This window comes from Xanthomonas arboricola pv. guizotiae (assembly GCF_002940205.1).
Classification (GTDB): domain Bacteria; phylum Pseudomonadota; class Gammaproteobacteria; order Xanthomonadales; family Xanthomonadaceae; genus Xanthomonas; species Xanthomonas arboricola_C.
Genome location: NZ_MDSK01000033.1, coordinates 1 through 52249, shown reverse-complemented (window position 1 = coordinate 52249; position 52249 = coordinate 1). Strand labels below are relative to the sequence as shown.

33 protein-coding genes and 3 pseudogenes are annotated in these 52249 nt (G+C 67.4%); 14 read left to right on the top strand and 22 right to left on the bottom strand.

Translation table 11 applies throughout. The features are described from left to right. Positions 1-169: 169 nt before the first annotated feature. A complete protein-coding gene (locus tag XarbCFBP7408_RS17550) occupies positions 170-2263 on the bottom strand; it encodes a prolyl oligopeptidase family serine peptidase (protein WP_104564044.1) in 2094 nt (697 codons plus the stop codon). A 67-nt stretch (positions 2264-2330) separates the two neighbouring features. Next, the gene (locus XarbCFBP7408_RS17545) at positions 2331-2642 is read right to left on the bottom strand and encodes a hypothetical protein (protein WP_104564043.1); all 312 of its coding nucleotides are present in this window, start codon (positions 2640-2642) and stop codon (positions 2331-2333) included. Positions 2643-2929: 287 nt separating this feature from the next. Between XarbCFBP7408_RS17545 and XarbCFBP7408_RS17540 the strand changes: the two genes are divergently transcribed. Then, positions 2930-3499: a lipocalin family protein gene (locus XarbCFBP7408_RS17540; protein ID WP_104564042.1), complete on the top strand. Its 570-nt coding sequence runs from the start codon at positions 2930-2932 to the stop codon at positions 3497-3499. Between the two features lie 283 nt (positions 3500-3782). On the opposite strand, the gene XarbCFBP7408_RS17535 is transcribed toward XarbCFBP7408_RS17540, so the two are convergent. Further along, complete coding sequence (locus tag XarbCFBP7408_RS17535; RefSeq protein WP_104564041.1) at positions 3783-4748, bottom strand: helix-turn-helix transcriptional regulator; 966 nt, start codon at positions 4746-4748, stop codon at positions 3783-3785. Between the two features lie 571 nt (positions 4749-5319). On the opposite strand from XarbCFBP7408_RS17535, the gene XarbCFBP7408_RS17530 reads away from it, so the two are divergent. Beyond that, the gene (locus tag XarbCFBP7408_RS17530; RefSeq protein ID WP_104564040.1) at positions 5320-6120 is read left to right on the top strand and encodes a DUF481 domain-containing protein; all 801 of its coding nucleotides are present in this window, start codon (positions 5320-5322) and stop codon (positions 6118-6120) included. A 370-nt stretch (positions 6121-6490) separates the two neighbouring features. On the opposite strand, the gene hemC is transcribed toward XarbCFBP7408_RS17530, so the two are convergent. The 8 genes from hemC to XarbCFBP7408_RS17490 all read right to left on the bottom strand — a co-directional run bounded on the left by hemC (position 6491) and on the right by XarbCFBP7408_RS17490 (position 17429). Continuing rightward, the gene (hemC, locus tag XarbCFBP7408_RS17525; RefSeq protein ID WP_104564039.1) at positions 6491-7405 is read right to left on the bottom strand and encodes a hydroxymethylbilane synthase; all 915 of its coding nucleotides are present in this window, start codon (positions 7403-7405) and stop codon (positions 6491-6493) included. 112 nt (positions 7406-7517) lie between these two features. Beyond that, the gene (locus XarbCFBP7408_RS17520; RefSeq protein WP_181106825.1) at positions 7518-8249 is read right to left on the bottom strand and encodes a LytR/AlgR family response regulator transcription factor; all 732 of its coding nucleotides are present in this window, start codon (positions 8247-8249) and stop codon (positions 7518-7520) included. Positions 8250-8282: 33 nt separating this feature from the next. Beyond that, positions 8283-9335: a sensor histidine kinase gene (locus XarbCFBP7408_RS17515; protein ID WP_104564037.1), complete on the bottom strand. Its 1053-nt coding sequence runs from the start codon at positions 9333-9335 to the stop codon at positions 8283-8285. A 4-nt stretch (positions 9336-9339) separates the two neighbouring features. Further along, positions 9340-10008: an alpha/beta hydrolase gene (locus XarbCFBP7408_RS17510; RefSeq protein ID WP_104564036.1), complete on the bottom strand. Its 669-nt coding sequence runs from the start codon at positions 10006-10008 to the stop codon at positions 9340-9342. A gap of 170 nt (positions 10009-10178) precedes the next feature. Continuing rightward, on the bottom strand, positions 10179-12116 hold the full coding sequence (mdoH, locus tag XarbCFBP7408_RS17505; protein WP_104564050.1) for a glucans biosynthesis glucosyltransferase MdoH: 1938 nt from the start codon (positions 12114-12116) through the stop codon (positions 10179-10181). Between the two features lie 841 nt (positions 12117-12957). Next, positions 12958-14592 carry a M28 family metallopeptidase gene (locus XarbCFBP7408_RS17500; RefSeq protein ID WP_429001791.1) on the bottom strand — a complete coding sequence of 545 codons (1635 nt, stop codon included), beginning with the start codon at positions 14590-14592 and terminating at the stop codon, positions 12958-12960. Positions 14593-14731: 139 nt separating this feature from the next. Further along, positions 14732-15712, bottom strand: a complete 981-nt coding sequence (locus tag XarbCFBP7408_RS17495; protein WP_181106827.1) for a GGDEF domain-containing protein — start codon at positions 15710-15712, stop codon at positions 14732-14734. A gap of 229 nt (positions 15713-15941) precedes the next feature. Next, the gene (locus XarbCFBP7408_RS17490; protein WP_104564034.1) at positions 15942-17429 is read right to left on the bottom strand and encodes a SulP family inorganic anion transporter; all 1488 of its coding nucleotides are present in this window, start codon (positions 17427-17429) and stop codon (positions 15942-15944) included. A 212-nt stretch (positions 17430-17641) separates the two neighbouring features. Here XarbCFBP7408_RS17490 and XarbCFBP7408_RS17485 point away from each other — a divergent pair, with 212 nt between their 5' ends. Next, positions 17642-19078, top strand: coding sequence for a glycoside hydrolase family 5 protein (locus tag XarbCFBP7408_RS17485; protein WP_104564033.1), 1437 nt, complete (start codon positions 17642-17644; stop codon positions 19076-19078). A gap of 310 nt (positions 19079-19388) precedes the next feature. Then, positions 19389-21575 (top strand): methyl-accepting chemotaxis protein, encoded by a 2187-nt coding sequence (locus XarbCFBP7408_RS17480; protein WP_181106835.1) that lies wholly within the window; start codon positions 19389-19391, stop codon positions 21573-21575. Positions 21576-22000: 425 nt separating this feature from the next. On the opposite strand, the gene XarbCFBP7408_RS17475 is transcribed toward XarbCFBP7408_RS17480, so the two are convergent. After that, positions 22001-24583: a PAS domain S-box protein gene (locus XarbCFBP7408_RS17475; protein ID WP_104564031.1), complete on the bottom strand. Its 2583-nt coding sequence runs from the start codon at positions 24581-24583 to the stop codon at positions 22001-22003. 258 nt (positions 24584-24841) lie between these two features. Between XarbCFBP7408_RS17475 and XarbCFBP7408_RS17470 the strand changes: the two genes are divergently transcribed. Continuing rightward, the gene (locus XarbCFBP7408_RS17470) at positions 24842-27721 is read left to right on the top strand and encodes a M16 family metallopeptidase (RefSeq protein WP_104564030.1); all 2880 of its coding nucleotides are present in this window, start codon (positions 24842-24844) and stop codon (positions 27719-27721) included. A 312-nt stretch (positions 27722-28033) separates the two neighbouring features. Beyond that, complete coding sequence (locus XarbCFBP7408_RS17465) at positions 28034-28963, top strand: GAF domain-containing protein (RefSeq protein ID WP_104564029.1); 930 nt, start codon at positions 28034-28036, stop codon at positions 28961-28963. Between the two features lie 289 nt (positions 28964-29252). On the opposite strand, the gene XarbCFBP7408_RS17460 is transcribed toward XarbCFBP7408_RS17465, so the two are convergent. Both XarbCFBP7408_RS17460 and XarbCFBP7408_RS17455 read right to left on the bottom strand, forming a co-directional pair. Beyond that, on the bottom strand, positions 29253-30266 hold the full coding sequence (locus XarbCFBP7408_RS17460) for a hypothetical protein (protein ID WP_181106829.1): 1014 nt from the start codon (positions 30264-30266) through the stop codon (positions 29253-29255). Between the two features lie 279 nt (positions 30267-30545). After that, positions 30546-31298: a DNA-formamidopyrimidine glycosylase family protein gene (locus XarbCFBP7408_RS17455; protein ID WP_104564028.1), complete on the bottom strand. Its 753-nt coding sequence runs from the start codon at positions 31296-31298 to the stop codon at positions 30546-30548. Positions 31299-31405: 107 nt separating this feature from the next. On the opposite strand from XarbCFBP7408_RS17455, the gene XarbCFBP7408_RS17450 reads away from it, so the two are divergent. From XarbCFBP7408_RS17450 to XarbCFBP7408_RS17435, 3 genes are all read left to right on the top strand, one after another. Beyond that, on the top strand, positions 31406-32188 hold the full coding sequence (locus XarbCFBP7408_RS17450) for a DUF72 domain-containing protein (protein ID WP_104564027.1): 783 nt from the start codon (positions 31406-31408) through the stop codon (positions 32186-32188). 432 nt (positions 32189-32620) lie between these two features. Beyond that, positions 32621-34294 (top strand): alpha,alpha-trehalase TreA, encoded by a 1674-nt coding sequence (treA, locus tag XarbCFBP7408_RS17440; protein ID WP_104564026.1) that lies wholly within the window; start codon positions 32621-32623, stop codon positions 34292-34294. A 569-nt stretch (positions 34295-34863) separates the two neighbouring features. Beyond that, a complete protein-coding gene (locus XarbCFBP7408_RS17435) occupies positions 34864-35559 on the top strand; it encodes an AIM24 family protein (RefSeq protein ID WP_012437307.1) in 696 nt (231 codons plus the stop codon). A 441-nt stretch (positions 35560-36000) separates the two neighbouring features. Here XarbCFBP7408_RS17435 and XarbCFBP7408_RS17430 read toward each other — a convergent pair whose 3' ends face one another. The 3 genes from XarbCFBP7408_RS17430 to XarbCFBP7408_RS17415 form a co-directional block, all read right to left on the bottom strand. Then, a complete protein-coding gene (locus XarbCFBP7408_RS17430) occupies positions 36001-36912 on the bottom strand; it encodes a CorA family divalent cation transporter (protein WP_104564025.1) in 912 nt (303 codons plus the stop codon). Between the two features lie 186 nt (positions 36913-37098). Then, complete coding sequence (gene cycA, locus XarbCFBP7408_RS17425) at positions 37099-38475, bottom strand: D-serine/D-alanine/glycine transporter (RefSeq protein ID WP_039523314.1); 1377 nt, start codon at positions 38473-38475, stop codon at positions 37099-37101. 296 nt (positions 38476-38771) lie between these two features. Next, the gene (locus XarbCFBP7408_RS17415; protein ID WP_104564023.1) at positions 38772-38987 is read right to left on the bottom strand and encodes a hypothetical protein; all 216 of its coding nucleotides are present in this window, start codon (positions 38985-38987) and stop codon (positions 38772-38774) included. Positions 38988-39141: 154 nt separating this feature from the next. On the opposite strand from XarbCFBP7408_RS17415, the gene XarbCFBP7408_RS17410 reads away from it, so the two are divergent. After that, a complete protein-coding gene (locus XarbCFBP7408_RS17410; protein ID WP_104564022.1) occupies positions 39142-39942 on the top strand; it encodes a transporter substrate-binding domain-containing protein in 801 nt (266 codons plus the stop codon). Positions 39943-40059: 117 nt separating this feature from the next. Here XarbCFBP7408_RS17410 and XarbCFBP7408_RS17405 read toward each other — a convergent pair whose 3' ends face one another. Then, on the bottom strand, positions 40060-40935 hold the full coding sequence (locus tag XarbCFBP7408_RS17405; protein ID WP_104564021.1) for a DMT family transporter: 876 nt from the start codon (positions 40933-40935) through the stop codon (positions 40060-40062). Positions 40936-41152: 217 nt separating this feature from the next. Here XarbCFBP7408_RS17405 and XarbCFBP7408_RS17400 point away from each other — a divergent pair, with 217 nt between their 5' ends. Together XarbCFBP7408_RS17400 and XarbCFBP7408_RS17395 are read left to right on the top strand one after the other, a co-directional pair. Then, positions 41153-42088 (top strand): class I SAM-dependent methyltransferase, encoded by a 936-nt coding sequence (locus tag XarbCFBP7408_RS17400; protein ID WP_429001409.1) that lies wholly within the window; start codon positions 41153-41155, stop codon positions 42086-42088. A gap of 205 nt (positions 42089-42293) precedes the next feature. Further along, entirely contained in the window at positions 42294-42839 is a 546-nt protein-coding gene (locus tag XarbCFBP7408_RS17395) for a hypothetical protein (RefSeq protein WP_181106831.1), read from the top strand. A gap of 171 nt (positions 42840-43010) precedes the next feature. Here XarbCFBP7408_RS17395 and XarbCFBP7408_RS17390 read toward each other — a convergent pair whose 3' ends face one another. Both XarbCFBP7408_RS17390 and XarbCFBP7408_RS17385 read right to left on the bottom strand, forming a co-directional pair. Then, complete coding sequence (locus XarbCFBP7408_RS17390; protein WP_104564019.1) at positions 43011-43223, bottom strand: hypothetical protein; 213 nt, start codon at positions 43221-43223, stop codon at positions 43011-43013. A gap of 434 nt (positions 43224-43657) precedes the next feature. Continuing rightward, positions 43658-45534 (bottom strand): annotated as a pseudogene (locus tag XarbCFBP7408_RS17385) (diguanylate cyclase). A gap of 432 nt (positions 45535-45966) precedes the next feature. Between XarbCFBP7408_RS17385 and XarbCFBP7408_RS17380 the strand changes: the two are divergent. Continuing rightward, positions 45967-47058, top strand: a complete 1092-nt coding sequence (locus XarbCFBP7408_RS17380; protein WP_104564018.1) for a DUF1615 domain-containing protein — start codon at positions 45967-45969, stop codon at positions 47056-47058. Between the two features lie 363 nt (positions 47059-47421). After that, a complete protein-coding gene (locus tag XarbCFBP7408_RS17370) occupies positions 47422-49746 on the top strand; it encodes a S9 family peptidase (RefSeq protein WP_181106833.1) in 2325 nt (774 codons plus the stop codon). A 210-nt stretch (positions 49747-49956) separates the two neighbouring features. Here the strand turns inward: XarbCFBP7408_RS17370 and XarbCFBP7408_RS17365 are convergent. Both XarbCFBP7408_RS17365 and XarbCFBP7408_RS22990 read right to left on the bottom strand, forming a co-directional pair. After that, positions 49957-51890 (bottom strand): annotated as a pseudogene (locus XarbCFBP7408_RS17365) (alpha/beta hydrolase family protein). A gap of 168 nt (positions 51891-52058) precedes the next feature. Next, positions 52059-52249, bottom strand: a pseudogene (locus XarbCFBP7408_RS22990) (hypothetical protein); the annotation flags it as partial.

Genomic DNA, 52249 nt, shown 5'->3' with positions numbered 1-52249 from the left:
TCACGCGCTTCGAGAAGTTGGACGTCATGTTCCTTGGATTCCTCAACTTCGTCCTGGTCGTTGATGGGCTTCGGATGTGTTAACAGGCCCTAGGTCAATCGATCGCAAAACATCCAAAACAACACGGGCACGCCGACCATTGCCGGCGCGCCCGTATCGGTCCATCAACTCAATCCGCCAGCCGCTCCCACAGGAAGCTGTAGGCCAGCGCCGCCATATGCGCGGCCTGCGCGTTGTTGGCCGCACCGCCGTGGCCGCCTTCGATGTTTTCGTAGTAGGTCACGTCCTTGCCGGCCTCGATCATCTTAGCCGCCATCTTGCGCGCGTGGCCGGGATGCACGCGGTCGTCGCGCGTGGAGGTCAGGAAGATCACCGGCGGGTAGGTCTTCTTCGCATCGAACAGGTGATACGGCGAGAAGGTCTGGATGAACTTCCAGTCGTCGGTATCCGGGTTGCCGTACTCGGCCATCCACGAGGCGCCGGCCAGCAGATGGCTGTAGCGCTTCATGTCCAGCAGCGGCACCTGCACCACCACCGCGCCGAACAGCTCCGGATACTGGGTCAGCATGTTGCCGGTCATCAGGCCGCCGTTGCTGCCGCCCTGCACGCCCAGATGCCTGGTCGAGGTGATCTTGCGCGCCACCAGGTCCTTGGCCACCGCAGCCATGTCTTCATAGGCCTTGTGGCGGTTCTGCTTGAGCGCGGCCTGGTGCCAGCGCGGGCCGTATTCGCCACCGCCGCGGATGTTGGCCACCACGTAGACGCCGCCCTTTTCCAACCAGGCGCGGCCCAGTCCGCCGGAATAATTGGGCGTCATCGAAATCTCGAACCCGCCGTAGCCGTACAGCAGGGTCGGCGCGCTGCCATCGAGCTTCAAGGCCTTGGGGCGCACCAGGAAATACGGCACGCGGGTACCGTCCTTGCTGGTGGCAAAGTGCTGCTCGATGCTGTCCTTGCCGGCATCGAAGAACGCCGGCATGGCCTTGAGCGGCTGCGGCGCGGTGCCCACCTCCACCCACGACAAGGTGGTCGGGGTCAGGTAGTCGGTAACGGTCAACCACAGCGCGTCGCTGTCGTCGCTGTCCACCGCACTGACGTCGACGGTGCCGAACGCCGGCGCACCGACGAAGGCGCTCTTCTTCCAGCCATCCTGCCCAGGCGTGATCACGCTCAGGCGGTTCTTGACGTCTTCCAGCACGTTCAACACCAGGTGCGAACGCGTCCAGGCGATACCTGCCAGCGAGGTGCTGTCGGTGGGCTCGAACAGCACATCGAAGCTGCGCTTGCCGGCCATGAAGTCGTCAAAGCGCGTCGCCAGCAGCGAGCCGGCCTTGTAGGTCTTGCCGGCCACGGTCCAGGGTTCGCGCAGTTCCAGGGTCAGCCATTGCCGCTTGACCGACTTGCTGGCCGAGTTGGGTGCATCCACCTTGACCAGCCTGCCGTCGGCGCCCTTGAGATACAGCTCCTCGTTGTAGAAGGCCAGCGTGCGGCTGACGAAATCGCGCTCGAATCCGGGCGTGTCGTCGTGCATCGCGGCGATGTACATGTCGGTCGGCTTGCCCTCGTACACCACCGTGGCGGCGCTGAGCGGAGTGCCGCGCTTCCACTGCTTGGCGATGCGCGGATAGCCGGAGCTGGTCATCGTGCCGGCACCGAAATCGGTGAACACGTAGACGGTGTCCTGGTCGATCCAGCCGAGCCCGCCCTTGGATTCGGGACGGAAGAAGCCGTCCTTGACCCACTGCTTGCCGGCCAGATCGAACTCGCGGGTGACATCGGCATCGGCGCCGCCGCGCGAGAGCGCGATCAGGCAGCGCTGGTACTCCGGGCGCAGGCAGTCGGCGCCGTGCCAGACCCAGTTCTCGCCTTCGGCCTTGTTGAGCGCATCCAGGTCCAGCACCGTTTCCCACTTGGGCGCCGGTTTGCGATATTCGTCCAGCGTGGTGCGCCGCCACAGGCCGCGCTCGTGCTGCTTGTCCTTCCAGAAGTTGTAGTAGTACTCGCCGATCTTCTGCACGCCGGGAATCTTCGCGTCCGAATCCAGCACTTCGCGGATGCTGGTCTCCATCTGCCTGAAGGCCGGCGTGGCGGCCAGGCGCGCCTCGGTCTTGGCGTTCTGGGCCTTGACCCAGTCCAGCGACCTGGCGCCGGAGACATCTTCCAGCCAGGCGTAGGGATCGTTGGACACGGCGGTTTCCTCTGCAGAGACGGCGCCAGCGGTGATCAGACCGGCAACCAGGCAGATCGAGGCGAGTTTGGACATGAATGTTTCCGGGAGAACGAACGCCGGGAACGTAGCATAGCCCTCCGCCGCCCGACCCTGCCGAAGGTCAGGCCGCGCGCGCCTGTGTTGCCGCGCGCGACGTGCTGCGTCGGCGTTGCGCCTGCGGCCCGCGCCGACGTGGCGCACCGCACCGCGCACCTGGCCGTACCAGGGCCGGCAACGCGAACCGGTGCAGGCTCCACCAGGCCAGCATCGGCATGCCGACCAGCCATAGCGGCAGCCAGCCGATCCACTCGCTGTGGCCGCGCGCGGCTGGCCACACCAGCACCAGGGCCAGGCCGGCCAGGGCGATCTGCCGGACCGGGCGCAGCACGCGCGGGTCGGGACGTTCGGGACGACGGGAAGGACGAATCGACATGGCGGCACTCCGTGGCAGGAAGGATCAGGACAGGCCGGCAGGATTGCCTGCGCCCATCTCACCGACTGCGACCTGGAGGCGACAACCGGAAAGACCGCCATGCCGGGTGCCGGCGCCGCAGTGCCACGACCGCCGCCGGGCCGCCAATGGCGCGATCTTCGTACCCTCACCCACGCATCCGGTTGCCGCGTCCGAGGCGGCCACGTGTGCCAGACCCGACCGTTGACGCGAACTTGCCCCCTGCATGCGGTAGTGTGCTGATCCAACCGCCCCTTTGTGATGTTGCGATGCGCCTGACCGTTACGATCGCCCTCGCTTTTCTGTTCGTCCTCGGCCTGCCCGTGGCATCCGCCAGGGACACGCCCGCCAGCGAGCCGGCGGTCGATCTTTCCAAGATCATGGGCACCTGGTATGTGATCGCACGCATGCCCAACCCGGTCGAGCGCGGCCATGTCACCAGCCGCGACGAGTACACCCTGGTCGAAGACGGCAAGGTGGCGGTGCGCTATCTGTACCGCGAGGGCTTCGGCGAGCCGGAGAAAGAGGTCAACGCGCGCGCCTCGGTGGATGCCGAGAGCGGCAACCGCGACTGGCGGGTATGGTTCTACAAGGTCATCCCCGCCAAGCAGCGCATCCTGGAAATCGCACCGGACGGTTCGTGGATGCTGATTTCCTACCCCGGCCGCGACCTGGCCTGGATCTTCGCGCGCAAGCCGGACATGAGCCGCGACCAGTACCGCAAGCTGGTCGACAAGATGCGCGACGACTATTCCATCTACACCGACAAGCTCAAGCGCGTGCCGCAGTTGCGCGAGCAGGTGGACCGCCTGGGCTTTGAAGTACCCAGCAAGCGCTGACATTGGCGTGCCGGTCGGTTGCCCGGCCGGCGTCGATTGTTCCAGGCGTCAGTCGACTGGATGCGCGGGTCGAGAATATCCGGCGCGGCGCTGGCGGCGTGGTCGCTTCAACGTCGGCTGCACGCTCCCGGCGCGGTCGCGCGACGCGTTACGCTGCAACCCGCGTTACCGCCCGTGGTGGCGTTGACGCGTGCTGCGCTTTATCAGCGCCGGTTCGGGTGCACGCACCCGCTTGTGCACGACAGCTCGTCGCACGACGGCGCGCTCCAGCGGCGTCTGTGGCTCAGTCGTAATTGCTCAACGCCAGCGACAGCAGCGCCTTGGCCTGCTCGCGCAGCGACACCGGCTCGACGATTTCCGCGTCCGAGCCGTAATGCAGCACGTCCATCAGCAGTTCGCGCGAGTTGCTGTACGGCACCTTGAGTTCGTAACGGCCATCGGCCAGAAAGCGGCCCTGCTGCTTGGAATGCCAGTGCTCGTCGGCGACCCAGCGCGCGGCCTTGGCACTGAACACGATGGTGGCCCAGCCCTTGGGCGCGCCGGAAAAGATGCCGTAGCTGGCCGCCAGCTGCTCGTCCAGCTCGCTGTCGGGCACATCGCGCGGCACGCTCTCGAGCAGGCGCGCGTGATTGATGCGGTCCACCGCAAAGCTGCGCACGCCATCGCGGCCGTGGTCCCAGGCATCCAGGTACCAGTTGTCGCGGTAGTGGGTGATGCGCTGCGGAGACACCGTGCGCTTGGTCGATTCGTCGGTGGAACGGGCGCGGTAGTCGAAGCTCAGCTGCTTGCGCTCCAGCACGCCGGAGGCCACGGTGCGGAAGCTGGCTTCGTCCAGCTTGCGGCCGCGGTGCGGAATCACCCGCACCCGGTCCACCGGCCATTGCGACACGCCGGCCTGGGCGGCCAGCAGCCCTTCGATGCGTTGCTGCAGCGGCGCCAGCATCGAGGACAACACCCCGCCACCGGTGCGCGCCAGCAGTTGCTGGGAGGCCAGCAGCGCGTGCAGCTCTTCCGAACTCAGCCACAGGCCGGGCAGTTCGAAGCGGTCGCTTTCGCCGGAGAGATAGCGGAACCCCGATTCGCCGTCGCCTTCCACCGGCGCCATCAGCGCATCGCGCAGAAACGCCAGGTCGCGGTACACGGTTGCGCGGGAGCAGTTCAGCTCATCCTGCAGCCGCGCCACCGTGACCGGGTAGCGTGCCGATTTGAGCAAGCGATGCAGGGAGTTGATGCGTTCGTAGCGGTCCATGCGTCGATTATGTCCGAGTCTTTGCGTGGCGGGGTGAGCATGGCTGTCAGGCCGCAGCGACAGCAGACCCAGGTTACGCCCGACCCGAGCGCCTGGTCTGTTGGGTCGGTCGCAACCGGCACGTCGCCGCATCCACGCCTGCAGTGCCGCTGCTGCTTGCGCGCGACTTGGCGGGGGCGCCCGGAACGGCGCCGCGTGCCGCGCCCGAATCGCCTCTGCCGTGATCGGTGCAGCTTGCTGCACGCAAGCACGCAAACAGGCAGCGCTGCGGTCCACACCAAGTGCCGCGCCGGAGCCACCCTGGCGCATCACCAACTGCATGCGGCCTTACCGGTCACTCCGGTCACGCCACTACCGAGCAGGCTGGTGCTGGCGAAGTGCCACGCTGCCACACCGGATCCCTGTTCGCCCGTCGGTTTGCACACGACCTGTCCGGCCGCTCCGGCCCAGCCCGCTTGCTGCGCCCGAACCCCCAATGAAGCGGACCGTTCACCTGGCAATGACGTCACCGCACAGTCCGTTATCATGAAATCGCTTCCACCCTCCGCCCCCCCTCCAAAGCGAGCTGCCCATGTCCCGCCGTGCCCCGTTGTCTGCCCTGCTGCCGCTGTTGTTGATCACGCCCACCGTCTGGGCCCAGGCAGTCGCACCGGCGCCGGCAGACCCGGCCGCAGCGCTGATGCCCTCGCCGTGGAGCGGCAGCAGCGGCGAGCTCGGCTATGCCGCCGCGCATGGCAATAGCACCACCGACAGCCTCAATGGCCGCGTGCGCCTGCGCTACACCGACGGCGACTGGATCCACAGCCTGGATGCCACCGCGTTGCGTTCGAGCTCGGAATACACCAACACCAACGACGACGGCAGCACCGAGCGTGAGCGCCAGACCACAGCCGAGCGTTACACCGGCAGCGTCGGCAGCGCATTGCAGTTGGGCGAACACCGCCAGCTCACCGCCACCGGCCGTTACGAACACGACGACTTCGCCACTTACGACCGCCTGGCGACGTTCGGTATCGGCTACGGCACGCGCCTGATCGATGCCGACCGGTTTTATCTGGATGCGCAGGTGGGCCCGGGTGTGCGCCGTGCGCACAACAGCGACGAAGACCGTAACGAAACCGGGTTGATCGGTCGCGGCCTGTTCGACCTGAAGTACACCGTCACCGACAACACCGACCTGATCAACACGCTGCTGGTGGAATCGGGCGAATACAACACCTACGCGCAGAACGATTTCGGCGTGCAGGTCAGCATGAACTCGCACTTCGCGCTCAAGGCCGCCTGGCAGATGCGCCACAACAGCGATGTCAGCGACGGCGACAAGAAGACCGACACCCTGACCACGGTCAACCTGGTCTACACATTCAAATAAACAACCGCGAGCGGTAGGAGCGGACCCGGCCGCGAAGGGCCTTCCCGGGAAAGCCTCTCGCGGCCAGGGCCGCTCCTACGCAGAGCGCAGCTTGCCGGACAGGCCCTGCGCGAAACGGCGGTCAATCGGGCCCAGACATTCGACTACGCAACCGCACTCTGTAGGAGCGGCCCTGGCCGCGAGGGCGTTCCCGGGAAAGCCTCTCGCGGCCAGGGCCGCTCCTACGCAGAGCGCAGTTTGCCGGACAGGCCCTGCGCGAAACGGCGGTCAATCGGGCCCAGACATTCGACTACGCAACCGCACTCTGTAGGAGCGGCCCTGGCCGCGAGGGCGTTCCCGGTATCGCGTTACACGTCGACGCAGTGGCGCGTTACAGCTCGGCCAGCAGCTGCGCGGCGCCCTTGTCGAACAGGCCTTGCGCGACCAGGCGGCCGAGGGCCTCGGTGTCGTTGGCGCTGCCGTGCGCCTCGGCGTGGATCAGGCGTCCATCGCTGGCGCTGCCGACCATGCCCTGCAGGAACAGGCCCTGCCCTTCCCAACGCGCGAATGCCGCCACCGGCACATGGCAACTGCCGTGCAGCGCGCGATTCATCGCCCGCTCCGCTTCCACGCAGGCGCGCGTGCGGCCGGCGTCCAGCACTGCCAGCAGGCCATGGATACGCGCATCGTCGCCACGGCATTCCACCGCCACCGCGCCCTGGGCCGGTGCCGGCAACCAGTCCGGGACGTCCAGACGCGCGGTGATGCGCGCATCCAGGCCCAGCCGCTGCAGGCCGGCGCAGGCCAGCACGATGGCGTCGTAACCGCCGTTATCGAGCCTGGCCAGGCGGGTGTTGACGTTGCCGCGCAGGTCGATCAATTCCAGATCCGGGCGGGCCGCGCGCAGCTGCGCCTGACGTCGCAAGGAGGAGGTACCCACGCGGGCGCCCAACGGCAGCGCCTGCAGGTTGGCATAGAGATTGGACACCAATGCGTCGGCGGCATCGCCGCGCTCCATGATCGCCGGCAGCACGAAGGGCGCGTCCAGCTCCATCGGCACATCCTTGAGCGAATGCACCGCGCAATCGGCCTCGCCGCGCAGCATCGCCAGCTCCAGCTCCTTCAGGAACAGGCCCTTGCCGCCGATCGCGGCCAGCGAACGGTCCAGCACCTCGTCACCGCGGGTGCTCATCGGCACCAGCGCGACCTCCAGCCCGGGGTGGTGCTGGCGCAGCGCGGCGGCGACGTGTTCGCTCTGCCAGAGGGCGAGCGGGCTCTTACGGGTAGCGATGCGGAGCGTGGTCATCGGGCCATTATCACGGACCGGGCGCGTAACTCCTACCTGGGGCGCACGCCGGCGCCCGCAGCACAGTGCCGCGACCGAGCAACGCACCTCAGCACACGTGACAGGTCACGCCCTAACGCAGTTGCTCGCGCAGGCTGGCCACGCAGCGGCGGCTCACTTCCAGCGGGTGCGGCACGTTGCGCAGCACCGCGTGCACCTGGCCATCGCCGCTGCGGCGCAATTCCACCAGCTCGGCGCGCGCGACCAGACAATTGCGGTGGATGCGCACCAGGCGGTCGGCGAATTCGTCTTCCAGCGATTTGAGCGACTCTTCGATCAGGTCCTCGCCGCGGGCGTGGTGGACGATGACGTACTTTTCCTCGGCCTGCAGGTAGCGGATGTCGCCGATGGCAATCAGCCGCAGGCTGCCGCGCAGGCGTGCACACAGATGCGTGCGCGACGGCGGCGGCGTGGCGATGGGTGCGCGCCCGGCCAGGAAGGTGGCCACCTTTTCCAGTGCGGCGGCCAGGCGTTCGGGGCGCACCGGCTTCATCAGGTAGTCCAGCGCGGCGGCATCGAAGGCCGACAATGCGTGCTGGTCGTAGGCGGTGCAGAACACCACCGCCGGTTGCGGCTGGCTCTGGCGCAGCAGGCGCGCGGTTTCCAGGCCGTCGACGCCGGGCATGGCGATGTCCAGCAATACCAGGTCCGGATGCAGGTGATGGCACTGCTGCAGCACCTGCTGGCCGTTTTCGGCCTCGCCGATCACTTCGACATGCGGATGTTCGCCCAGCAGCAGGCGCAGGCGCTCGCGCGCCAGCGGCTCGTCATCGGCGATCAGCACCCGCACTTGCGTGGCCGTCATGGACATCCCCCCTTCGCTGCAGCGACTCCCCCGTCACGGCAGCGGCAATGTGATCTCACAGGCATAGTAGCCCTCGGCCCAGCTGGCCGCCATCCGTGCCCCGGCCCCGAACTGGAACGCCAGCCGGTGCGAGATGCTGGCCTGGGCATGCCCGGCCCCGGCCACCAGCGGCAACTGGGTGCCCGGCTGCGGGGCCGGATTGACGATACGGATCTGCAGCTGGTTGCCACGCTGGCGCAGCGACAGGTACAGCGTGCCGCCCTCGGGCATGCGCGAGACGCCGTGCAGCACGGCGTTTTCCACCAGCGGCTGCAGCACCAGGCGCGGCATCGGCAGCTCCCATGGCAACGGCTCCTGCCGGTGCCAGCGCACCTGCAGGCGCTCGCCCAGGCGCAGCGATTCGATCGCCAGGTAGCGTTCGGCCAGTTCGCATTCGGCACGCAAGCTGGACATGCCTTCGCCGGCACCGAGCGCGGCGCGGAACAGATCCGACAGGTCCAGCACCGCCTGCTCGGCCACGACCGGGTCGCGGCGCAGCAGGCTGGCGATGAGATTCATGCTGTTGAACAGGAAATGCGGGCGGATGCGTGCCTGCAAGGCATCGGCCTGGGCACGCGCATTGGCCTGCACCTGCGCTTCCCAGCGGTCGCTGACGTAGAAGTAGCGCAGTGCCAGCGCGGTGATCAGCACCACCGTCGCCGCGCTGCCCAGGGTGAAGCGCCAGAAGCCGACCAGGGGACCGAGCGGGGCCTGGTCGAGCGCCGCATACAGGGCGTGCACGATTCCGGCGCCGAGCATCGCCACCACCGCGGCGATCGACAGCGCGGCCAGCCCGCCCACCCGTGGCGGCAGCCGCGACAACGCCGGCCGCAGCACGCACAGCAGCACGCTGACCGCCAGCGCCAGCCATAGCGCCAGGCCGCTGGCAGAGACAAAGCGCGACAGGGTGATATTGCGCGCCGCACCGGCGTCGGGCACCAGGGTCACCACCAGCACCACCAGTTCGGCCAGGCCCAGCATGGCGCCCAACCGCGGCAGCCGGCACAGGTCCGGCATCCAGGCGGTCTGGGGCGCGTGCTGGGCCATGGCCTCAGGCGGCGGTGAAGCGCGCCTGCATCCAGGTGCGCAAGGCCTCGATCTCTTCCAGGCAGACCTGGTGGCCCATCGGGTAGGTGTGCCAGTCCAGTTCGAAACCGAGCGTGCGCAGGGTCTGCATGCTGGCCTGGCCGGCATCGAACGGCACCACCGGATCGGCGGTGCCGTGGGCCATGAACACGGGTTGGCGGGCAGCGACCGGCTGCAGCTGGCTGGCGGCCGCCGCCGGCTCGGGCAGATAGGTGGACAGGGCGATCAACCCGGCCAGCGGGACGCTGCGCTGCAGCCCGACCGCCAGGGTCACCGCGCCGCCTTGCGAGAACCCGGCCAGCAGCATGCGCTCGGGGACAATGCCGCGGGAGTGCTCGTGGGCGATCAACGCCTCGACCTGGGCCACCGATTCGGCGATGCCGGCCTTGTCGGCACGCGTGGCGAAATCCATGCCGACGATGTCGTACCAGCCGCGCATGCGCACGCCGTTGTTGATGGTGATCGGGCGGATCGGCGCATGCGGAAACACGAAGCGCAGCGCCGGCCAGTCCGGGCGCACCAGTTCCGGCACCATCGGGGCGAAGTCGCTGCCATCGGCGCCCAGGCCGTGCAGCCACAGCACGGTCCATTGCGGGTTCGGTCCGGTCTCGCGTTCGATCACTTCCAGCATCATCCAGCTCCGCTTGCGGGCTGGGCATTATGCCTTGCGCCATCGGCCGGACCGCTCACGGACCGGCCGAGCCAGCGCGACCAAGCGGTCTCGGCGCCTGTCGCGGGCGCCTTCGCTTGGCACGACAGCGGAGATCGCAACGCGTATCGATCCGCGATGCACCGCCTGCACGCTCAGATCAGCGACGGCTCCAGCGCGGCGGCGCGGCGCAGCTCGGCTGCACGCACCAGCACCTTGGGCGGATCGAGCTCTTCGGGAATGCAGAAGATGCCGGCGCGGCGCAGGGCCAGGCCGGTGCGGCGCAGTGACGTCACGGCCACCACCGGGATCGACACCGCCATGCCCACGATCACCGGCGCCATCCAGGCCGCCAGCGATGGCGACACCGTATAGGCCACCGCGCCCATGAACAGGCCGAACACGGTCAGCCCGCCGTAGCTGCGCAACAGCGCCGGCCACGACAGCTTGCCGTCGTCGCGCACCTGCGCATCCCAGCCCGAATCCTTGCCGGCCAGCACCTCGAACACGCCGCGCGACTGCAGATACATCACCACCGGCGCCATCAGCGCCGCCAGCACGGTTTCCAGCAGGATGCTCAGCAGCGCGCGGATGGCGCCGCCGCAGGCGCGCAACTCGCGCGGGTTGAGCAACAGCGCGATGTAGCCCAGCAGCTTGGGCGCCAGCAGCACGAACATGGTGCAGACGAAGATCCAGATCGCGTTGCCCTGGCTGCTGCCATGCCAGTAGCGGGCGGGCGAGAACGGCAGGTCGCCGGCCAGGTCGATGCCGCCGCCGGCCAGCGGAATGCCGATGCCGATCAGCATCAGCAGGCCCCACATCGGCGCAGTGAAGTAATGCCCGATGCCGATCAGCATGTGCATGCGGCTGATCCAGTGCAGGCCCTTGGCGCCAACCACCTTGGCGTGCTGCAGGTTGCCCTGGCACCAGCGGCGGTCGCGGATCAGCAGGTCGGTCAGCGTGGGCGGGCCTTCCTCGTAGCTGCCCTGCAGGTAGGGCACCATGTGCATGGCCCAGCCGCCACGCCGCATCAGCGCCGCCTCGACGAAGTCGTGGCTGAGCACGTGGCCGCCGAACGGCTTGCGCCCGCGCAGCGACGGCAGGCCGGCGTGATCGGCGAAGGCCTGGGTGCGGATGATGGCGTTGTGGCCCCAGTAGTTGCTCTCGGCGCCATGCCACCAGGCCACGCCGAAGGCGATGATCGGCCCGTACACGCGCCCGCCGAACTGCTGCATGCGGGCGAACAGGGTCTGCCCGTTGACCACCGCCGGCAGGGTCTGGATCAGGCCCACGTCCGGGTTGTCTTCCATGCCGGCGACCAGCCGCACGATGGTGTCGCCGGTCATCACGCTGTCGGCGTCCAGGATCAGCATCTGCGGGTAGTTGCCGCCGAAACGGCGCACCCAGTCGGCGACATTGCCGGCCTTGCGCGCGGCATTGTCGGCGCGGCGGCGGTAGAAGATGCGCCCGTGTCCGTCGACGCGATCGCACAGCTCGTTGTACACCAGTTCTTCGGCACGGCCGATGTGTTCGCGGGTGGTGTCGCTGAGCACGAAGAAGTCGAATCGCTCCAGCTGGCCGGTTTCGGCCACCGATTCGTAGATCGCCTGCAGGCCGGCCAGCAGCCTGCGCGGATCTTCGTTATAGGTGGGCATCAGCAACGCGGTGCGCGTGTGCAGGGTCGGCAGCGGCGCGTCCGGGTCGATGCCGAGCTTGCGTCCGGCGCGTGCCACCACGGTGACGAAACCGGCCACCGCGCTGGCGAAGGACATCGCGATCCAGGCGAACAACAGCACGAACAGGCCGAGCAGGCAGCCTTCCAGCACGCTGAGGCCATCAGGCCACAGCACGCTGAGCATCACCCACACCGCCACGGCGGTGGTGGCCAAGGTGCCGCCGATCAAATAGAAACGCCGCACGCCGATGCCGACCGGCGCGGTGCGCTGATGCGGCACCTGCAGACGGCCTTCGCGCAGGGATTGCTCGGGCATGGCCAGCGGCGCTTCCGGTGGCAGCGTGGGCTGACCGGCGTCGAGGGCGGAAACGGGGGGAAGATCGGTTGGTGCGGGGGAAAGAGTCACAGTGCCGTCCATCAAGGCTGCCCGCCGCACGATCGCGGCAGTGTGGGCGGAAGCGGGAGATCCCTCCCCGCTACGCGTGGCGACGTCGCCGCATGCACCGCGGTCCGGGCGAGCCCGGCAGTGCGGGACCACGTCGCAGAATCAGCAGCTCTAAGACCACTCCGATGCACAAGCTCTCCTGGCTGCGACGATGACGTCGCGGCTCATCTTAAAGAATCGACCGTTAAAGGAAACGAAGGCCGCGCTGCAGTCTTCGCCCCACCCGACGAGGACCGCGCGGCAGACTACGCCGCAGCGACCGAACGCTACCCCAACAGATTGCGGCCTGGCACGCGTGCTGTCACGGGCGGCAAACCGCACTGTCATGTCAGACAAGTGCAAGTGATGTGCCAGGACCTGCAATCGGTTGCAGCGCCAGCCTGCCGGCGCGCGCGATCAAGGCGATGGGCTGAGCGGTTCTAAGGCATTCTGCCGCGCGTCACGGTGCATCGGAATAAGCGATGTCGGGCTTGGCCCACGTCGGCGCAGTACACGAAGTGCGTCTGCGCCTGTGATCGCCGGCAAGGACACCGCGCCAGGGAGTTGGTCGGTGGTCAAGTGAAAAGCTATTGGTCGAGCGATGGACATCGGACGTTAGGCCGCATCGTTGAATGCATCGTGCATTGCTTGCACCGTGCCCACCGACCATCTCCGATGCCCGCCCACCGTCGCGGGCAAGGGCCTGCAGCCAGGCCCCGGATCAGCCGCTCTGGCGCCCTCCCTGTCCGGAGGCGGCACATGCGCACATCGCACATGCCGCATCGAACAGCAGCAGCGCCGCCTGACGGAAGCGCTGCCGCCATAGCGGCCGGTGTTACTTGCGCGCAGCCTCGCTGGCGTCGCGGGTGGCGCGGAACTCCGAATCGTTGCTCCAGTTCGGCCACTGGCGCGAATCGGCCAGCTGCTGGCCCAGCGCATACAGCACGCCCAGATCGCGCGCCGCACCGGCGAAGGTCCAGTCCGGCTTCCACTCGTCGCCCTGCTGGTGATAGCGCTTGGCGGTGTAGTCGTCGGCCGCGGCCTTGCCCGCGGCCACGCCGCCCACTTCCCAGTCCTGCCCGGCCGCATACGACAGCGCCGGCACGCCACGCTTGGCGAAGGAGAAATGGTCCGAGCGGAAGAAGTACCCCGCCTGCGGCTTGGGATCGGGCGTGTAGCGCAGCTTCCACTGGCCGGCGACGGTCTTGAGCTGATCGAGCAATTCGAGTTTTGCGGTGCCGTAGATGCCGAAATCGCGCGATGACACGAACGGGCTCATGCCGTCCATGTTGATCACCGCCACGGTGGTGTCCAGCGGATACAGCGGCTTGGAGGCGTAGAACTCCGAGCCCAGCAAGCCCTTTTCCTCGGCGGTGACCGCCAGGAACACCACCGAGCGCTGCGGCTTGGGGCCGGCGGCAAAGCCGCGCGCCAGCTCCAGCAGTGCGGCGGTGCCGCTGGCGTTGTCCAGCGCGCCGTTGAAGATGGTGTCACCGCGTGCGTCCGGCTTGCCGACGCCGATGTGGTCCCAATGCGCGCTGTAGATCAGCGTTTCATCCGGATGCGTGCTGCCTGGCAGCCGTGCGACCACGTTGTGCGAGGTGATCACGTCGGATTTGACCTGGTAGCTGGCGCTCAGCCCCTGGCCCTTGAGTTCCACCGGCTTGAAGCCGCGCGTCTGCGCCTGCTTCTTCAAGGTGTCGAAATCCAGCCCGGCCTGCTTGAACAGGTCGGCGGCCAGATCGCGCTGGATCCAGCCTTCCAGGGTGGGATGCGCGGCGCGCGGGTTGTCGCGCACCACGTCGAACATGGTGTTGGTGTTGGAGCTGGCCACGGTGTCCCAGCCGTAGGAGGCGGGCGCGGTTTCGTGCACCACCAGCACGCCCAGCGCGCCCTGGCGGGCGCCTTCTTCGTACTTGTAGGTCCAGCGGCCGTAGTAGGTCATGCCGGCGCCGTCGAAGGCGCCCTTGCCGGTTTCGAAATCCGGGTCGTTGATCAGCACTACCGCGATCTTGCCCTTCAGGTCCACGCCCTTGAAGTCGTCCCAGTCGCGCTCCGGCGCCTTGACGCCGTAGCCGACGAACACCAGCGGCGCGTTGGCGATGTCGACCTTGGACGAGCCGTCCAGCGCGGCGCGGATGGCGATCTGCTTGCCCTGGGTCAGCGCCTGCGGCTTGCCGGCGTGCTGCAGGGCGATGGTCGGCGTGCCGACGATATCGGCGCGGCGCAGCGGCACCGCCTGGGTCCAGCCGCGCTTGCCGTCGGTCAGATCGCCGCCCGGCTGCAGGCCGGCGTCGGCGAACTGCTTGCTCAGGTAGGCAATGGTCTTTTCCTCGCCGGCGGTGGCCGGGCCGCGGCCTTCATAGGCATCGGAGGCCAGCTCCTTGACGTCGCGCGAGATGCGCGCGCCATCGAAGCTCGGCGTCGCCGCCATCAGCGCGGTCGAGACCGCCATCGCCAGCATTCCCATTGCAACGCGTTTGGTAACAACTCGCTTCACTGCAGCACCCAGGTAGTGTCCGAACAGCCCTGAAGTGTAGCTACTACGGCGTTCGATCGGGGATGCATGACAACAGGCGATGCCCGCCGCCGACCAACGCCACTGCCGCTCAGAACAGATCGACGCTGCCGACCTGCTGGGCGACCTGCCGCATCTTTCCGCTGGCCACCAGTTCGGCGTACACCTCGGTGCGATTGCGGCCGTGCTGCTTTGCCCAGTACAGCGCCTTGTCGGCCTGGTCGAGCAGCTGGCTGATCAACTGGCCGTCGGTCAGCTCGACGATGCCGGTGCTGAGCGTGACCTTGCCGACCTGCGGAAACACCTGCTCGGCCACCGCCTTGCGGAAGCGTTCGAACAGGCTCACCGCAGTGTCGCGGTCCACGCCGCGCAACACGATCACGAACTCTTCGCCGCCGAAGCGGAACAACAGATCGTCCGGGCGGAAGCAACGCTGCATCAATTGCGCGACCAGCAACAGCACCTCGTCGCCATACAGATGGCCGAAGCTGTCGTTGACGCGCTTGAAGTGATCGATGTCGACGATCCCCAGCCACACGCCTTCGCTGGCCGCCGCGTCCGCACCACCGGCGAACAGGCGCAGGATCACATCGTCGAAGGTCTTGCGGTTGCGCAGGCCGGTCAACGCATCGCGCTGGGCATCGTCGAGCAGGCTGCGGTAATTCTGGAAGAAGCGCGCAAAGCCCTGCAGCATCACCTGCTCGGCGGCGCCGGGCGCGCGCGTGCCGCCCACGCGCAGGCAGGTGCGGATGCCGCGCGCCTCCATCATCGGGTACACCAGCAGCGCGCGGCCGTCCTGCTGCAACTGCACCACATCGCCAGGCCCGTGCAGGTCGGCCAGTTGCGCGCGCATCTGCGTGTCGTGGATGTCGGCCACCGTCAGCGACAGCCGGCCATCCTCGCGCAGCCGCGTTTCGGCCATGCTGCGGCCGTCCGGCGCGATGCGCAGCAACGACAGTTCCTCGGACGCGCAGACCTCGCGCATGGTGCGCAGCAGACTCAGGTCGAGCAGATCGGCGTCGCGGATGGCGGTCAGGTCCACCATGCGTTCCAGCAAGGGTGCCGTGGTCACTGCCGCACCATCCCGCAAGCGGACGCAGGCGCGCAGCGCCGGTCACGGCACGCGGGCACATCTCTCGGGCTGGAACGCACTGGCATCACGGCGGGTTACCGGCAATCTCGATGCGGGTTCATCGGCGCTGGGCGCACGAACTTGAGTCCGCGCGCCGGCCGCTGCAGCGCACGGCCAGCCGACGTACACGGATGTGCAGGCGCGCGACCGGCCGGTGCACCAGCCGCGCTCACGGCAGTGCGGACTCCAGCGCATCGTCGCCCAGCGCGTGCGTCTGCATCAGGCGCCGGCTGCCGGCATTCAGGCCCTTGACCTGGACATCCAGCCCATGATGGCGCAACCGCTGCACCACCTTGTCCAGCGCCGCCACCGCGGTGATGTCCCAGAAATGCGCGCGGCCGACCTCGATCACCACCGCGCGGCCGGGCACTTCGCGTGCGTCGAAGGCGTCGATGAACACATCGGCCGAGGCGAAGAACACCTGCCCGCGCACGTGGTAGGTGCGCACGCCATCGTCGCCGTCGCTGTGCGTGATCTGCAGCAGCCCGGCCACCTTGAAGGTGAAGAACACCCCGCTCAGCACCACGCCCACCGCCACTCCGGCGGCCAGGTTGCGGGTGACCAGGGTCACCGCCACGGTGGCCAGCATCACCACGCTGGAGGTGCGCGGATGGGTGATCACGGTGCGCAGCGAACGCCAGTCGAAGGTCTCGGCCGAGACCATCACCATGATCGCCACCAACGCGATCACCGGCACCTGCGAGACCCACGGCTTGAGCAGCACCATCAGGATCAGCAGGAACACCCCGGCGAACAGGGTGGAGAGACGGCCACGCCCGCCGTACTTCACGTTGCCCACGGTCTGCCCGATCATGCCGCAGCCGGCAATGCCGCCGAACAGGCTGGCAGCGGTGTTGGCCAGCCCCAGCCCGGTGCACTCGCGGTTCTTGTTGCTCGGGGTGTCGGTGAGTTCGTCGACCACGCGTGCGGTCATCAGCGATTCGAGCAGCCCCACCATCGCGATGGCCAGCGCCGGCAAGGCGATGATGCGCAAGGTCTCCAGCGTCAGCGGCACCGCCGGCCACTGCAGGACCGGCAGCGCATCGGGCAGCTTGCCAAGATCGGCCACCGTCTCCAGCGGCAGATGCAATGCCGCGCCCAGCCCCGTCAGTACCAGGATACACAGCAACGGCGAAGGAATCGCCGACACGCCCGGCAGCGGCAGCCGCGGCAGGCCGTAGATGATGAGCAGGCCCAACGCCAACATGCCCCAGGTGGCCAGGTTGGCGTGCTGCAGATGCGGCAGCTGCGCGGCGAAGATCAGCACCGCCAGCGCGTTGACGAAGCCGGTGCGCACCGAACTGCTGACAAAGCGCATCAGCACGCCCAGCCGCAACAGCCCGAACAGGATCTGCACCGCACCGGCCAGCAGCCCGGCCGCCAGCAGATAGGGCAAGCCGTGCGCAGCCACCAGCGGTGCGGCCACCAGTGCCACCGACCCGGCCGCAGCGGAAATCATCGCCGGGCGGCCGCCGAAGAACGCGATGACAATCCCGATCACGAACGATGCGAACAACCCCACTTGCGGATCGACGCCGGCCACGAACGCAAAGGCGATCACTTCGGGGATCAGCGCAAAGGTGGCGACCGCACCGGCCATCAGTTCGCGCGCAGGCGAGGCGCGCCATTGCGCCAGTTCGGCACGCAGCAAGGACATTGTGAAGACACTCCGGGGACAGAAAGGACAGCCTGCGGACAGGCGACAGCGGCGATAGTGTGCGCGAAAGCGACCCGGCCCGCAGCCAGCGTGTGACCGGTGCGGCAATGCGCCTTTTCTGTGGTCCGGATCACGCCAAACGATGCGGCCGCGGACCAAGATGCCCCCTCACCGGGTTCGGGTGTCGAGCCGGGTTCGCTAGGGAGATCACCATGTCCATTTTCAGGACTGCCAGTACGCTCGCACTGGCCACGGCGTTGGCGCTCGCCGCCGCACCGGCCTTCAGCTATTCCATCAGCAACAACAAGATCGTCGACGACAGCGGCAAGGTGGTCCAGCTCAAGGGCGTCAACGTGTTCGGCTTCGAGACCGGCAACCATGTCATGCACGGCCTGTGGGCACGCAACTGGAAGGACATGATCAAGCAGATGCAGGGCCTGGGCTTCAACGCCGTGCGTCTGCCGTTCTGCCCGGCCACCCTGCGCAGCAGCACGATGCCGACCAGCATCGATTACAGCCTCAATGCCGATCTGCAGGGCCTGAGCTCGCTACAGATCCTGGACAAGGTGATCAACGAATTCAACGCGCGCGGCATCTACGTGCTGCTGGATCACCACACCCCCGATTGCGCCGCCATCTCCGAGCTCTGGTACACCAGCGCGTATTCCGAAGCGCAGTGGCTGGACGATCTGCGCTTTGTCGCCAACCGCTACAAGAACGTGCCCAGCGTGATCGGCCTGGACCTGAAGAACGAGCCGCACGGTGCCGCCACCTGGGGCACCGGCAACGCGGCCACCGACTGGAACAAGGCCGCCGAGCGCGGTTCGGCCGCCGTCCTCGCGGTGGCGCCGAAGTGGATCATTGCGGTGGAAGGCATCACCGACAACCCGGTCTGCTCGACCAATGGCGGCATCTTCTGGGGCGGCAACCTGCAGCCGCTGGCCTGCACCCCGCTGAACATTCCGGCCAACCGGCTGCTGCTGGCGCCGCACGTGTACGGGCCGGACGTGTACGCGCAGTCGTACTTGAACGACAGCAACTTCCCCAACAACATGCCCGCCATCTGGGACCGTCACTTCGGCCAGTTCGCCGGCCAGTACGCGCTGCTGCTGGGCGAGTTCGGCGGCAAGTACGGCGAAGGCGATGCACGCGACAAGGTATGGCAGGACGCGCTGGTGAAGTACCTGCGCAGCAAGGGCATCAACGAGGGCTTCTACTGGTCGTGGAATCCCAACAGCGGCGACACCGGCGGCATCCTGCGCGACGACTGGACCAGCGTGCGCGAAGACAAGATGGCACTGCTGCGGACGCTGTGGGGCACGGTGAGCAGCACCACGCCGACGCCAACTCCCACGCCAACACCGACACCGACACCGACACCGACGCCATCGCCCAGCGGCAGCTTCAGCACCAAGGTGATCGTGGACAGCAAGTGGGCCGGTGGCTATTGCAATCGCGTGCAGGTCACCAATACCGGCGCCGCCAGCGGCACCTGGGCAATCTCGCTGCCGGTCACCGGCACCGTCAATAACGCCTGGAATGTCACCTGGTCGCAGAGCGGCAGCACGCTCAAGGCCAGCGGCGTGGACTTCAACCGCACCCTGGCCGCCGGTGCGACGGCCGAGTTCGGCTTCTGCGCGGCAGGCTGATGCAATGCGGCGGGCACGCACTGCCTGTCCGCCATTACCTTGCAAGCTGCCGACAGCTTGCAAGGCAAGGATCTGGCGTCGTCACGCATCGATCGCTGGATCGATGCCCAGCACCTCGTAGGAGCGCCCCCGGGCGCGATGGGGCGTTATCGATAACGCCCCATCGCGCCCGGGGGCGCTCCTACATTGCAGCTGTCGCAAGCGGGCGCTGCCGCAATTAGCGTTCAACCCGCATGTGAATCAGCCGCTATCCACAACATAGCGCCCTGCGCGCGTTCTGGATGCCGTTGCCATGCCTGTTGTCTCCCTGTTGCGTCGTCACGTTGCCAACCTCCCGCTCACCCTCAAGTTCGTCCTGTTGTGCAGCTTGTTGACGGTGGGCGTGATCCTGCTGGCAGTGGCTGCGGCACGCCTGCAATACCTGGACCTGATCGAGGCGCGCAAGCTCAGCGTCAAGACCGAGGTGGAGATGGGCCTGACCGTGATGCAGCGCTATGCGGACAAGGCCAAGGCCGGCGAACTGACGGTCGCACAGGCCAAGGAAGCTGCACGCACCACGCTGGCCGACATGCGCACCAACGACGGGGTGGATTACTTCTTCATCGTCGACCCGCAGATGCGCATCCTGATGCATCCCAAGCGCGCCGTCGGCACCGACATGAGCGACTACAAGAGCGATGCCGGGCAGTACGTGTATCGCGACATCAAGACCGCGATCGAGCGCGGCGACGGCTTCAGTTACTACAACGCGCCCAAGCCGGGCAAGCAGGAACAGCTGCCCAAGATCAGCTATGCCAAGACCTTCCCGGCCTGGAACTGGGTGTTGGTGATGGGCGTGTACGCCGAGGACATCCAGGTGCAGGCCTGGGGCTTCACCCGCACCCTGACCTTGATCGGCGGCGCCTTGGTGGCGCTGGTGATCGGCCTGTGCTGGTTGATCGCCTCGGCGATGGCGGCACCGCTGCGGGCGGCATCGCGCACCGCGGAGGCGATCGCCTCGGGCCGCTTCGACAACGATATCCGGGTCGAGTCGCGCGACGAAACCGGCCAGCTGATGCACAGCATGCAGCAGATGCAGACCCAGTTGCAGCGCTTCAACGGCGAGATGCAGACCATGATCCGCCTGCAGCAGGGCGAGAACATCGCGCACCGCATTCCGGAGGATTTCCCCGGCGATTACGGCACCCTGGCGCACGGCGTGAACACGGTGGTGTTCGAGCATCTGGATGCCATCAACGAGGCGATGGAGCTGATGGGCGAGTACGGCCGTGGCGATCTGCGCCGCGACATGCGTCGCCTGCCCGGCCAGCGCGCGGCGCTGCACGAAGCGCTGGACACGGTGAAGAGCAACCTGTCGGCGATCAACAGCGACATCGCACGCCTGGCCGACGCGGCCGCGCGCGGCGACTTCTCCGCCCGCGGCGAGCAGTCGCGCTACCAGTTCGCGTTCGCCGAAATGGTGCAGGCACTGAACCGCCTGATGCAGCAGGCCGATGCAGGCCTGGACGATGTCGGCCGCATCATGGCCGCGATTGCCGATGGCGATCTGTCGCAGCGGGTGGAATCGCATTACGAGGGCGCATTCGGCCGCCTGGCCAATGCGGCCAACCGCACGGCGATCCAGCTGACCAGCATCGTGCAGGGCATCCAGCACTCGGCCGAGACGATCAACACCGCCGCAGGCGAGATCGCCAGCGGCAATGCCGACCTGTCCACGCGCACCGAGCATCAGGCGGCGAACCTGGAAGAAACCGCCGCCTCGATGGAAGAGCTTACCTCCACCGTGCGCCAGAACGCCGACAACGCGCGCCAGGCCAACCAACTGGTCAAGGGTACCGGCGAGGTCGCCGAAAGCGGTGGCCGCGTGGTGCAGGAAGTGGTCAGCACCATGCAGGCGATCACGCAATCGTCGGCGCGTATTTCCGACATCATCGGGGTGATCGACGGTATCGCGTTCCAGACCAATATCCTGGCCTTGAACGCGGCGGTGGAAGCGGCGCGCGCCGGCGAGCAAGGCCGCGGATTTGCGGTGGTGGCCACCGAAGTGCGCGCGCTGGCGCAGCGCTCGGCCGGCGCGGCCAAGGAAATCAAGCAGCTGATCTCCGATTCGGTGGAGAAAGTGGCGCAGGGCTCGGACCTGGTGCAGCAGGCCGGCAGCACCATGACCGAGGTGGTCAGCTCGGTGCAGCGGGTGACCGACATCATGGCCGAGATCACCGCTGCCAGCACCGAGCAAAGCGCCGGTATCGAGCAGGTCAGCACCACGGTGATGCAGCCGGACGAAATGACCCAGCAGAACGCCGCACTGGTGGAGGAAGCCACCGCGGCGGCGCGCAGCATGGAAGACCAGGCGGCGGATCTGACCCGCGCGGTGGCGGTGTTCCGGTTGGTACCGGACGCCAGGCGGCCGCAGGCACGCAGCGCATCGAACGCGCAGGCCGCTGCAAAGCAGCCCATCGCCGCGCAGCCTGCGCCTGACCGAAGACTGCATGCCTGAGCGATACCACCTGCCACGCACGCGGGCTCGCGCCCCTGTGCGCCAGGCGATATCGGTAGGAGGCGCGGCGGTACCCGTCACTGATTGCCTGGGATCGTGACGCAACGACAGCCCTCTGCAGTGCGCCCGCGCAAGGTCGCGCCGCAATCGCGGGCCGACTGCACCGTCGCCATCTTGTTGGAAGCGATGGCATGCAGTGGGAAAGCGGGGGAACCGCGCGCCTGAGCACCAACCGCGTGGCCCAAGGTGCCGGGATCCGCATCGGCTAGTGCTATCGCTCGTTCCCTGGCAAGGACGCACCTGGCGTTGCCTACGTCAACGCGGACGCTGCTGGAAGTCGGAGATGGCGAGTTGCGATTCGCAGCCGGCTTGTGCATCCGTCGGCAGCAGCAACGCGCTGGCCTGCACCATCAATGCACGACGCTTTACGACCGCGGCGCTTGCCCGGCCGGCCGACGCGTGCGCTTGGCCGCATACATCGCCTCGTCAGCGGCATGCATCAGGCTGGCCGCTTCGGCCTGTGCGCCGTATTGCCAGGCCACGCCGATGCTGGGCTGGATCGGCAGGTGCTGGTCGCCGAACAGGGCACCTTCCGCCGCCAGCGTGCGGATGCGGTCTGCTACTGCGGCGCATTCGGCCTGCGCATCCTGCAGTGCGTCCAGCAATACCACGAATTCGTCGCCGGCCAGGCGTGCGACCAGATAGCGCTCGCCGGCCGCGCGTTGCAGGCAGCTGCCAAACGCCACCAGCACCGCGTCGCCGGCGCGGTGGCCGTACACATCGTTGATGCGCTTGAAGCCGTCCAGATCCAGGAACATCACTGCCACCGCGCGCTGCTGCTGTTGCGCCTGCGCAACCGCCACCTGCAGCGCTTCGGACCAGGCATGCCGGTTCGGCAGGCCGGTCAACGCATCGCGGGTGGCGCGCTCGTGCATCAGGCGGTGCAGTGTCTTGTGCGCGGTGACATCGTGCGCCATCAGGAAGAAGCCCTGCCCCTGCGACGCGGCCGCATGCGTTTCCGGGACCAGGGTGACTTCCACATCGCGCGGAGCAATTCCGCCGCGCAAGACATGTTCGAAGCTGGCGCGTTGCCCGGCCACCACGTGTGCCAACGCAGCGCGCGCGGCGGGGCTGAGGTCTTCGCCCAGCACCTGGGTGATATGGCAACCGACCAGGCTGGCAGGCTCCACGCCGAGCCAGTCGCGATGGGCCTGGTTGGCGAACAGGCAGCGCAGCCGGGCATCGAACTGGGCGACCAAGGTGGGCGTGGCGTCGCTGATCGCGCGCAGGCGCGCTTCGCTTTCGGCCAGCCGCTCGGCGGCCACGTGACGCTCGGTGACGTCCTGGATCTGCGAGACGAAATGCACTGGCGCACCGCTGCTGTCGCGCACCAGCGACACCGACAGCTGCGCCCAGATCACCGCGCCTTGCTGGCTGATGTAACGCTTGGCCAGGCTGTAATTGTCGCGTTTGCCATCGATCAGGTCCTGCACCAGTTGCAGATCCATCTGCAGATCGTCCGGATGGGTGATCTGCTGGAAGGTGGTGCGCAGCAGTTGCTCGCGCGGGTAGCCCAGGATGCTGCACAACGCCGGATTGACGTCGCGCCAGGCGCCTTCCAGCGACACGATCGCCATGCCTTGCGGCGCAGTTTCGAATGCACCGGTGAAGCGCTCGGCGGCCAGCTGCGCGGCGGCTTGCGCCTGCAATTCGGCGGTGACGTCGATGGCCATCGCCAGATACCCGGCCAGGCCCTGCTGCGCATCGTGGATCACGTTAAAACACAGGCGCACCCGACGCAGATCGCCGTCCTTGCGCACCAACGTCCAGAGTTCTTCGGCCAGCACATCGCCAGCGGCGGCCGCTGCCAGCTTCACGTACGACGGCGGCGACAACGCCAGCGTCGCCATGTGCCGTTCCAGTTCGGCCGGCAGATGAAACCGCGACGGGCAGGTGCCCAGCACCTCGTCGGCGCGGTAACCGAGCAGACGCTCGGCGCCGGGATTGAACAGTTCGAGACGGCCCTGCGGGTCGAACGCCATGATCGCCACGTCCTGCGAGGCATCCACCAATGCCTGCAGGCGCGCACGTTCGCCGGCCAGTGCGGCCGATGCATCCTTGAGCTGGGTGATGTCGTGCATCACGCACACCGCGCCTAACGCCGCACCCTTGTCGCCAGCCACCGGGTCTGCATTGCACAGCACGCTGCGCGGCAGCTGGTTGGTAGCGCGAATCACCAGTTCGGCATTGCGCACATGTTCACCGCGCCAGGCACGCAGCAGCGGGATGGCCTCGGTGGGCAACAGGTGGTTGCCGTCGGCGGTATAGAGATCGAAATGCTGCGCCCATTGCACCGGCGGAAGCAGGCGCGGATCGGTGCCATGCCATTGCCGGGCCGCGTGATTGAACTCGCGCAGCAAGCCGTCGGTGCCGCAGGCCACCACGCCGTCGGGCATGGCTTCCAGCAACATGCTCAAGGTCTGCCGCTGCGCCTGCGCAGCCAGCCGGTCGCGGCGCGCTTCCAGCTGGTTGGAGGCCTGGCGTGCGAGGCGGATCAAGGCCTGCTTCCGGTCGTCGTCGAGCACGCGCGGTTTGGTACTGAGCGTGCACAAGGTGCCGTAGGCGTAGCCTTCGCGCCCGATCAACGGCACCCCCACGTAGGAGCGCACACCCGGTGCGGCGGTCACCAACGGGTTGTTGGCGAAGCGCGGGTCGGCCTCGGCATCGGGCACCTCCATCAGCTCGGTGCCCATCACCGCGTAGGAGCAGAACGACACGCTGCGCGGAGTGCCTTCCAGATCGGTGCCGCAGCGCGCCTTGAACCATTGGCGGTCGGCATCCAGCAGCGACACCATCGCCATCGGCGCGCCGCTGACATGCGCGGCCAGCCAGGCGATGTCATCGAATTCGGCCTCGGCCTCGCTGTCCAGCACGCCCAACCGTCGCACCGCGTCCACGCGCAGGGCGTCGTCGACAGGGATCGGCACGGGCGGCAACAGGACGGTCATGGCGTGATCGGCGGGCGGCGTCTGGTCAAGATAGGTCGCCCCAGGTAACGGCGAAGCGATGAGCAACTTGAGCGGACCCGGCCGGGCCCGCTTGGGCAGGCACGCGCCGGCAGGCCACCGCGCCGGTACGAAGTGCCGTCGCCTTTTCGGCGTTGCAGCCGCCGGAAGACCCCGCCCGGCGCACCCCTGCCCATCAGCATTTGCGGCGCCGCCAAGCAGCCACTACCCTCGGCCGATTGTCCTGTTCTGGAGTGTCACATGCTGCGTCCGCTGTCCCTGTTGATCGCCGGTGTGCTCGGCGTCGCTGCCGGTTCCGTCGCCCCCGCCGTGGCCGCCGCCCCGGCCAGCCTGGCCAGGAGCGCGGCCAGCAGCGCCATCCCCGACATCGGCTACACCCGCTTCACCCTGCCCAACGGCCTGACCGTTGTGGTGCATGAAGACCACAAGGCGCCGGTGGTGGCGGTGAGCATCTGGTACCACATCGGCTCCGGCGACGAGCCGGCCGGCAAGACCGGCTTTGCGCACCTGTTCGAGCACCTGATGTTCTCCGGCTCGGAAAACAACAAGGGCAGCTTCTTCGGGCCGCTGGAAAAGGTCGGCACCACCGACATGAACGGCACCACCTGGTTCGACCGCACCAACTATTTCGAGACCGTGCCGACCACCGCGCTGGATACCGCGCTGTGGCTGGAATCGGACCGCATGGGCCACCTGCTCGGCGCCATCGGCCAGCAGGAACTCGACACCCAGCGCGGCGTGGTGCAGAACGAGAAGCGCCAGGGCGAGAACCGCCCCTACGGCCGCGTGGACCAGAACATCCTGTCCAACCTGTTCCCGGCCAACCACCCCTACCAGCACGACACCATCGGCTCGATGGAAGACCTGGACGCGGCCTCGCTGGCCGACGTCAAACAGTGGTTCAACGACAATTACGGCGCCGCCAACACCACCCTGGTGCTGGCCGGCGACATCACCGTGGCACAGGCACGCGCCAAGGCCTTGCAGTACTTCGGCGATATCCCGTCCGGCAAGCCGGTGGCGCGTCAGCAGCCGTGGGTGACCCCGCTGGCCGCGCAGAAGCGCGGCGTGCAGCACGACCACGTCTCGCAGCCGCGCATCTACCGCACCTGGGCCGCCCCGCAACTGGGCACCAACGACATCATCCAGCTGGATCTGGCCACCACCGTGCTCGGCGGCGGCAAGACCTCGCGGCTGTACCAGCGCCTGGTCTATCAGGACAACCTGGTCGACGACGTCTCCGCCTCGGTGCAGCCGTTCGCGCTGTCCAGCCAGGTGCAGATCCAGGCCGACGTGAAGGATGGCGTGGACCCGGCCAGGGTCGAGGCGATCATCGACGAGGAGCTCAAGAAGTTCATCGCCCAGGGCCCGACCGCCGACGAGCTGCAGCGCGCGCAGGTGGCCTACCGCGCCGGCTTCGTGCGCGGGCTGGAAAAGGTCGGCGGCTTCACCGGCAAGGCGGTGATCCTGGCCGAGGGCCAGGTCTACCGCGGCGACCCGGGCGCCTACAAGAAGGATCTGCAGCGTGGCCAGGCCGCCACCGTGGACAGCGTCAAGCAGGCCGCTGCCAATTGGTTCGGCAAGGGCGATTACCTGCTCACCGTGCTGCCGGCCGGCAAGGATTTCGACCCCGCCGCCGAAGACAAGGCCGTGGTCGCGCGTGGCGAAGAAGCCGGCAAGCCGGCGCCGAAGCTGCCCGCCGCAGGCAAGTTCACCGTCACCGCCTCCACGCTGGATCGCAGCAAGGGCGTGCCGCAGACCGAGCAGTTCCCGGACCTGAGCTTCCCGAAACTGCAGCGCGGCAAGTTGAAGAACGGCGTCGAAGTGATCCTGGCCGAGCGCCACACCATCCCGGTCACCCAGGTGAAGCTGCTGTTCGATGCCGGTTATGCGGCCGACCAGGACAACAAGCTCGGTACCGCCAGCTTCAGCGCCGCGCTGATGAACGAGAGTACCGCCGCGCTGGATTCGGTGGAAGTGGCCCAGCGCCGCCAGCGCCTGGGCGCCATCACCTCGGTCGGCTGCGACCTGGACAGCTGCAGCGCCTCGCTGGATGCGCTCAACGACCAGTTGCAGCCCTCGCTGCAGTTGTTCTCCGACATCGTGCGCAACCCCGCCTTCAAGGCCGCCGACATCGAGCGCGTGCGTGGCCAGTGGCTGGCCGGCATCGCACAGGAAAAGACCCAGCCCAACAGCCTGGGCCTGCGCGCGTTGCCGCCGTTGCTGTTCGGCCAGAACCACCCCTACGGCATCCCGCTCACCGGCAGCGGCACCGAGGCCGCGATCAAGAGCCTCAACGCGCAGGATCTGCAGCAGTTCCACCGCCAGTGGCTGCGTCCGGACAACCTGCGCATCCTGGTCGCCGGCGACACCACGCTGGCGCAGATCATCCCGCAGCTCGATGCCGCCTTCGGCGACTGGAAGGCCCCCACCAGCGCGTTGCCGAAGAAGAACCTGGCCAACGTCGCCGCCCAGCCCAAGCCGCGCGTGTACCTGATCAACCGCCCGGACGCGCCGCAGTCGGTGATCCTGGCCGGCCTGCTGGCCCCGTCCACCAAGGCGCCGGACAACCTGGCCATCGGCGTGGCCAATGGCGCCTTCGGCGGCACCTTCACCTCGCGCCTGAACATGAACCTGCGCGAGAACAAGCGCTGGGCCTACGGCGCCCGCACCCAGATCGTGGATGCGCAGGGCCAGCGGCCGTATCTATTCTCGGCCCCGGTGCAGACCGACAAGACCGCCGAGTCGGCCAACGAGATCCTCAAGGAAGCCACCGCCATCATCGGCGACAAGCCGTTGACCACCGACGAGATCGAGAAGATCAAGAACCAGCGCATCCGCGCCCTGCCCGGCAGCTTCGAAACCACCGGTGCGGTGCTGGGTGCGATCGAAGGCATCGTGCAGTTCGACCGCCCGGACGATTACGTGCAGACGCTCAAGCCGCGCCTGGAAGCGATCGATCAACCCGCCGCTCAGACCGCCATCGCGCAGATCATCAGGCCGGAAGCGATGACCTGGGTGATCGTGGGCGACCTGAAGAAGATCGAGGCTCCGGTACGTGCGCTCAAGCTGGGCCAGGTGCAGGTGCTGGACGTGGACGGCAAGCCGGTCAAGCGCTGAGGCTGGTCAGTCGCACTCCGACGGCGCGGCCCTGGAGCCGCGCCGTTTCTACATGCGCGGTACGCAATGGTGCGCCCGCGTATGAGTCCCCGGTGCCTGCGTGCACTGCGCAGGCATCGCACGCGGGTTGGCAAGCTCGCGTCAGCGCTCCAGCTCGCCGCTCGCATGTCCCTCGCCTGCGCGGCGCGGCGGGGATGCCGATCTGGAGACGCTCTCCAGGCCATGCCGGAGACGTGGCCGATATCCACGCGGCGTTATCGGTGGTGCCGGTATCGTGGCATCCTTCTCGCTCGCGCTTGTCCGACTGACTCGATGAAGCAAATGCCCCCGGCTGACGAAGCCTCCCGCCAACAGGTCCTGGACGGCTATCGCATCGTCGACAGCCTGCCCGAGGACACTTACCAGGACGTCGTGCAAGTCGCGGCCGCGCTGTGCGACACGCCGATCGCACTGATGTCGCTGATCGATCGCGACCGCCAGTGGTTCAAGGCCCAGCTCGGTCTGGGCATGCAGCAGACCGACCGCAGCCAGGCGGTGTGCGATCACGCCATCCGCAGCCCCGAGCAATTGATGGAAGTGCGCGACCTGACCCAGGACAGCCGCTTTGCCGATGTCTCGGTCGTCACCGGCGAGACCGGCGCGCGCTTCTATGCCGGCATGCCGCTGGTCACCTCCGACGGCGTGGCGTTGGGCACCGTCTGCGTGCTCGACACCGAGCCGCGCACGCTCACCGACACTCAACGTACCGGGCTGCAGGCACTGGCGCGCGTCACCATGCGCCTGCTGGACGAACGCAAGCGCGAGTTGCAGCTCGAGCGCGAGGCGATCCTGCAGCCGGTGGCACCGGTCGCCGTGCCGGCCGCTGCCGACAGCGGTTATTACCTGGTGATCCTGGAAGTGCAGGAGCTGGCCGCACTGGCCGAAAAACAGAGCGAGCGGCTATTGGGCCGCGCCTTGCAACAGCTCGACCAGGCCCTGGCCGCGCAGGCGCAAGCCAACGGCGACAGCGTGGACCGCGTCACCGACAGCGCCGAATTCATCGCCGTGCTGCGTGGCCCCGATGCCGACCAAAAGCTGCAGGGGCTGCGCGACATCGCCCAGCAGCAGCATGCGCACGGGCTGACGGTGCTGATCGGCCAGGCGCAGGCAGCCGGTGGCGACGAGCCGATCGGCCAGGTGTTCCTGCGTGCGGAAGCCGCGCTGAGTGCGGAAAAAGACCGTTACCGCCAGAGTCTGGCGTAACGCCCGGAGTCGGCGCCTCGCAACAAATCGGTTTTCACTCAGACACAGACCAACTGTTTGGTGCGGTGTCCTGCCGATTGCGGGATCCTTGGCATGGATGCCGCCAAGGAGCCTCGATGGACGGAGTCACGGCGGGCCCGCAAGCGGTGCAGGCGCCGCGCAGTCGACTCACTCACCGTCACGCGTCAACGCTGCGCGTGTGGCCGATCCGTTGCCACCACCGATACAGCTCTTTTGGAGCCTTCGCTCGCCCGTCCTGACCAGCACGCAAACGCAGTCACTGCCCCACTCACCCAATCGCACACTGCTTCAACTGGCGGTCGGCGTACCACAGTGCGCGGCGGGCCAGATCGTAGGCGCTGTCGGCCTGGCGCGGCAGCAGTTGTGCGGCCATCACCGGGTCGGCGCCATTGTTCAAGGCGTGCTCGGCACGTTCCAGATCGCCCAGGTGCGTGCGCACCGGCGACAACAGCGATGTGCGTTTGGACGCATCGCAACGCGCGCTGCGTTGCTCCAGCGCTGCCAGCGCCTGGCGGATGCGGCGGCTGGCTTCGCCCTTGAGATCGGGCGGCGGCTCGTGCGCGATCGGCACGGCCTTGTAGGCATCGCCGGTCGCCTCGCTGCCCACCTCGGCCTGATTGCCGGCCAGCGCGGGGTTGAAGCGCACATCCGGCGGTGGTCGCGCCTTGGCCACCTGCGTCTGCGGCCCATTGAGCATGTCGTTGAACTTCTTCATGCCACGATTCATTTCCTGCATCGCCACATCGCCCAGCGTGCCGTCGCTCTTCCAGTCCTTGGCAAAGCGCGTGTCCTGGTACTGCACCGGATTGACCCGTTCCATCACGTTGCGCGCCTTGGCCTGCGCGCGTTCGTCGGCCATGCCCGGTGGCACCGCGGCGCCGGCTTGCGCCATCGGGTCGACCTGCGCATCGCGCGGCATGCGCAAGCGGCCTTCGCGGGTGTAGAGCTGGGCGGCCATCGATTCGCCAGCCGGGGCGTTGGCGGCCGCCACCTGCCGCTGCGGCGGTGGGGTGCGTGTCGGCGGTGGCGCACTGCGTGCGGATGAGGCCGCGGCCGGCGCTGAGCGCGGTGTGGAATCGCGTTGCTGCGGCGGTGTCACCGGCGCCGGCAGCGTCAACTGCGGACGCGGCACGAAATACACCTGCAAACTGTCGTCGTGTCGCACGGTGTCGCGTGGCGGCGGCATATACAGCAACAGGCAGGCAAGAAAGAACAGGATGGCGCCCGTGCATGCGGCAGCGGCGACATGCGGGACAAGCGTTTCCTTCCTGCGGGTAATCACAATGCGGGAGACCAATAAGATGAGAGGTGCGCACGCCGCACCGTGAACCCGATGCAGGACGCGCAAATCTAGCGGGCGTGGCGTTTGCGCGCGTTTGAAATTCGTTGTCTGGGCCGCAGGCGCCAGCCGCCATTCACATTAGCGAGCGTGGCGGCCGACGCCCCCTGCTTGCCGACGGGCACTGCCCTGCCCCGGCGGTATGGATCCTGCATGCTGTGGCGGCGGTCGTCCGCCCTACATCGGTCGATGCCTGCTGGCCAGGGTGCGGGCCGCACATGCTCAACCATCCTCCGAGTGGTACAGCCGCTGGCAGACTTCGCAGAAAAACGCCCGCCGCCCGGCCTTGCCCAGGTGCTTTCGATACTGCAGCGGCGCGCCATCGCGCGGGCAGCTGGTTTTGGTATGCACCCGATACTGCTTCTTCAGCACCAAGGCCTTTTTCCAGGTATAGAAGTCGAAGCTGTACGCGCGCGCCTGGGTGACCAGCTCGCCGAGCTTGCGCGCCGGCAATGCGCCCACCGTGCTTTCCGGATGCACACGGATGCGATGCAGCACTTCGTTCTTGATGATGTTGCCGACGCCGGCAAAGATGGCCTGGTCCAGCAACGCATCGGCGGCCAGCATGCCGGGTGCGGCGCGCAACTTGCGCCGTGCCTGCGCGCCATCCCAGAGCGGGTTCATGACATCCGCGGTCCAGTCGTAGACCTCGTCCAGCGGGCGCTCGATGAGCTGCACCGAGCAGGCGTAGAAATTCAGGCGCTGGCCCTTGGAAAACTCCAGGCGCAGACGCGGCACCGCATTCGGCTTGTCCTCGTCGATGCGATAACTGCCGAACAACAGAAAGTGGATGCGCACGCTGAACTGCGCGCACTCGATCAGGAAGTGCTTGCCCCAGCTGCGTAACGCCAGCACCTTTTGCTGCTCCAGCCGCGCGACGTCCTGCTTGCTGTTGCCGGACACGCGCAGGACCTTGCGGCCGACAAACGCTTCGGTCTGCTCGCGCAGGATGACAAGGGAAGGACCTTCTGGCATGCGCCCAGTATCGAAGCCGTCGGTGAGTCGGCCGTGAGCGCAATGCACACGCGACGCTGACACGCGCGCATGCATAGAGTGCTGCCCACCCGTCTTGCGTACACCTCATGCAGGCTCGTTCCTCCATCGCCCTGCCGCGTGTGCGCTGTGGCTGCGCAGGCTGGTCGATCCCGGCCGCCGCCCGCGCCGCATTCGGCGATGGTGCCAGCGTCTTGCAGCGCTATGCCACGCGTTTTGATGCGGTGGAAATCAACTCCTCGTTCCACCGCCCGCACCGTGCCAGTACCTACGCGCGCTGGGCCGACAGCGTGCCGGAGGATTTCCGCTTCTCGGTCAAGCTGCCGCGCAGCATCAGCCACGATGCGCGCCTGCAGGGTGCCGGTGCGTTGCTGGATGCCTTCCTCGCCCAGGCCGCTGCGCTGGGTACGCGGCTGGGCTGCCTGCTGCTGCAACTGCCGCCCAGCGCCGTGTTCGATGCGCCGGTGGCGGCCAGGTTTTTCGCCATGCTGCGGCGGCGCTGGGACGGCGGCGTGATCTGCGAACCGCGCCATGCCAGCTGGTTTCTCCCGCAGGCACAGGCGCTGCTGGCGCGCCACCGCATCGCACGCTGCGCCGCCGATCCGGCGCCGGTGCCGGACGCCGCCACACCGGGTGCGACAGCCGGCCCACAGTACTGGCGCTGGCATGGCGCACCGCGCATCTACTACAGCAGCTACGACGACAGTGCGCTGCAGACACTGGCCGACGCGGTGCGCAACGCAGCGCAGGACGCAGCGCATCCGCAGGCAGAGCGCTGGGTGATCTTCGACAACACCGCCGCCGGGCTGGCGGTGCCCAACGCGCTGCAGCTGCAGCGTCTATTGCAGACCGATCGCCCGCGCCAGGGCTGACGCGCAAGGACCGACAGCCAGGCGTTACCCGTCTTGCCGCCGGATGCATCCACGCCGCTGCAACGGGTTAGGCAGGCAAGGCCGCCCTGGCTCCGGCCACTCCCCCCAATATTCGCCGGCTGCAGCGCACTGGCCGTGCCGCCCGCCCGTCGCTCGCCACGCTGCGCCCGGCCGCGCGCTGTGGCGCACATCTTGCAGCGACGTCGGCAATCCGACCCGGTCCGCACGCGGCTCAAGCTGCCTCGATCCGGGCCGATAGGCCTGAATCGGCAACGCAACCCGCGCAATTACCTGCAGCACCGCGCCGGATCACCTTGCTGAATCCTGTCGTCTCCGTGCGAAGCCTGTCGGCCTGCCGACGCCGTCGTCCGGCCCCGCCCGCCACTTCGGTCGTTTACCATGCCGCACGTCACTGCCCGTTCTGGAGATGCCATGAGTTCTGCCGCGCCCCCGTGCTGCACGTCGCTGCTTGGCCTGTCGCTGAGCATGTTCGTGGCGCCCTGCACGCTGACCGCCGCGCCCATGGACACTCCGGGCGTCAACGCACCGGCGGCCACACCGCCTACGCCCGACCTGGCCTACCCGGAACTGTTCCAGGCGGTGCAGAGCGGCGAGCTGTTCGACGACCAGAAGCACTTCGTCGACTTCCTGCCGCTGCGCGACCCGGCGCTGATCAACGCCGACTATCTGGCGCAGCACGATCACCCCGGTTTCGACCTGCGCAAGTTCGTGGACGCCAATTTCGAAGAGTCGCCGCCGGTGCAGACCGACGCGATCCGCCAGGACACCGCGCTGCGCGAACACATCGACGAGCTGTGGCCCAAGCTGGTGCGCAGCCAGGCCCACGTGCCGCCATACAGCAGCCTGCTGGCGCTGCCGCATCCGTACGTGGTGCCGGGCGGGCGCTTCCGCGAGGTGTATTACTGGGATTCCTACTTCACCATGCTGGGCCTGGTGAAGAGCGGCGAGACCACGCTCAGCCGCCAGATGCTGGACAACTTCGCCTACCTGATCGACACCTACGGGCATATCCCCAACGGCAATCGCAGCTACTATCTGAGCCGCTCGCAGCCGCCGTTTTTCTCCTACATGGTGGAACTGCAGGCCGGCGTGGAAGGCGACGCGGTCTACCAGCGCTACCTGCCGCAGCTGCAGAAGGAATACGCCTACTGGATGCAGGGCAGCGAGGACCTGCAGCCCGGCCAGGCCGCGCGCCATGTGGTGCGTCTGGCCGACGGTAGCCTGCTCAACCGCTACTGGGACGAGCGCGACACCCCGCGCCCGGAAGCCTGGCTGCACGACACCCGCACCGCCGCCGAGGCCGGCGACCGCCCGGCCGCCGAGGTCTACCGCGACCTGCGCGCCGGTGCCGAGAGCGGCTGGGACTACACCAGCCGCTGGCTGGCCGATGGGCAGAACCTGCGCACCATCCGCACCACCGCCATCGTGCCGATCGACCTGAACAGCCTGCTGTATCACCTGGAGCGCACCCTGGCCCAGGCCTGTGCGCAGCCGGGTGCCGAGTGCACGCAGGACTACGCGGCGCTGGCACTGCAGCGCAGGCAGGCCATCAATGCGCACCTGTGGAACGCGGCCGGTTACTACGCCGACTACGACTGGCAGACCCGCAGGCTCAGCGACCAGGTCACCGCCGCGGCGCTGTATCCGCTGTTCGCCGGCCTGGCGACCGACGCGCATGCCAAACGCACCGCCAGCACGGTGCGCGCGCGCCTGCTGCGCCCCGGCGGCCTGGCCACCACCGCAGTGAAGACCGGCCAGCAGTGGGACGAGCCCAATGGCTGGGCACCGCTGCAATGGGTGGCAGTGGACGGCCTGCGCCGGTATGGCGAAGACGCGCTGGCGCGCAGCATCGGCGAGCGCTTCCTCACCCAGGTGCAGGCGCTGTTCGCGCGCGAGCACAAGCTGGTCGAAAAATACGGCCTGGAAGCCGATGCGGCCGGCGGTGGCGGCGGCGAATACGCGCTGCAGGATGGGTTCGGCTGGACCAACGGCGTCACCTTGATGCTGTTGAACCTGTATCCGGACACCGCGGCCAAGCCGGCGCCTGCCAAACGCGTGCGCAAGCCCGAAGCGGCCACGCGCTGAGTGTGCGCCAGCGCTGCCGGGCACTGCCCGGCGGCCGCTGGCGCCTCGCAGCTCCGGCGGTCGGCAACGCCGGCGGATCGCGGCCGCGAACATCGCCCCGCTCCTCGCACAAGGTAAAGACGTTTTCTGCAGGAGCAATCTAGCCCGGCTAGCAATGCCACGAGCCCGACGCTGATCTCAACAGCATTGCGCAGGCCGAACGGTTGTTTTATTGACGCCCCGCCTTCGTGCCGGACCGTGTGGCGCAGCTGAGATTGCATACGCCGGTGCCTCGCACGCACATGGGTCGCTGCAGCAGTGGCGTCTCGGCGTTATCTCTTCATCGTCTTGCAGTGCGTCGAGGACAACCGGTCTCCATCACGCTGCAAGACGACAGCGCTACTCCACCACGCCGCACGGATCCCGCTGGGTCGTCGCCTGGTTGGCGGTCGTCGCGCGCCCACGCGCTGACCGAGCGCCATCTGCGCCGCACCATCGGTGCAGACGCACAGCGACTCGTACATCGGTACGCTTCGAAGACACTGGCCTGCCGCGTATCATGCGCACTCTTTCACCTCCAGGACGGACCCATGGCCGTACGCACGCTCAACGAATTTCTCGCCCATTCCAAGGAAAAGGACGTCAGCCCCGATCCGTTCGAACTGGAAAATCCGCACCTGCTGGAAGTGCGCCTCGACGGCATGGTGTGGTCCAAGGCCGGCGCCATGGTCGCGCGCACCGGCAACGTCAAGTTCACCCGCGAGGGGCTGCTGGAACAGGGCCTGGGCAACCTGCTGAAGAAGGCAGTCAGCGGCGAAGGCATGCAGCTGATGAAAGCCGAAGGCCAGGGCCGGGTGTATCTGGCCGACCTCGGCAAGCTGGTGACCTTGCTGCGTTTGAATGGCGAGGCGATCTTCGTCAACGGCAACGACGTGCTGGCGTTCGAATCCGGCGTCGAGCACAAGATCACGATGATGCGCAAGGTGGCCGGCATGCTGTCCGGCGGCCTGTTCAACGTGCGCCTGAGCGGCCACGGCATCGTCGCGATCACCTCGCACTACGAGCCGCTGACCCTGCCGGTCACCGCTGCCAGCGGCCCGGTGTTCACCGACCCCAATGCCACCGTGGCCTGGTCGGGCACGCTGACCCCGGAGCTGGTCACCGACGTGTCGATCGGCACGCTGTTCGGCCGCGGCTCCGGCGAAAGCCTGCAGATGCGCTTTGCTGGCGAAGGCTGGGTGGTGGTGCAGCCGTACGAGGAAGCCAGCTTCCAGGCCAAGGGCTGATCCAGACTGCCCGGCAGCAATCAACACTGCGCATCGCCTGGTTGCACGCTACGCAGCTGGGCAGTTTTCCATCCAACCCTGTAGGAGCGCCCCTGGGCGCGAGGGCCTTCCCGGTAACGCCACATCGCGCCCTGGTGCGCTCCTACGGCTTTCCTGCAAGATGATTGCGCTGACGGCACCTCGTAGAAGCGCCCCTGGGCGCGAGGGCCTTCCCGGTAACGCCGCATCGCGCCCAGGTGCGCTCCTACGGGTTTTCTGCATTCTGCCGCGCGCTGTACAGCTACCAGGCCGCCCTAGCCTGGCATTGCGTAGTCACGCAACCGTGGGCGACAGACGATTGCGCTGACGGCACCTCGTAGGAGCGCCCCTGGGCGCGAGGGCCTTCCCGGTAACGCCACATCGCGCCCTGGTGCGCTCCTACAGGTTTCCGGCTCTGATGCATCACACCCAGCCGCGCTTGCGGAACCATGCAAGCGGCACCAGCATGCTCAGCACGATCACGCCCAGCGCCCAGTAATACGCGTCGTGCCACTTGAGCTCGGGCATGTAGGCGAAGTTCATGCCCCAGATGCCGACCAGCACCGTGGGCGGAATGCCGACCACCGAGGCCACCGCCATCACCTTCATCACGTTGTTCTGGTCCATGTTGATCATGCCCAGCACGCTGTCGAGCAGGAACTCGATGCGGTCGTCCATGTGCTGCTGGAACTCGCTCAAGGTGGTCAGATCCTTGTGCAGCAAGCCGATGCGTTTGGCCGCATCGGCACCGAACCAGTCCGGCGCGGCGCCGTCCAGATAGGTGACCAGACGCAGCAGGCCCTGCCCGGCATTGTGCAGCCCGCCCAGACGCCGGCCCATGCCCCCGACCTGATGCAGCATGCGCTCCAGGTCCTTGGTTTTGTGCGGGTTGTCGAACACCTGCCGGGTGGTGTCGGTGACCTCGGCTTCCAGCGATTCCAGCCGGTCTGCCAGGTGCCCCACCAACTGGTCGAAGATGCGCAACAGCAGATCGTCGGCGCTATGGCAGGGCTCATGCGCAAGACGCGCGGCCACCGCATCCAGCGAGCCCATGTGCTGCTCGCGCAGGGTCACCAGCATGGTCGGCGACGACGCAAAGCCCAGCGGCGCAGTCGGGCCATCGTCGTCCTGAAAGCGCGGCACGTTGAGAAACAGCACCTCGCCCTGGCGCCGCACCCGGCTGGAGAATTCGATCTCGCCGATCGCCGCACGATCCGGCAGCGCAAAGCCCACCTTGTCTGCGGCCTGCGCCAGTTCCTGCGCGCTGGCCTGGCACAGGTCGACCCAGCAACCTTGCGTATGCTGCGTTCCGGCAATCGGGTGCGTGGTGATCATGCGATGGGCCGTGGCGATGGATGGCGGCGAGCATCCCGTTCCATCCCAGCCGCGTCAACGTCGCGCGCATCGCGTGCTTAGCTGCCAGTGGCCTTTATCGCGGCGCCGTGCAGCCACAGACGCCAAGGCCCCGCGATGCGGGGCCTCGATGAGGTCTTCGCTGGATGTCTTGGCTGCTACGACCGCTCAGCCGCTGCGCGTCTGCTGCCGCTTCACCGCATAGCCGATCGCCAGGATCAGGAACCACACCGGGCTGGCCAGCAGGGCCTGGCGCGTGTCGGCCTGCAAGGTCAGCAGCACGATGACGAAGGCGAAGAACGCCAGGCACACGTAGCACATCAACACGCCGCCAGGCATCTTGAACGCCGAGGCCGCGTGCTGCTCGGGCCGCTTGCGCCGGTACGCGATGTAGGCGCACAGGATCAGCGACCACACGAACATGAAGAGCACCGCCGACAAGGTGGTGACCAGCGTGAACGCAGTGACCAGGTTGGGGATCAGATACACCAGCATCGCGCCCAGCAACAGGCACAGGCAGGAGAACAGCAGGCCACGGGCCGGCACCGCTGCACGCGAGAGCTTGGCAAAGCCCTTGGGTGCGTGCTGTTCCTCGGCCAGGCCGTAGAGCATGCGGCTGGTGGAGAAGATGCCGCTATTGGCCGACGAGGTGGCCGAGGTCAGCACCACGAAGTTGATCAGGCTCGCCGCCGCCGGCACGCCGGCCAGCACGAACAACTCCACGAACGGGCTCTTGTCGGCCACCACCTGCCGCCATGGCGTCACCGCCATGATCGCGATCAGCGCCAGCACGTAGAAGATCAGGATACGCACCGGGATCGAGTTGATCGCCTTGGGCAGGTTGCGGCGCGGGTCGGCGGTTTCCGCAGCGGTGGTGCCGACCAGCTCGATGCCGACGAAGGCGAACACCGCGATCTGGAACCCGGCGAAGAAGCCGCCAATGCCCATCGGGAACATGCCGCCGTCGTTCCACAGGTTCGACAGCGAGGCCACATTGCCCGACGGCGAACGGAAGCCCCAGGCCACCAGCCCGGCGCCGGTGAGGATCAAGGCGCAGATGGCGATGATCTTGATCAGCGCGAACCAGAACTCCATCTCGCCGAACAACCTGACCGTCACCAGGTTCAGACTCAGCAGCAATAGCACGCAGAGGATGGCCGGAATCCACGGCGCCAATCCGGGGAACCAGAACTGCGCATAGGCGGCGATCGCGATGACGTCGGCGATGGCGGTGATGATCCAGCAGAACCAGTACGTCCACCCGCAGAAGAACCCGGCCCACGGCCCGAGCAGATCGGTGGAGAAGTCGATGAACGACTTGTACTCCAGGTTGGACAGCAGCAGCTCGCCCATCGCGCGCATCACGAAGAACAGCATCGCGCCGATGATCAGATAGACGAACAGGATCGACGGGCCAGCCAGGCTGATCGTCTTGCCCGAGCCCATGAACAGCCCGGTGCCGATCGCCCCGCCGATGGCGATCAGCTGCAGGTGGCGATTGGAGAGACTGCGTTGCAGATGATCGGGCGCGGACGGATCAGACATGGGCACGGCACCGGCAAGTGAACAAGCCGTCAAAAATACGAGATCGCGGCAGCGCGCACCAGCGGTTTGCGTTGTGGCGCCGGGTAGGCCGCAGCGTGCGCCGGCGAATGGCGGTCGGCTTGCCCCATCGTGGTGCGCGGCATATCTGCGCGTCCGCCGCTGCGTTCATCGAGGAACCACAGCCACCGGGGATGCGCGCAACGCACCGCCGGAGCAGGCATCGCCTGCCTGGCACTGGCGCGTTGCAACACTGTCCACTGCGCTGCGCACGCACATGCACTGCCAGCCCGCCCGCATCACCCCCCCGCAAGCCCGCCGCCGACGCGGCCAGGCAATGCCTGATCGTCGTCCTCTTCCAGATCGCCCACCTCTTCCCGCAGACCGCCCTGCTGCGGGGTCTGTTCTTCCAGTGGGATCTGGTCTTCATTGGTATCCGGATTGGGCGTGCCGTGTGCCGACAGCCCGGCGATGGCGGTGGTCGTCGGATGCGCAGTGCGTGGATTGAGCTGCATGGGGTGGCTCCGATCGGTTCGAATAGAGCACCGACAGTGCGCATCGCAGCGCTACCGCACCGTGATCCCGGGCAGGATCGTGCTGACATGGCGTTGACGTCGGCCACACCACATCGGCCACGGCTATCATGGCCGCCTCTTCCGAGGCCACGTCATGCGCCATCGCATCTGCCTTGCGTTCCTGCTCAGCTGCGGCATTGCGCACGCAGCCGCGCCCGAGCCTGCCTCACGCCTGGATGCGGTACTGCAATCGGGCGTGCTGCGGGTCTGCACCACCGGCGACTATCGCCCCTACTCGCTGCTGCGTGCCGACGGGCAGTTCGAGGGCAGCGATATCGCGCTGGCGCAGTCGCTGGCCGGCAGCCTGGACGCGCGCGTGGCGTTCGTCCGTACCAGCTGGCCGCAACTGCTGCCCGACCTGCTCGCCGATCGCTGCGATATCGCGGTCGGCGGCATTTCGGTCACCTTGCAACGGCAACGCCGGGCCAGTTTCAGTGCGGTGCTGGATGTGGACGGCAAGATCCCGCTGGTGCGCTGCGCCGACCAGGCGCGTTACCGCAGCCTCGCGCAACTCAACCGACCCGAGGTGCGCGTGATCGAACCGCCCGGCGGCACCAACGAGGCCTTCGCGCGCCGCCAATTACCGCGCGCACACCTGCGCCTGTTCGCCGACAACACCACCATCTTCCACGCGCTCCTGCAGCAGCGCGCGGACGTGATGATCACCGACGCCTCCGAAGCGCTCCACCAGCAGGCACGCCTGCCCGGCCTGTGCGCGGTGGCACCGGAACAGCCGCTGCAATACGGCGAAAAAGCCTTCCTGCTACCGCGCAACGACCAACCCTGGAAAGCGTACGTCGACCAGTGGCTGCACCTGAGCAAGGCCAGCGGCGAGTACGCGCACATCGTTGAAACCTGGCGCGCACCGCGCAAGGAATCCACTGCGCCCCCGTAAAACCGGGATTGGGGAGTCGGGATTGGGGATTCGGGATTGGCAGAGGCAAGTGACACCAGCGACAACATGCTTTGACGCCGTTACCAATCCCCAATCCCGACTCCCCAATCCCCGCTCTCAAACAATCTTGGTCCGTCGCCACCAGCGCGACACCTGTTCCTCGCGCACCAAGGTGAACAAACCAGCGCCCAGGATCAGCGCGATGCCCACCGCCATTGGCCAATCCAGGTGATCGTGAAACAGCAGGTAGCCGAAAGCGATTGCCCACAGCATCTGGCTGTATTGGGTGGGCGCCACCACGCTCACCGGCGCCATGCGCGTGGCGTACATCAGGCAGATCGCCGCCAGGCCGGCAAGCAGGCCGTAGCCGGCCAACAGCCCCCACTGATACAGCGTGGGCCAGACAAAGGTCGGCAACATCATGATCCCGCCCATCACCAACGGGCCGATCACCCCGGCGCCGTACAAGGTCAGGCGTTTTTCGCTATGCCCGGCCATGCGCAGGGTGATGACCGAGATCGCACCGACCAGGCCGCACACGATCGCGGCCACATGCCCGTGGGTGAGATGACGAAAGCCAGGGCGCAGCACGATCAACACGCCGATGAAGCCGACGATCACCGCCGACCAGCGCCGCCAGTGCACTTCTTCCTTGAGGAACACCACCGACAGCACGGTGACGAAGATCGGCATCAGGAAGATCAGCGCGAACGCCTCGGCCATCGGCAAGGTGGTGAAGGCGATCACCGAGGTGAGGTTGCCGATGGCGCCGGTGAGCGCACGCAACAGCCACAGGCTGGGTTGCCTGGCCATCACCAGTTCGCGCAACCGGTCGTCGGGCTTTTTCAGGAATGGCACCGCCAGCAGCATCAGCAGCGCGCCAAGAAACAGCACTTCGTAGACCGGCAGCGTGCCTTCCAGCAGCTTTACGAACGCATCGCTGATCGAATAGGCCGCATAACAGGCAAACCCCAACAACACACCCTTCAGCATTGCCGATCCTCCACGGTTGGCGCCAATCGGACAACATGTCGATGGGGGCAGTGCGCAGTATGCGGTGCGGCGTGCGTCAGAGGAATCGACGCATGCCGCCGGGCGCGACGGCTGCATCGCCACCGGTACACCGTGCAGACGATGCCGCTCCTCACGTCGCTGCGGATAAGCGCCGCGGCGCCGCCCCGCCATCGTGCCGGCGGCGCGCTGGATACGCATGCGTGACGGGGTCGGTTACGATGCCAGTCCATCCCTCGCACCAGCAACGCGCCTAACGCGCGCCTATCCGGACCAGCGACTCGTGCCCCACTACTCCGGCCCGCTACTCATTTCCTCCGATGCCCAAGCGCTGCTTGCCGCGCGCGGCAGTGGTCTGACCCAGTGGACCGGCTCGCTGGACCTGGGCCGCAGCACCGACACCGCCCAGCTCGATGCACAGACCTGGCAGTGGCGCGGCAGGGGCTACCCGTATCCGGGTAAGCTCAAGGAGCGCACGCTCTACGTCTGGGACGGTGATGATTTCGCCCCGATCTCGCGTTTCAGCGGCGCGCTGATCAAACTCATCCCCACCGAATGGGGCGCGCCCACCTTCGAGATCGATGGCATCAAGATGCTGCCGTCGGCGCAGCTGTCGCCGTTCGACGATGCGCGCCGCAAGGTGGCGCTGGTCGATCCGCGCGGCAAGATCGTGCTGGATACCTGCGGTGGGCTGGGCTACTTCGCCGCCTGCTGCCTGGAAGCCGGGGTGGCGCAGCTGCACTCGTTCGAAAAGAATGCCGACGTGCTGTGGCTGCGCACGCTCAACCCCTGGTCGCCGGATCCGGACGATGCCGTCTACGGCGGACGCCTGCAACTGACCCACGCCGATATCTCGCAGCACATCGCCACGCTGGCAGACGCTTCGGTCGATGCGATCCTGCACGACCCGCCGCGCTTCGGCATTGCCGGGGAGCTGTATTCGCAGCTGTTCTACGACCAGCTGGCGCGGGTGTTGCGCCGTGGCGGGCGCCTGTTCCATTACACCGGTGCGCCCAACCGGCTCACCAGCGGGCGCGATGTGCCCAACGAAGTGAGCAAACGCCTGGGCAAGGCCGGCTTCAGCACGCAGCTGGCGCTGGATGGGGTGCTGGCCACGCTGCCGGCGCGGCGCTGATCGCAGGATTTTTGCCGCAACCGGGAACGCGCAGTCAGTCGCGGCCGACCGCTTGTCGATGCTGCGCACGACACCGCCCTGCAGCAGACAGATGCCGCGCCGAGCATTGGCCGCGTCCGTCAGATTGACGTGCAACCGGTTTGCCAGCCACGCCTGGCCAGCAAACGGATCTGCGATACTGCAGCGCCCACGACAAGGACGTTGCATGCGCATCCGCTTTACGAGGTGGTTGCTCGCCACGCTGTTGGTGATGGCCGGCGCGCACGCGCAGACCGCGCCGCAGACGCCACCGGCGCAGCCCATGTCCGAAGTCACCACCCGCCATCCGGTGACCCGTGCCGTTCTGGCCGGGCGTACGATTCGCCTGGGCGAACATGCCGGCAAGTGCGCAATCCTGCGCGATGACGAAGTGCTCCCGCTGGGCATCGGCGCACCGTGCTACTTCAGCACCAATCGCCAACACGGCGCCCAGGTGCACCACTTCCACGGCAGCCACATCGTGCTGGTGCAACATGCCCACCCTACTGCGGCGCCGGACCGGGATATCAAGCTGTACGGGGCGATCTGCGCATTCGACGCGCAGTCCGTGCGCGAAGTCGATGGCGTGCTGGAACCGGGCAGCGTCGCCAATTCCTGGCACTGCGACCCGACAATGGGAGCCGATCAGAAGCAGTTCGTCTACAGCTACGACACCTGGCCCGGGCGCGAGGCGCAGCCGCCATCGCGCAAGCAAAAGCAGACACAGCCCTGATGGCCGCATGATGCGCAGGCGTCGATCGGCGCAGGCGGTTGCCACGGCCTTGTGAACCGACGGCTGATCAATACCGTCTCCTAAACAGCGGCTTGTCGCGTGCCTGCGCAGCCGCGTCGTCGCCGACAGCGCGGCACCGCAGTTGCGCATGCTGTGCAACCACCGCGCAGGTCATCGCCTGCCGCGTCGGTACGTCGTCCAGGCAACGTAGGTGAACCAGGCGATGATCGCCAACGGCACACTGTTCAGCAACGCATCCCAGCCGATGGCGATCCAGAACCGCTGCGGGTCTGCATCCGCGTAAAAGATCCTGGTCGGCCGGCCGCGGATGACGCTGATATAGCGCCCCGTGACGATCGCCTCCAGCACCAGCCACAGCCGCATGCAACAGGCGATCGCCACGACAACGGCTCCCCCGCCGATGATCCATTCGTGGATCCGGGACGCTGCGGGAGCTGGCGCAGGTGGCGGTGATTTGGGCCGCTTTTTTTTCACGCAGGCATCGGTTCGCTGGTGGCGGCGCAGTGTACGCGCAGCGCAACCGGCCGAGGCCATCCGTCGCACGCATGCAACACCTGGTGGTCGCGCAGTGAGCGCATGACACGCACCTGCCGGCTGAGCGCGGCCGCTATACCGATGGCGCAGTGCACTCGCTCAGAGTGAATGGAATGCTCCACGCTGCATTCGTCTCAGGGAAGATGGCCAGCAACAGTGCAACAACGTGGCGGCGCAACCGCACGATCGTGCCGCAGCCCCGCGCAGATGTCGCAGATGTCGCAGATGTCGCAGCTGGCACCGCGTAGCCGCGCATGCGGCACTCAAACCACTGCCCATTGATCGCGCCCGGCGGTCTTGGCGGCATACAGCGCAAGATCGGCCTGCCCCAGCAGCACATCCAGACCGCTCCCCGCAGTGGCGCTCACCGCGCCCATGCAGAAGCGCACCGGCTGATTGGCGGGCAGGCCGGCGATCTCGATCGCGGCCACCGCATTGCGCAGCCGCGTAAACACCGCAGGAATCTCCTCTGCGCTGCAGCCCGGCAGCACCAGCAGGAACTCTTCGCCACCCAGCCGGCCCAGCCGATCCTGCGTGCGCAGCGCCAGCCTGGAGGCACTGGCCAGCGCCTTGAGCACGGCATCGCCGGTGGCATGCCCATGCATGTCGTTGATCAGCTTGAAGTGGTCCAGATCGATCAATGCCAGCATGCACGGAACCTGCGAGCGCACCGATTGCTCGACCTGCTGCTGTGCCTCGGCGCGAATGGCGCGGCGATTGGGCAGGCCGGTGAGTTCGTCGCGCATCGCCAGCCGCGAGAGTTGCCGCCGGTGGCGCGCACCGAAGGCCAGCACCACCAGCGCGCCCAGCAACAGCATGCAGGCCGCGCATAGCGCAATCCACAAGGCACGTTGACCGGCTTCGCGGGCCTGCAACGCCAGTTGCGCGGTCTCGCTGCGGCGGCGCAGCTCGGCGGTTTCCGCACCACGGCGCGCATCTTCGTAACGCGCCTGCAGGCGCAGCATCACGGTGTCGCGCTGGCGATCCAGGCTCTGCGCGCGCAACGTGTTGGCGCGCTGCAGTTCCTGGTAGGCCTCGGCATGGCGTCCCTCCGCTGCCAGTGCCTGGGCAATGGCATCGAGCAGTCGCGCGCGCCGCACCAACGGCAGATTGGGGTCGTCCGCTGCCCTGGCCGCGATGATCTCCATGCCGAGGCTGCCGGACTTGAGCGCGGCCAATGCCCGCAGCAACACCGCATGGCAGGCGGCCACGCGGCCGACATTGCCCTGGCGTTGCATCAACGGCAGCGCCTCGCGCGCCATTGCCAGTGCCGCAGTGACATCGCCGGTGTCGATCAGCACCTCGCTGGCGCTGGTCAATGCCGCGGCCACACCGGCCTGATCGCCCAGCTCGCGGCTGAGCGCCAGCGCGCGCTTGAAGTGCAGCAACGCCGCATCCGGCTGCTGCGCTGCCAGCGAGGTGCCGTATTCGTATTCGATCAGGCTGCGCTGGAAGCGTGCCGGCTGGCCGCGCAAGCGCGCCAGGGCGCGTTGCAGATAGTCTTCGGCATCGTTGTCTTCCGCCGAACGGCCACCCACGCGGCTGGCCAGCGCGCCGAGCTGGGTCAAGGCATCCAGCTCCAGGCTCAAGCTGTGTTCGCGCACTGCGCACTGGTAGCTCGCCTGCGCGGCGTTCCAGGCCTCGTCGCTGCTGCCGGAGGCGAGCATGCTCCACATGTCGACCGCCTCGATCTCGCACAGCAGATCGGTGCGCCCCAGCGCGCGCGCCTGCTGACGCAGCGCTTCCAGCCGCGCCAGCATGCCGCGGTTGGGGCTCTCGCGCACATCGCTGAGAGCGCCTGCACGATCGCCAGCCACAGCTGCGCCTGCGCCGCGTTGCCGCGCACCCGTTCCAGCATCGCATGCGCCTGCGCCAGTACTGCCTGGCGGCGCTCGCCCTCTTCCAGGGAGATCAGTACCCGCGCCTGCGCCAGCAAGGCCCAGAACTGCGCATCGGCGTCGCCATCGCTGCGGGCACGCCCGAACGCGGCCTGGGCGGCCTGCAGGGCGGCCTTGGGGTCGTCGATCGCGGCGGTCTCGATGCTCTTCCACGGCTGCGGCTGCGCCCACAGCGTCGCGCTGAACAGCATTGCGGCCATCCCCGCGACCATGCGCCGCCAGCGTGGCGTCGCACTGCTCATCGACACCTCACGGCGACGATGCGTCACACCGCATCGCTACCGTGCACGGCAAGCGCCGCCCTGCCCGCATCGGGTTTGCTGGTTGCTGCGGCACTCGAGCTCTCCCATGGTTGGCTGGCGGTGGAATCGGAGCGATGTCGGCGTCTGCCTGACGCCGCATCGATGCAGATACGCGGTCATGATGACCGGCGAGCACGGCAGGTCGTGTGATCGCCAGGCTTTGCGTCAAGATCGTTAACGGCCTGCGCGCAGCGGGCTTGAATCGGCCGACGGATCGCATGGCAGCGGCCCGCAGCCGTGCCTCTTGGCAGGCACTGCGGCCAGGCGTGCAGCCGGCGCCGGCGGCGATGCGCATCGCCGCATGCGGCCGCCCAGCGACAGCCACGTAAACTGCGGCACGGCACCTGCCGCCGCCCGGATCCTGGAGACGCCGTGACATCCCGCCTGCCCCGCCTGCTCACGCTGCTCGCCGTCGCCTTGCTGTCGGCCTGCGCCACCCAGGCGCCGCGGGCGCCACAGCGCTCCCCGGATGCGGTCAAGGCCGACATCGCCCGGCGCCTGCCGGCCACGCTGGGCGATCGCAACGGCTGGGCCGACGATGTCTACGTGGCACTGTCCTCGCAGGGGCTGGACACCAGCGCCGAGCACATCTGCGCGGTGCTGGCGGTGACCGAGCAGGAATCGACCTACCAGGCCAACCCGGTGGTGCCCAATCTCGGCAAGATTTCGCGCGCCGAGATCGACCGCCGCGCCAGCGCGCACCACATTCCCGGCTTCATGGTCGATGCCGCCCTGCGTGTGGGTTCGCCGGACGGCCGCAGCTACGCCACGCGCATCGCGAGCGCGCGCACCGAGCAGGAGCTGAGCCACATCTTCGAAGACTTCACCGGCAGCGTGCCGCTGGGCGCGCGCCTGTTCGACGGGCTCAACCCGGTGCATACCGCCGGGCCGATGCAGGTCAGCATCGCCTTTGCCGAGCAGCATGCCGAGCGCTACCCGTATCCGCCCGGCGACTCGATCCGCCACGAGGTCTTCAGCCGTCGCGGCGGGCTGTGGTTCGGCACCCGGCACCTGCTCGGGTACCGGGCCAGTTACGACGCACTGCTGTACCGCTTTGCCGACTTCAATGCCGGCTGGTACGCCAGCCGCAATGCCGCCTTCCAGGCGGCGCTGAGCAAGGCCAGCGGCATCGCGCTGACCCTGGACGGCGACCTGCTGACGCCCGGCGCCAGCCTGGATGCGCCCGGCGGCACCGAACGCGCCGCGCGTGCCCTGGGCAGCCAGCTGGCGATGAGCGACCGGCAGCTGCGCCGCGCGCTGGAAGCCGGCAACGCGGCCGGTTTCGAAGACACCGCGCTGTATCGCCAGGTATTCGCGCTGGCCGAGCGCGATGCCGGCAAGCCGCTGCCGCGTGCGGTGCTGCCCGGCATCACGCTGGAGAGCTCCAAGATCACCCGCACGCTCACCACCGCCTGGTTCGCGCAGCGGGTGAACGAGCGCTGGAAGCGCTGCATGGGCAAGTAAGCGCGCGTGCGGATCTGCCATCGCTGCAGCACGCGCGCAGAGGCGCCGGTACGTATCGACTTGCTTCCGCCATGCGCATCGCGCTGTGCAGACATGCCTTTCGCACGCAGGCACGTGTGCGGCGGGCAGCAGCAGATGCGGGCGGCGCAGCGCTGGTTTTTTTGGTCGCCTGGCAGCCGCCGGGGGCGATCGCTGCACTGCGTCCCCGATGCCATCTTCGCCGGTTGAAGCGGCTGCGCGGGCGCCGGCGCGTTCCCGGCGCCAAGCACGACTTCTGGCAGAGGCACCTGGCCGACGTGACGGGTAGCATCGGGCGGTCGCGCCGACCGCGTTGCGCGCTCCTTTCGTCCCGGAGAGTCCTACATGCCCACCCCGTTGCCGCTGCGGCAGCTGTTTTCCGCCATCGTCCTGGCCGCCCTGCCGGCGCTCGCCGGTGCGCAGACGCCTGCCGTCACCGCCGCCGACTACGCGCGCGCCGAGCGCCTGATCAACTACGCCGCGCAGCCGCTGGTGGACCATGCCGCCACCCGCATCGACTGGCTGGACGCCACCCACGTGGTCTATGTCGACCACGATGCCAAGGGCAACCAGCTGCTGCAGCTGGACACCGCCACCGGCAAGAGCGCGCCGATCTTCAAGCAGTCCGCGCTGGTCGCCTCGCTCGATACGCTGCTGAAGACCGGCGACAAGCCGCTCAAGGCCGACACCTTCGCCCCAGCGGTCAAGCGCACCGCCGATGGCCGCTACCGCCTCAACGTGCGCGACACCGCGGTGGTCTGCGATGCGCGTGCGCGCTGCAGCAAGCTGTATGCAAAGGACAAGGCCGAGCCGGGCGTGCTGTCGCCGGACAAGCGCAGCGAAGCCTTCATCCGCGACTGGAACCTGTGGGTGCGCGAGCTCGCCAGCGGCCAGGAGACCCAGCTCACCCGCGACGGTGTGGAAAACTTCGGCTATGCCACCGACAACGCCGGCTGGCAGCACAGCGACAATGCCATCGTGGCCTGGTCGCCGGACTCGCGCAAGATCGCCACCTTCCAGCAGGACCAGCGCAAGACCGGCGACATGTACCTGGTCAGCACCAGGCTCGGGCATCCGGAACTGCAGTCGTGGAAATACCCGCTGGCCGGCGACAAGGACGTGACCATGATCGAGCGCGTGGTCATCGACGTGCCCACGCGCAGCGTGCTGCGGCTGAAACTGCCGCCCGACCAGCACCGCTCCACCCTGTGCGATGACGTCAGCTGCTCGCCGGGCCTGTGGGACGACGTGAAGTGGGCGCCGGACGGCAAGACCCTGGCCTTCGCCTCGACCTCGCGCTTCCACAAGCAGGTCTGGTTGCGCATTGCCGATGTCGCCACCGGCGAAGTGCGCACCGCCTTCGACGAAACCGCCAAGACCTATTACGAAAGCGGCCAGGTCGCCGCCAACTGGGCGTACCTGCCCGGCAGCAAGGAGGCGGTGTGGTTTTCCGAGCGCAGCGATTGGGGCCAGCTGTATCTCTACGACCTGGCCACCGGCAAGCCCAAGCGCGCGATCACCAGCGGCCAGGGCAACGTCACCGAACTGCTGCGCGTGGATCCGGTGACGCGCACCGCGTGGTTCGTCGGCGTCGGCCGCAGCGCGGGCGTGGACCCGTATTACCAGCAGCTGTGGAAGGTGAGCCTGGACGGTGGTGAGCCGGTGCTGCTCACGCCAGAAGTCGCCGATCACAGCATCGCGCTGGCGCCCGATGGCGCCCGCTTTGTCGATACCTACTCCACCTCGGTCACGCCACCGGTCACGCTGCTGCGCGATGCCGGCGACGGACGCACGGTCAGCACGATCGCCACTGCCGACATCGGCCGCCTCAAGGCGGCCGGCTGGGTGCCGCCGGAGCCGATCACGGTCAAGGCGCGCGATGGCAAGACCACGCTGTACGGCCTGATGTTCAAGCCCAGCACCTTCGACCCGGCGCGCAAGTACCCGGTCATCGATTACGTCTATCCCGGCCCGCAGACCGGCTCGGTGCGCGGCCGCAGTTTCCTTGCCGGCCATGGCGACAACCAATCGCTGGCGGAACTGGGTTTCATCGTGGTCGCCATCGACGGCATGGGCACGCCATGGCGCTCCAAGAGCTTCCACGACACCTGGTACGCCAACATGGGCGACAACACCCTGCCCGACCAGGTGGCCGGCCTGAAGGAGCTGGGCCGGCGCTATCCGTGGATCGACCTGGGCCGCGTCGGTATCTGGGGCCACTCCGGCGGCGGCAATGCGTCCACCGCCGCGATGCTGCGCTACCCGGACTTCTTCAAGGTGGCCTGGTCGGAAAGCGGCAACCACGACAACCGCGGCTACGAGGACGACTGGGCCGAGAAGTATCACGGCGAGCACATCGTCAACAAGGACGGCAGCTCCAACTACGACGACCAGGCCAACGCCAACCACGCCGGCAAACTCAAGGGCAAGCTGATGCTGGTGCACGGCACCCTGGACGACAACGTGCCGCCATATCTCACCCTGCTGGTGGCCGATGCCCTGATCAAGGCCAACAAGACCTTCGACATGCTGATGCTGCCCAACGCCAAGCACGGCTATGGCGAGCTCACCCCGTATGTCAGCCGCCGCCGCTGGGACTACTTCGTGCAACACCTGCTCGGCGCCACGCCACCGGCCGACTACCAGATGAAGCCGATGCCCAAGAACTGAGCGCACGCACGCATGGTCGCCGGCGACCTGAAGGCCCCTGCCGCGTAGGAGCGGCCCCGGCCGCGACACTCACTGATCGCTGCGCAATGGGTCTCAAGCAGCAACTCCAGGCAGGCGCGGCGCTGTCCGGTGCCTGACCACCCCGCACCACCACGACGCAGCTTGGCCGCACGTTCCATCCGGACAACACCGGATGGAACCACCACCCGCCTACTTCGCCCTACTGCCGCCCAACTGCGTGCTCAGGAACGCCAGCAGGCGGGTGTAGTACTCGCGACGATGTGGCTCGGTGTAGAAGCCGTGGCCTTCATTGGGGAAATACAGCGCCTCCACCGGCACGCCGGCACCCTTCAACGCGCGCTCCATGCGCTTGCTGTGTTCGATCGGCGCGCGCTCGTCCTTGCCGCCTGCCGCCAGAAACACCGGCACCCTGATCTGCCTGGCCAGCATCACCGGCGAGCGTGCCGCCAGGGTGTCGCGGGCGCCCAGCCAGTCGCCGGTCCAGTTCTTGGCCCAGCGCGCGTAGCGCGCGGTGTCGCGCGCCATCATGTCCAGATCGTAGACGCCGACATAGCCGGCGGCGCAGCGATACAGGGCCGGCTCCTTCGCAACACCCATCAGCGCAGCGTACCCCCCCCGTAGCTGGCACCGTAGAGACAGATGCGCGAGGCATCGGCCACGCCCTGCGCGATGGCCCAGCGGGTGGCGTCGGTGAGATCGTCCTGCATGCGCCCGCCCCACTCCCTGGCGCCGGCCTGGGTGAAGGCACGCCCGTAATTGGCCGAGCCGCGGTAATTGACGCGCAGCACCGCATAGCCGGCGGCGGCCAGCAGCTGCGCCTCGTCATCGAACTCCCATTTGTCGAAGACATCGAACGGCCCGCCGTGCGGCATCACGATCAACGGCAGCGGCGTGCCTGCCGCGGCATGCAGCGGCTGGGTCAGATAGCCGTGCAACTGCAAGCCATCGCGCGCCTGGAAACTTACCTGCCTGCTTGCCGGGACGGCATCGGGCGGGAACCACTCGCGGCGGCTGAACACGCGGTCGGCATGCTTGCTGACCGTATCGAACAGGTAATAGTCGCCGTTATTGCGATCGCTCCACACGTACACCAGCACCAGGCGACGGTCGCGGGTGGCCGAGGTGATGTAGACCGCGTTGCCGTCGAAGGCTTTTTCCAGGCTGCGGTAGAGCCTTGCCGTCGGCGACTTCTCGTCGAAGAAGCGGTTGCGCACCCGGTCGCTCATGTAGGACGCGCCGATCGGCGTGGTGCCGTCCAGATCGCGCAGGATCCGGTAGGGGTCGACGGTGTCGTCGTGCAACAACGGCGTGGATTTGCCGCTGGCCGGGTCCCATCCCACCAGCACATCGGTGCCGCTCGCCTGTTCCACCTGCAGATAGGCCTTGTTGCCATCGGCCGCAAAACCGAGCGGAAATTCGCGATGCCCGCTGCTGGCGGCATCATTGACCAACCGCCACGGTGCGGCATCGTCGTCGCGGTAATACAGCTTGCTGACGTTGCTCACGTCGGCGCCGTTGGCAAAGCGGATGCGTCCCTGCTGATCGGTCACGAAGTTTGCGCGCCGCACCGGCGAGGTCGCCACGGTATTGCGCCGGCCGGTCTGGATGTCCAGCTTGTCGATGCGGATGTTCGGGTCGCCGACGAACGGGATCGTCGACACCAGGATGTTGCGCGGATCGCCCGGCAAGGTATCGAGCATGAACGTGCCTGGCTCCAGGTCCATCTTCAACTGCACGCCGTTGATATCCGGATTGGTGCCATAGGGGCTGGCCAGCAGGCGGCCATTCTTGCCATCGGCGTCGATGGCATGCAGCTGGCCGATCGCCATCGGCTCGTCGCGCGACCCCAGCCGCTGCGCCATCGACACCACGATGCGGTCGTCGCTGGCCCACCAGAAATCGTCCACCACGCTATTGGCGCCACCGGTGACTTTTGCGGTGGCCATCTTGTCCTGCCGCCGTACGATGCCCAGCACGGTGCGATCTTCCAGCGGCATGGTGAGCGCGAAATACTCACCCGTCGGCGAGATCTTGATCCGCTCGAACTGGTCGCTTTTGAGATAGGGCGTCAGATCCAGCGGTTGCGACGGCGTCTGCGCGCGAGCCGGCACCGTGATGGTCATTGCCACTGCCAGCGCGGCAGTCGCCACCCTCATCCAATAATGCATTGCGACACTCCGCCTCTTCCTTGGTCCGCCTATGGTGGCAAAGGCGGTTTGTGGAGTCCATCGTCTGGCGCGATGCCATGCAAAGCACGCGGCATCAATGTTGCTTGGCCTGCGCCGACATGCTCAGGTACCGGCGCGTGCGCGCGGGCCCAACAGACCGATACGCCGGAACCACATTTCCAGCGGCACCGTCACCAGCGGCGGCAACGCGGCCAGCAGGCTTAGAGCGGCTAACAAAACCCTTGAATTCTGTTGAGTCGGCGACAACATTGCCGGCATGACACGTCGCAACGAGATCCCTAGTGCGCTTTGGA

Excerpts from the sequence above, each read along its gene's own strand:
- XarbCFBP7408_RS17500 (WP_429001791.1), bottom strand. The coding sequence starts at position 14,592 with ATGGGAATGCTGGCGATGGCGGTCTCGACCGCGCTGATGGCGGCGACG.
- XarbCFBP7408_RS17450 (WP_104564027.1), top strand. The coding sequence starts at position 31,406 with ATGCAGGCTCGTTCCTCCATCGCCCTGCCGCGTGTGCGCTGTGGCTGC.
- XarbCFBP7408_RS17540 (WP_104564042.1), top strand. The coding sequence starts at position 2,930 with ATGCGCCTGACCGTTACGATCGCCCTCGCTTTTCTGTTCGTCCTCGGC.
- XarbCFBP7408_RS17515 (WP_104564037.1), bottom strand. The coding sequence starts at position 9,335 with ATGGCCCAGCACGCGCCCCAGACCGCCTGGATGCCGGACCTGTGCCGG.
- XarbCFBP7408_RS17535 (WP_104564041.1), bottom strand. The coding sequence starts at position 4,748 with ATGGACCGCTACGAACGCATCAACTCCCTGCATCGCTTGCTCAAATCG.
- XarbCFBP7408_RS17545 (WP_104564043.1), bottom strand. The coding sequence starts at position 2,642 with ATGTCGATTCGTCCTTCCCGTCGTCCCGAACGTCCCGACCCGCGCGTG.
- XarbCFBP7408_RS17430 (WP_104564025.1), bottom strand. The coding sequence starts at position 36,912 with ATGATCACCACGCACCCGATTGCCGGAACGCAGCATACGCAAGGTTGC.
- XarbCFBP7408_RS17520 (WP_181106825.1), bottom strand. The coding sequence starts at position 8,249 with ATGACGGCCACGCAAGTGCGGGTGCTGATCGCCGATGACGAGCCGCTG.
- XarbCFBP7408_RS17410 (WP_104564022.1), top strand. The coding sequence starts at position 39,142 with ATGCGCCATCGCATCTGCCTTGCGTTCCTGCTCAGCTGCGGCATTGCG.
- XarbCFBP7408_RS17490 (WP_104564034.1), bottom strand. The coding sequence starts at position 17,429 with ATGTCCTTGCTGCGTGCCGAACTGGCGCAATGGCGCGCCTCGCCTGCG.
- XarbCFBP7408_RS17485 (WP_104564033.1), top strand. The coding sequence starts at position 17,642 with ATGTCCATTTTCAGGACTGCCAGTACGCTCGCACTGGCCACGGCGTTG.
- XarbCFBP7408_RS17465 (WP_104564029.1), top strand. The coding sequence starts at position 28,034 with ATGAAGCAAATGCCCCCGGCTGACGAAGCCTCCCGCCAACAGGTCCTG.
- cycA (WP_039523314.1), bottom strand. The coding sequence starts at position 38,475 with ATGTCTGATCCGTCCGCGCCCGATCATCTGCAACGCAGTCTCTCCAAT.
- XarbCFBP7408_RS17415 (WP_104564023.1), bottom strand. The coding sequence starts at position 38,987 with ATGCAGCTCAATCCACGCACTGCGCATCCGACGACCACCGCCATCGCC.
- XarbCFBP7408_RS17370 (WP_181106833.1), top strand. The coding sequence starts at position 47,422 with ATGCCCACCCCGTTGCCGCTGCGGCAGCTGTTTTCCGCCATCGTCCTG.
- XarbCFBP7408_RS17390 (WP_104564019.1), bottom strand. The coding sequence starts at position 43,223 with ATGCGGCTGTGGCTGGTGCTGGAGGCGATCGTCACGGGGCGCTATATC.
- XarbCFBP7408_RS17470 (WP_104564030.1), top strand. The coding sequence starts at position 24,842 with ATGCTGCGTCCGCTGTCCCTGTTGATCGCCGGTGTGCTCGGCGTCGCT.
- XarbCFBP7408_RS17400 (WP_429001409.1), top strand. The coding sequence starts at position 41,153 with ATGCGTGACGGGGTCGGTTACGATGCCAGTCCATCCCTCGCACCAGCA.
- XarbCFBP7408_RS17510 (WP_104564036.1), bottom strand. The coding sequence starts at position 10,008 with ATGATGCTGGAAGTGATCGAACGCGAGACCGGACCGAACCCGCAATGG.
- hemC (WP_104564039.1), bottom strand. The coding sequence starts at position 7,405 with ATGACCACGCTCCGCATCGCTACCCGTAAGAGCCCGCTCGCCCTCTGG.
- mdoH (WP_104564050.1), bottom strand. The coding sequence starts at position 12,116 with ATGGACGGCACTGTGACTCTTTCCCCCGCACCAACCGATCTTCCCCCC.
- XarbCFBP7408_RS17435 (WP_012437307.1), top strand. The coding sequence starts at position 34,864 with ATGGCCGTACGCACGCTCAACGAATTTCTCGCCCATTCCAAGGAAAAG.
- XarbCFBP7408_RS17455 (WP_104564028.1), bottom strand. The coding sequence starts at position 31,298 with ATGCCAGAAGGTCCTTCCCTTGTCATCCTGCGCGAGCAGACCGAAGCG.
- XarbCFBP7408_RS17395 (WP_181106831.1), top strand. The coding sequence starts at position 42,294 with ATGCGCATCCGCTTTACGAGGTGGTTGCTCGCCACGCTGTTGGTGATG.
- XarbCFBP7408_RS17550 (WP_104564044.1), bottom strand. The coding sequence starts at position 2,263 with ATGTCCAAACTCGCCTCGATCTGCCTGGTTGCCGGTCTGATCACCGCT.
- XarbCFBP7408_RS17405 (WP_104564021.1), bottom strand. The coding sequence starts at position 40,935 with ATGCTGAAGGGTGTGTTGTTGGGGTTTGCCTGTTATGCGGCCTATTCG.
- XarbCFBP7408_RS17530 (WP_104564040.1), top strand. The coding sequence starts at position 5,320 with ATGTCCCGCCGTGCCCCGTTGTCTGCCCTGCTGCCGCTGTTGTTGATC.
- treA (WP_104564026.1), top strand. The coding sequence starts at position 32,621 with ATGAGTTCTGCCGCGCCCCCGTGCTGCACGTCGCTGCTTGGCCTGTCG.
- XarbCFBP7408_RS17475 (WP_104564031.1), bottom strand. The coding sequence starts at position 24,583 with ATGACCGTCCTGTTGCCGCCCGTGCCGATCCCTGTCGACGACGCCCTG.